At 70.8% G+C, this 55726-nt stretch carries 55 protein-coding genes (2 of these 55 running past the window's edge); 37 read left to right on the top strand and 18 right to left on the bottom strand.

Annotation, left to right across the window (positions count from 1 at the left end):
- From typA to ACQUQD_RS14695, 6 genes are all read left to right on the top strand, one after another.
- Positions 1–1777, top strand: partial view of a translational GTPase TypA gene (typA, locus tag ACQUQD_RS14720; protein ID WP_428952515.1) — the 3' portion only. Its footprint begins 131 nt before the window's first position; only the last 1777 of its 1908 coding nucleotides appear in the window; its start codon lies beyond the left edge, outside the window; its stop codon occupies positions 1775–1777.
- Between the two features lie 791 nt (positions 1778–2568).
- Positions 2569–3600 (top strand): ABC transporter permease, encoded by a 1032-nt coding sequence (locus tag ACQUQD_RS14715; RefSeq protein ID WP_428952514.1) that lies wholly within the window; start codon positions 2569–2571, stop codon positions 3598–3600.
- A gap of 107 nt (positions 3601–3707) precedes the next feature.
- Positions 3708–5504: an ABC transporter substrate-binding protein gene (locus tag ACQUQD_RS14710; protein WP_428952513.1), complete on the top strand. Its 1797-nt coding sequence runs from the start codon at positions 3708–3710 to the stop codon at positions 5502–5504.
- 111 nt (positions 5505–5615) lie between these two features.
- Positions 5616–6593: an ABC transporter permease gene (locus tag ACQUQD_RS14705; RefSeq protein ID WP_428952512.1), complete on the top strand. Its 978-nt coding sequence runs from the start codon at positions 5616–5618 to the stop codon at positions 6591–6593.
- A 10-nt stretch (positions 6594–6603) separates the two neighbouring features.
- Positions 6604–7665, top strand: a complete 1062-nt coding sequence (locus ACQUQD_RS14700; protein ID WP_428952511.1) for an ABC transporter ATP-binding protein — start codon at positions 6604–6606, stop codon at positions 7663–7665.
- A 27-nt stretch (positions 7666–7692) separates the two neighbouring features.
- Complete coding sequence (locus tag ACQUQD_RS14695) at positions 7693–8808, top strand: ABC transporter ATP-binding protein (RefSeq protein WP_428952510.1); 1116 nt, start codon at positions 7693–7695, stop codon at positions 8806–8808.
- Positions 8809–8944: 136 nt separating this feature from the next.
- Here ACQUQD_RS14695 and ACQUQD_RS14690 read toward each other — a convergent pair whose 3' ends face one another.
- A complete protein-coding gene (locus tag ACQUQD_RS14690) occupies positions 8945–9685 on the bottom strand; it encodes a class I SAM-dependent methyltransferase (RefSeq protein WP_428952509.1) in 741 nt (246 codons plus the stop codon).
- Between the two features lie 132 nt (positions 9686–9817).
- Between ACQUQD_RS14690 and ACQUQD_RS14685 the strand changes: the two genes are divergently transcribed.
- From ACQUQD_RS14685 to ACQUQD_RS14665, 5 genes are all read left to right on the top strand, one after another.
- The gene (locus tag ACQUQD_RS14685; protein WP_428952508.1) at positions 9818–11449 is read left to right on the top strand and encodes a peptide ABC transporter substrate-binding protein; all 1632 of its coding nucleotides are present in this window, start codon (positions 9818–9820) and stop codon (positions 11447–11449) included.
- An 85-nt stretch (positions 11450–11534) separates the two neighbouring features.
- A complete protein-coding gene (locus ACQUQD_RS14680; protein ID WP_428952507.1) occupies positions 11535–12458 on the top strand; it encodes an ABC transporter permease in 924 nt (307 codons plus the stop codon).
- The gene (locus ACQUQD_RS14675) at positions 12451–13467 is read left to right on the top strand and encodes an ABC transporter permease (RefSeq protein ID WP_428952506.1); all 1017 of its coding nucleotides are present in this window, start codon (positions 12451–12453) and stop codon (positions 13465–13467) included. Before ACQUQD_RS14680 ends, ACQUQD_RS14675 begins: the two co-directional genes overlap by 8 nt.
- Before the next feature lie 5 nt (positions 13468–13472).
- Complete coding sequence (locus ACQUQD_RS14670; protein WP_428952505.1) at positions 13473–14456, top strand: ABC transporter ATP-binding protein; 984 nt, start codon at positions 13473–13475, stop codon at positions 14454–14456.
- On the top strand, positions 14443–15588 hold the full coding sequence (locus tag ACQUQD_RS14665; protein WP_428952504.1) for an ABC transporter ATP-binding protein: 1146 nt from the start codon (positions 14443–14445) through the stop codon (positions 15586–15588). Before ACQUQD_RS14670 ends, ACQUQD_RS14665 begins: the two co-directional genes overlap by 14 nt.
- Before the next feature lie 145 nt (positions 15589–15733).
- Here ACQUQD_RS14665 and ACQUQD_RS14660 read toward each other — a convergent pair whose 3' ends face one another.
- On the bottom strand, positions 15734–17887 hold the full coding sequence (locus tag ACQUQD_RS14660) for a prolyl oligopeptidase family serine peptidase (RefSeq protein WP_428952503.1): 2154 nt from the start codon (positions 17885–17887) through the stop codon (positions 15734–15736).
- 163 nt (positions 17888–18050) lie between these two features.
- On the opposite strand from ACQUQD_RS14660, the gene ACQUQD_RS14655 reads away from it, so the two are divergent.
- From ACQUQD_RS14655 to ACQUQD_RS14620, 8 genes are all read left to right on the top strand, one after another.
- Positions 18051–18245: a hypothetical protein gene (locus ACQUQD_RS14655; RefSeq protein ID WP_428952502.1), complete on the top strand. Its 195-nt coding sequence runs from the start codon at positions 18051–18053 to the stop codon at positions 18243–18245.
- A 31-nt stretch (positions 18246–18276) separates the two neighbouring features.
- Positions 18277–19185 (top strand): N-acetyl-1-D-myo-inositol-2-amino-2-deoxy-alpha-D-glucopyranoside deacetylase, encoded by a 909-nt coding sequence (gene mshB, locus ACQUQD_RS14650; protein WP_428952501.1) that lies wholly within the window; start codon positions 18277–18279, stop codon positions 19183–19185.
- On the top strand, positions 19185–19634 hold the full coding sequence (locus tag ACQUQD_RS14645; protein WP_428952500.1) for a DUF6113 family protein: 450 nt from the start codon (positions 19185–19187) through the stop codon (positions 19632–19634). Before mshB ends, ACQUQD_RS14645 begins: the two co-directional genes overlap by 1 nt.
- Positions 19635–19777: 143 nt before the next feature.
- A complete protein-coding gene (locus ACQUQD_RS14640; protein WP_428952499.1) occupies positions 19778–21784 on the top strand; it encodes a hypothetical protein in 2007 nt (668 codons plus the stop codon).
- 97 nt (positions 21785–21881) lie between these two features.
- Complete coding sequence (locus ACQUQD_RS14635; protein ID WP_428952498.1) at positions 21882–22802, top strand: ABC transporter ATP-binding protein; 921 nt, start codon at positions 21882–21884, stop codon at positions 22800–22802.
- On the top strand, positions 22799–23539 hold the full coding sequence (locus ACQUQD_RS14630; protein WP_428952497.1) for an ABC transporter permease: 741 nt from the start codon (positions 22799–22801) through the stop codon (positions 23537–23539). Before ACQUQD_RS14635 ends, ACQUQD_RS14630 begins: the two co-directional genes overlap by 4 nt.
- Positions 23536–24705, top strand: coding sequence for a sensor histidine kinase (locus tag ACQUQD_RS14625; RefSeq protein WP_428952496.1), 1170 nt, complete (start codon positions 23536–23538; stop codon positions 24703–24705). Before ACQUQD_RS14630 ends, ACQUQD_RS14625 begins: the two co-directional genes overlap by 4 nt.
- Positions 24702–25334: a response regulator gene (locus tag ACQUQD_RS14620; RefSeq protein ID WP_428952495.1), complete on the top strand. Its 633-nt coding sequence runs from the start codon at positions 24702–24704 to the stop codon at positions 25332–25334. Before ACQUQD_RS14625 ends, ACQUQD_RS14620 begins: the two co-directional genes overlap by 4 nt.
- A 22-nt stretch (positions 25335–25356) precedes the next feature.
- On the opposite strand, the gene ACQUQD_RS14615 is transcribed toward ACQUQD_RS14620, so the two are convergent.
- Both ACQUQD_RS14615 and ACQUQD_RS14610 read right to left on the bottom strand, forming a co-directional pair.
- A complete protein-coding gene (locus tag ACQUQD_RS14615; protein WP_428952494.1) occupies positions 25357–26250 on the bottom strand; it encodes a transglutaminase-like domain-containing protein in 894 nt (297 codons plus the stop codon).
- 49 nt (positions 26251–26299) lie between these two features.
- Positions 26300–27358, bottom strand: a complete 1059-nt coding sequence (locus ACQUQD_RS14610; protein WP_428952493.1) for a GNAT family N-acetyltransferase — start codon at positions 27356–27358, stop codon at positions 26300–26302.
- A 140-nt stretch (positions 27359–27498) separates the two neighbouring features.
- Here ACQUQD_RS14610 and fdxA point away from each other — a divergent pair, with 140 nt between their 5' ends.
- Positions 27499–27819: a ferredoxin gene (fdxA, locus tag ACQUQD_RS14605; RefSeq protein ID WP_111666449.1), complete on the top strand. Its 321-nt coding sequence runs from the start codon at positions 27499–27501 to the stop codon at positions 27817–27819.
- Between the two features lie 119 nt (positions 27820–27938).
- Positions 27939–29042: a bifunctional succinyldiaminopimelate transaminase/glutamate-prephenate aminotransferase gene (locus ACQUQD_RS14600; protein ID WP_428952492.1), complete on the top strand. Its 1104-nt coding sequence runs from the start codon at positions 27939–27941 to the stop codon at positions 29040–29042.
- Positions 29043–29113: 71 nt separating this feature from the next.
- Here ACQUQD_RS14600 and ACQUQD_RS14595 read toward each other — a convergent pair whose 3' ends face one another.
- Together ACQUQD_RS14595 and ACQUQD_RS14590 are read right to left on the bottom strand one after the other, a co-directional pair.
- On the bottom strand, positions 29114–29557 hold the full coding sequence (locus ACQUQD_RS14595; protein WP_428952491.1) for an ATP-binding protein: 444 nt from the start codon (positions 29555–29557) through the stop codon (positions 29114–29116).
- A 298-nt stretch (positions 29558–29855) separates the two neighbouring features.
- Positions 29856–30803 (bottom strand): heavy metal transporter, encoded by a 948-nt coding sequence (locus ACQUQD_RS14590; protein WP_428952490.1) that lies wholly within the window; start codon positions 30801–30803, stop codon positions 29856–29858.
- Between the two features lie 115 nt (positions 30804–30918).
- Here ACQUQD_RS14590 and dapE point away from each other — a divergent pair, with 115 nt between their 5' ends.
- On the top strand, positions 30919–31998 hold the full coding sequence (dapE, locus tag ACQUQD_RS14585; RefSeq protein ID WP_428952489.1) for a succinyl-diaminopimelate desuccinylase: 1080 nt from the start codon (positions 30919–30921) through the stop codon (positions 31996–31998).
- Between the two features lie 87 nt (positions 31999–32085).
- Positions 32086–32835: a TIGR00730 family Rossman fold protein gene (locus ACQUQD_RS14580; RefSeq protein WP_428952488.1), complete on the top strand. Its 750-nt coding sequence runs from the start codon at positions 32086–32088 to the stop codon at positions 32833–32835.
- Between the two features lie 18 nt (positions 32836–32853).
- Here the strand turns inward: ACQUQD_RS14580 and folP are convergent, their stop codons facing one another.
- Positions 32854–33714, bottom strand: coding sequence for a dihydropteroate synthase (folP, locus tag ACQUQD_RS14575; RefSeq protein WP_428952487.1), 861 nt, complete (start codon positions 33712–33714; stop codon positions 32854–32856).
- 143 nt (positions 33715–33857) lie between these two features.
- Here folP and ACQUQD_RS14570 point away from each other — a divergent pair, with 143 nt between their 5' ends.
- Positions 33858–34250 carry a DivIVA domain-containing protein gene (locus tag ACQUQD_RS14570; RefSeq protein ID WP_428952486.1) on the top strand — a complete coding sequence of 131 codons (393 nt, stop codon included), beginning with the start codon at positions 33858–33860 and terminating at the stop codon, positions 34248–34250.
- A complete protein-coding gene (locus ACQUQD_RS14565; protein WP_428952485.1) occupies positions 34247–34840 on the top strand; it encodes a DNA-3-methyladenine glycosylase I in 594 nt (197 codons plus the stop codon). The genes ACQUQD_RS14570 and ACQUQD_RS14565 overlap by 4 nt, the downstream gene beginning before the upstream one ends.
- Positions 34841–34847: 7 nt before the next feature.
- On the opposite strand, the gene ACQUQD_RS14560 is transcribed toward ACQUQD_RS14565, so the two are convergent.
- Positions 34848–35651, bottom strand: a complete 804-nt coding sequence (locus ACQUQD_RS14560) for an enoyl-CoA hydratase/isomerase family protein (RefSeq protein ID WP_428952484.1) — start codon at positions 35649–35651, stop codon at positions 34848–34850.
- Positions 35652–35974: 323 nt separating this feature from the next.
- On the opposite strand from ACQUQD_RS14560, the gene ACQUQD_RS14555 reads away from it, so the two are divergent.
- Positions 35975–36142: a DUF3117 domain-containing protein gene (locus ACQUQD_RS14555; protein ID WP_003966491.1), complete on the top strand. Its 168-nt coding sequence runs from the start codon at positions 35975–35977 to the stop codon at positions 36140–36142.
- A 140-nt stretch (positions 36143–36282) separates the two neighbouring features.
- On the opposite strand, the gene ACQUQD_RS14550 is transcribed toward ACQUQD_RS14555, so the two are convergent.
- Positions 36283–36981 (bottom strand): O-methyltransferase, encoded by a 699-nt coding sequence (locus ACQUQD_RS14550; protein ID WP_428957560.1) that lies wholly within the window; start codon positions 36979–36981, stop codon positions 36283–36285.
- A gap of 145 nt (positions 36982–37126) precedes the next feature.
- Here ACQUQD_RS14550 and sigE point away from each other — a divergent pair, with 145 nt between their 5' ends.
- The 5 genes from sigE (at position 37127) to ACQUQD_RS14525 (ending at position 42687) form a co-directional block, all read left to right on the top strand.
- Complete coding sequence (sigE, locus tag ACQUQD_RS14545; protein WP_203643261.1) at positions 37127–37906, top strand: RNA polymerase sigma factor SigE; 780 nt, start codon at positions 37127–37129, stop codon at positions 37904–37906.
- Positions 37903–38898: an anti-sigma factor family protein gene (locus tag ACQUQD_RS14540; protein WP_428952483.1), complete on the top strand. Its 996-nt coding sequence runs from the start codon at positions 37903–37905 to the stop codon at positions 38896–38898. The genes sigE and ACQUQD_RS14540 overlap by 4 nt, the downstream gene beginning before the upstream one ends.
- Before the next feature lie 662 nt (positions 38899–39560).
- Positions 39561–41231 carry a trypsin-like peptidase domain-containing protein gene (locus ACQUQD_RS14535; protein WP_428957559.1) on the top strand — a complete coding sequence of 557 codons (1671 nt, stop codon included), beginning with the start codon at positions 39561–39563 and terminating at the stop codon, positions 41229–41231.
- 176 nt (positions 41232–41407) lie between these two features.
- Positions 41408–41887 carry a sec-independent translocase gene (locus ACQUQD_RS14530; protein WP_428952482.1) on the top strand — a complete coding sequence of 160 codons (480 nt, stop codon included), beginning with the start codon at positions 41408–41410 and terminating at the stop codon, positions 41885–41887.
- Positions 41888–42021: 134 nt separating this feature from the next.
- Positions 42022–42687: a hypothetical protein gene (locus tag ACQUQD_RS14525; RefSeq protein ID WP_428952481.1), complete on the top strand. Its 666-nt coding sequence runs from the start codon at positions 42022–42024 to the stop codon at positions 42685–42687.
- 72 nt (positions 42688–42759) lie between these two features.
- Here the strand turns inward: ACQUQD_RS14525 and ACQUQD_RS14520 are convergent, their stop codons facing one another.
- From ACQUQD_RS14520 to ACQUQD_RS14510, 3 genes are read right to left on the bottom strand one after another with little or no spacing between them, the layout of a single operon-like run.
- Positions 42760–43893, bottom strand: coding sequence for an Mrp/NBP35 family ATP-binding protein (locus tag ACQUQD_RS14520; RefSeq protein WP_428952480.1), 1134 nt, complete (start codon positions 43891–43893; stop codon positions 42760–42762).
- 44 nt (positions 43894–43937) lie between these two features.
- Positions 43938–44504, bottom strand: coding sequence for a DUF1003 domain-containing protein (locus ACQUQD_RS14515; protein ID WP_428952479.1), 567 nt, complete (start codon positions 44502–44504; stop codon positions 43938–43940).
- Positions 44494–45768 (bottom strand): magnesium transporter MgtE N-terminal domain-containing protein, encoded by a 1275-nt coding sequence (locus tag ACQUQD_RS14510; protein ID WP_428952478.1) that lies wholly within the window; start codon positions 45766–45768, stop codon positions 44494–44496. Before ACQUQD_RS14510 ends, ACQUQD_RS14515 begins: the two co-directional genes overlap by 11 nt.
- Before the next feature lie 190 nt (positions 45769–45958).
- On the opposite strand from ACQUQD_RS14510, the gene ACQUQD_RS14505 reads away from it, so the two are divergent.
- A complete protein-coding gene (locus ACQUQD_RS14505) occupies positions 45959–46708 on the top strand; it encodes a hypothetical protein (RefSeq protein ID WP_428952477.1) in 750 nt (249 codons plus the stop codon).
- 51 nt (positions 46709–46759) lie between these two features.
- Here ACQUQD_RS14505 and ACQUQD_RS14500 read toward each other — a convergent pair whose 3' ends face one another.
- Both ACQUQD_RS14500 and ACQUQD_RS14495 read right to left on the bottom strand, forming a co-directional pair.
- Entirely contained in the window at positions 46760–47272 is a 513-nt protein-coding gene (locus ACQUQD_RS14500) for a hypothetical protein (RefSeq protein WP_428952476.1), read from the bottom strand.
- A 13-nt stretch (positions 47273–47285) separates the two neighbouring features.
- Positions 47286–48416: a magnesium and cobalt transport protein CorA gene (locus ACQUQD_RS14495; protein ID WP_428952475.1), complete on the bottom strand. Its 1131-nt coding sequence runs from the start codon at positions 48414–48416 to the stop codon at positions 47286–47288.
- A 477-nt stretch (positions 48417–48893) separates the two neighbouring features.
- On the opposite strand from ACQUQD_RS14495, the gene ACQUQD_RS14490 reads away from it, so the two are divergent.
- On the top strand, positions 48894–49484 hold the full coding sequence (locus ACQUQD_RS14490; RefSeq protein ID WP_428952474.1) for a suppressor of fused domain protein: 591 nt from the start codon (positions 48894–48896) through the stop codon (positions 49482–49484).
- A gap of 3 nt (positions 49485–49487) precedes the next feature.
- On the opposite strand, the gene ACQUQD_RS14485 is transcribed toward ACQUQD_RS14490, so the two are convergent.
- Positions 49488–50744 (bottom strand): MFS transporter, encoded by a 1257-nt coding sequence (locus ACQUQD_RS14485; RefSeq protein WP_428952473.1) that lies wholly within the window; start codon positions 50742–50744, stop codon positions 49488–49490.
- A 168-nt stretch (positions 50745–50912) separates the two neighbouring features.
- On the opposite strand from ACQUQD_RS14485, the gene ACQUQD_RS14480 reads away from it, so the two are divergent.
- From ACQUQD_RS14480 to ACQUQD_RS14470, 3 genes are all read left to right on the top strand, one after another.
- On the top strand, positions 50913–51566 hold the full coding sequence (locus ACQUQD_RS14480) for a DUF6758 family protein (protein WP_428952472.1): 654 nt from the start codon (positions 50913–50915) through the stop codon (positions 51564–51566).
- Between the two features lie 129 nt (positions 51567–51695).
- The gene (locus tag ACQUQD_RS14475; protein ID WP_428952471.1) at positions 51696–52559 is read left to right on the top strand and encodes a PHP domain-containing protein; all 864 of its coding nucleotides are present in this window, start codon (positions 51696–51698) and stop codon (positions 52557–52559) included.
- Positions 52560–52610: 51 nt separating this feature from the next.
- A complete protein-coding gene (locus tag ACQUQD_RS14470) occupies positions 52611–53216 on the top strand; it encodes a MarC family protein (RefSeq protein ID WP_428952470.1) in 606 nt (201 codons plus the stop codon).
- An 81-nt stretch (positions 53217–53297) separates the two neighbouring features.
- Here ACQUQD_RS14470 and ACQUQD_RS14465 read toward each other — a convergent pair whose 3' ends face one another.
- Complete coding sequence (locus ACQUQD_RS14465) at positions 53298–53450, bottom strand: hypothetical protein (protein ID WP_306317966.1); 153 nt, start codon at positions 53448–53450, stop codon at positions 53298–53300.
- A 261-nt stretch (positions 53451–53711) separates the two neighbouring features.
- Between ACQUQD_RS14465 and ACQUQD_RS14460 the strand changes: the two genes are divergently transcribed.
- Positions 53712–54623 carry an NYN domain-containing protein gene (locus ACQUQD_RS14460; RefSeq protein ID WP_428952469.1) on the top strand — a complete coding sequence of 304 codons (912 nt, stop codon included), beginning with the start codon at positions 53712–53714 and terminating at the stop codon, positions 54621–54623.
- A 4-nt stretch (positions 54624–54627) separates the two neighbouring features.
- Here the strand turns inward: ACQUQD_RS14460 and ACQUQD_RS14455 are convergent, their stop codons facing one another.
- Both ACQUQD_RS14455 and ACQUQD_RS14450 read right to left on the bottom strand, forming a co-directional pair.
- The gene (locus tag ACQUQD_RS14455) at positions 54628–55488 is read right to left on the bottom strand and encodes an alpha/beta fold hydrolase (protein WP_428952468.1); all 861 of its coding nucleotides are present in this window, start codon (positions 55486–55488) and stop codon (positions 54628–54630) included.
- Between the two features lie 106 nt (positions 55489–55594).
- Positions 55595–55726, bottom strand: partial view of a DEAD/DEAH box helicase gene (locus ACQUQD_RS14450; protein ID WP_428952467.1) — the 3' portion only. It continues 2031 nt past the right edge of the window; only the last 132 of its 2163 coding nucleotides appear in the window; its start codon lies beyond the right edge, outside the window; its stop codon occupies positions 55595–55597.

Here is a 55726-nt window from a genome sequence, read left to right as displayed (position 1 = left end):
TCGCATGATGGACTCGAATGACCTGGAGCGTGAGAAGGGCATCACGATCCTGGCCAAGAACACGGCGGTGAAGTACCACCCGAAGGATGGCGGCGACGTCATCACGATCAACATCATCGACACCCCGGGCCACGCCGACTTCGGTGGCGAGGTCGAGCGCGGTCTGTCGATGGTCGACGCGGTGGTCCTGCTCGTGGACGCGTCCGAGGGCCCGCTCCCGCAGACCCGCTTCGTGCTGCGCAAGGCGCTCCAGCAGCGCCTCCCCGTCATCCTGTGCATCAACAAGACGGACCGCCCCGACTCGCGCATCGACGAGGTCGTCAACGAGACGTACGACCTCTTCCTCGACCTGGACGCCGACGAGGACCAGATCGAGTTCCCGATCGTCTACGCGTGCGGCCGTGACGGCATCGCGTCGCTGACCAAGCCGGACGACGGCACGGTCCCGGCGGACTCCACCAACCTGGAGCCGTTCTTCTCCACGATCCTGGAGCACGTCCCGGCCCCGACGTACGACGAGGAGGCCCCCCTCCAGGCGCACGTCACGAACCTGGACGCCGACAACTTCCTCGGCCGTATCGCGCTGCTGCGCGTCGAGCAGGGCGAGCTGCGCAAGGGCCAGACGGTCGCGTGGATCAAGCGTGACGGGACGATCTCGAACGTCCGCATCACCGAGCTGATGATGACCGAGGCCCTCACCCGCAAGCCCGCCGAGGTCGCCGGCCCCGGCGACATCTGCGCCGTCGCGGGTATCCCCGACATCATGATCGGCGAGACGCTGGCCGACCCGGAGAACCCGGTCGCCCTGCCGCTGATCACGGTCGACGAGCCGGCCATCTCCATGGTCATCGGCACGAACACCTCGCCGCTGGTCGGCCGCGGCGGCACCGGCAAGGGCGCCCAGGCCAAGTCGGCGGTCAAGGACCGCAAGGTCACCGCCCGCCAGGTCAAGGACCGCCTGGACCGCGAGCTGATCGGTAACGTCTCGCTGCGCGTCCTCGACACCGAGCGTCCCGACGCCTGGGAGGTCCAGGGCCGCGGTGAGCTCGCGCTCGCCATCCTGGTCGAGCAGATGCGCCGCGAGGGCTTCGAGCTGACCATCGGCAAGCCGCAGGTCGTCACCCGCGAGGTCGACGGCAAGACGCACGAGCCGGTCGAGCGCCTCACGGTCGACGTGCCCGAGGAGCACATGGGCGCCGTCACGCAGCTCATGGGCGTCCGCAAGGGCCGCATGGACAACATGTCGAACCACGGCTCCGGCTGGGTCCGCATGGAGTTCGTCGTCCCGTCCCGCGGCCTCATCGGCTTCCGCACGGAGTTCCTGACGAACACCCGCGGTACGGGCATCGCCCACTCCATCCACGAGGGCCACGAGCCCTGGTTCGGCACGCTGACGACCCGGAACAACGGCTCGCTGGTCGCCGACCGCGCCGGTGCCGTCACCGCCTTCGCGATGACGAACCTCCAGGAGCGCGGCGTGCTGTTCACCGACCCCGGCACCGAGGTGTACGAGGGCATGATCGTCGGCGAGAACTCGCGCGCCGACGACATGGACGTGAACATCACCAAGGAGAAGAAGCTCACGAACATGCGGTCCTCGTCGGCCGACTCGTTCGAGGCGATCGTCCCGCCGCGCAAGCTCTCCCTGGAGCAGTCCCTGGAGTTCTGCCGCGACGACGAGTGCGTCGAGGTGACCCCGGAGGCCGTCCGCATCCGCAAGGTCGTCCTGGACCAGAAGGAGCGCGGCCGCAGCGCCTCGCGCGCCAAGCACGGCTGACACGCCGCTGGTCGATGGTGCAGGGCCCGGTACCCCGAAGGGGGTGCCGGGCCCTCGGCGTTGGCGCTAACCTGCCCCTTGTCCGCGCGGGGTCTACGCGGGTTACAGAGTGACCGTCAGGTCTCGCCCAACAAAGGGTCAAATACCGCCCGCGCGCAAGTGATTAAGTCCACCCTTGTGTCCGGTATCCGGGCATGAATGGTCGATAGATATGTAACACGTCCGTTTCGTGTCCCTCTATCTCGGATCTGTTTGTCCGGATTTTGGGAGATGTACGCATCAGGTGTGATCGAACCGAGACCAAAAGAGTGTGGTCGACGAAGGCAGAGTGGCTAATAGTTGACGGCGTAGAGCTCGGGTCAATGGGTCACGCGCTGTGGGGAGCGTCGACTCGCGAGCACACTGAGGCACTCGAACCCTCGCCGTCAGGGGTGTCGGCCGGGTGACATGTGCCTCCACTTGTAGTGAACAAAGTGGACTCATGAGGAGGAACCCATGCGAGGTGCCACAAGCGCCATATGGGTCGCGTCGTCCCCGATGACAGGTGTAGGTCCCGCGGGCACGTTCAGTCCCGTCGCCGCGGGCGAGGTAACGATCCAGCGTCGCGAAGGCTCTTGACGACCCGGTCCGTCGACCGGCCCGAGGCCGGCCGCGGATCAGGGTTCCCCAGGGGTGGGTTCACCCCAGTCGTTGTTCCCGTCGCGCGCTTCGAATGACGTACGCCGTGCGAAGGTCGCCGAATCTCCGGATACCCGGCCGACGACCTCCAACACCTGTGAAATGGACGAATCATGACGAGTCCAATCGAGATTGAGGGCGCCGAGACCTCTTCCGCCTTGGACAAAGAGAGCGCGCCGCAGGGTGACGCCCAGGAGCCCAAGAAGCTGGAAGGGCGCAGCCCCGGCCAGTTGATGTGGCGCCGCTTCAAGCGGGACAAGACGGGCATCACGTCCGCCTGCATCGTCCTCTTCTTCTTCCTGATAGCCGCCCTGGCGCCGGTCATCACGAAGCTGTACGGCAAGGACCCGTACACCTTCTACGGCCAGGACGACCCCACGCTGCTCAACGAGTTCAACCTGCCGGCCGGGCCCAACGGCGGTATGTCGCCCGAGCACTGGTTCGGCATCGACCCGAACTACGGGCGCGACGTGTTCGCGTACCTGCTGTACGGCATCAGGACGTCGCTCTTCACCGCCCTGCTCGCGACCATCGGCATGGTGCTCATCGGCATCATCATCGGTCTGACCGCGGGCTACTTCGGCGGCAAGATCGACTACTGGCTCGGCCGGCTGATCGACTTCATGCTCGCGCTGCCCAACCAGCTGTTCATGGTCGCGGTCATGCCCGTCATCGTCACGGTCTTCGTGGCGCCCGACGAGGAGACGCCGACCTACGTCCGCTTCCTCGCCATCACCGGCGTGATGTGGCTGCTGACCTGGATGAGCCTGGCGCGTCTGATCCGCGCCGTCACCCTGTCCCTGCGCGAGCGCGAGTTCGTGGAGGCGGCGAAGGTCGCGGGCGCCTCTCCCTGGCGGATCATCCGCAAGGAGCTGCTGCCCAACCTGGTCACGCCGATCATCGTGCAGGGCACGTACATGCTCCCCAGCACCATCCTCTCGGTCGCCTTCCTCTCCTTCGTCGGTGTGGGCTATCAAGACCCCACTCCCGACTGGGGGTTGATGTTCGCCACGGCCGCGAACATCTACGAGCAGGACCCGACCTACATGTTCTTCCCGGGTGTCGCCATGGTCGTCTTCGTCGTGGCGTTCAACCTCCTGGGTGACTCGGTCCGGGACGCCTTCGATCCCAAGACCGGGCGCTGATCCAGCGTCACCCAGGGGGCCGCTGCCACCCGGGCGCCGGGACGACCATCCGGATGCGCCAGGCAGCACCAAAGGATCACTACTCACAGGCAGGTGGACTCGACTCCATGAGCATCCTTCGATCGCGCACGGCGCAGGCAACGGTCATCGCAGTGACCGCCGGGGCCCTCGCGCTCACCGGCTGCAGCAGCGGCAGCAAGAGCAGCAACAAGCCCGCGGGCAAGTCCCAGGAGGACGCCAAGGCCCAGGCCAAGCCCGTCGCCATGGGCACCGCCCAGGACTCGGTCGGCCCCGCCAAGCCGGTCGCCGGCGCCAAGAAGGGCGGGACCGTCCAGGTCTACCAGGAGGCGGACTTCTCGCACCTGGACCCGGGCCAGATCTACGTCTCCGACGCCGGCATGCTCTCCAAGCTCCTCTACCGTGGTCTGACCACGTACACCGAGGACGACAAGGGCAACCAGACCGTCGTCGGCGACCTCGCCACCGACCCGGGCAAGATGACGGACGGCGGCAAGACCTGGACCTTCACCCTGAAGGACGGGATCAAGGACCAGAACGGCCACGTCATCACGTCGGCCGACATCCGTCACTCCATCGAGCGGCTCTACGACCCGTTCCTGACGGACGGCCCGACCTACATCCAGCAGTGGCTGTCGGGCGCGGGCACCAAGTACCGCGAGGCCTACAAGGGCCCGTACAAGGGCAAGCACCTGCCCGACTCGGTCCTGTCCACGCCGGACGACAAGACCATCACGTTCCACTTCCTCGAGGCGCACACCGACGTGCCGCAGGCGCTCGCCATGGCCGCCTACTCCGTCGTGCCCGAGAAGACGGACACCAAGCAGAAGTACGACCAGGCCCCCGTCGCCACCGGTCCGTACAAGGTCGCCTCCTACAAGTCGGGCAAGTCGCTCTCCCTGGTCCGCAACGACAACTGGGACGAGAAGACGGACCCGCTGCGTCACGCCTACGTCGACGGCTGGAACATCGAGTTCAACCACGACAAGGCCGACCAGACGAAGACGATCCTGGCCGACCGCGGCGCCGCCAAGAACGCCATCATGTTCACCGGCCAGATCGACGCCACCCAGCTGCAGAAGATCACGTCCGACAAGGCCGTGATGAAGCGCACGATCCAGGGCTACGCCCCGTACGTGTGGCAGCTGAACTTCAACATGGACCGCATCAAGGACAAGCGGATCCGTGACGCCATCGCCCTCGCGATCCCGGCCACCTCGGCCGCCCGCGCCGACGGTGGTGCCTACGGCGGTGACGCGGCCACGTCGCTGATGTCGCCCACCACCCCGGGCTACGACAAGACGTACGACCCGTTCAACCGCACCAAGAAGCCCAACGGTGACATCGCCGCGGCGAAGAAGCTCATCAAGGAGGCGGGCGCCGAGGGCAAGAAGCTCGTCTACGCGTACGCCAACACGCCGGTCCGTACCACCCAGGCCAACCTGATCATCAACCAGCTGGACAAGATCGGGCTCGACATCCAGAAGAAGGAAGTCGACCAGGCCACCTGGTACGAGCAGATGGGCAAGGTCAAGAACGGCATGGACCTGTACATGACCGGTTGGGGTCAGGACTGGGCCGACGGCAACACCGTCTTCCCGCCCTCCTTCGACGGTGCGCAGATCCAGGACGGCGCGTCCAACTACTCGCACACGAACGACAAGCACGTGAACTCGGAGCTCGCCCGCATCCAGAAGATCGCGGACGCCGACGAGCGCGCCTCTGAGTACGCGAAGCTCTCGAAGTACATCTCCGAGAAGATCAACCCGGCTGCCCCGATCTACTACACCAAGGTGTTCCAGATCGCCGGCTCCAACGTGGGTGGCCTGCGCTACGGCCAGGTGGTCAGCTACACCGACCCGACCACGATCTACCTCAAGAAGTAAGCAGTACAAGGCAGTCACCGGGGGTGAGGGCGCGGCGGAGCCCTCACCCCCGGGCCGCCGGATCCCCCTCCTGGCCTCCCACCGCCGCCGTCCTGAGAGCAGCTTTTAGCGATGCTTCGATTTCTCATACGCCGGGCGTCTGGCGCAGCACTCATCCTTCTGCTGATCAGCGCCTTCACGTTCTTCATGTACTTCGCCATCCCACAGGACCCGGCGATGCTCGCGTGCGGCAAGAACTGCACCCCGGCCGCGCTCGACATCATCCACAAGAACCTCGGGCTCGACGACCCGGTGCCGGTGCAGTACTGGCACTACCTCTCCGGCATCTTCGTCGGACGTGACTTCGCGGTGGGACACTGCGACGCGCCGTGCTTCGGCGTCTCGTTCCGCAACAACCAGATGGTGTGGGACACCATCATGGACCGCCTCCCGCTGACCCTCTCGCTCACCTTCGGTGGCCTGATCGTCTTCCTGATCGTGGGTCTCGGCGCCGGCATGATGGCCGCCCGCTTCCGCGGCACCTGGCTGGACAAGACCTTCAGCGGCGGCTCGCTGGTGCTCAGCTCGTTCCAGATCTACTTCCTCGGCCCGATCGTGCTCGGCATCTTCGTCTACAGCACAGGCTGGCTGGACAAGCCCAAGTACGTCCCGATCACCGAGGATCCGGCCGGCTGGTTCATGGGCCTGCTGATCCCGTGGCTCGTCATGGCGACGATCTTCACGGCCAACTACACGCGTCTGTCCCGCTCCTCGATGATCGAGCAGCTGCAGGAAGAACACGTGAGAGCGGCCAAGGCCAAGGGCATGAGCAGCCGGTACGTCTTCTTCCGGTACGCCTGGCGCGGCTCGATCATCCCGATCGTCACCATCCTGGGCATGGACATCGGCGCCCTGCTCAGTGGCGGCATGGTCACCGAACTCACCTTCGGCCTGGCCGGGTTCGGCCGCCTCGCCCGTGACTCGGTCATCCTGAAGGACCTGCCGGTCCTCATGGGCGTCATGATCATCAGTGCCGCCTTCATCATCATCTGCAATGTCGTCGTGGACGCCATGTACGCCGTGATCGACCCGCGCGTGCGCCTGTCCTAGGAGAACCCCCGTGACCACACTCACCAAGACCGAGGACGCCCCGGCCCCGACCGGTTCCGAGGCGTTCCTCTCGGTACGCGACCTGCGGGTGCAGTTCTCCACCGAGGACGGCGCCGTCAAGGCGGTGGACGGCCTCTCCTTCGACCTCGAGCGCGGCAAGACGCTCGGTATCGTCGGCGAGTCGGGCTCCGGCAAGTCGGTCACCAACCTGACCGTGCTCGGCCTGCACAACCCCATGTCCACCACCATCGACGGCGAGATCATCCTCGACGGCCAGGAACTGCTCACCGCCTCCGAGCCCGAGCTGGAGAAGCTCCGCGGCAACAAGATGGCGATGATCTTCCAGGACTCGCTGACCGCGCTCTCGCCGTACTACACGGTCGGCCGGCAGATCGCCGAGCCGTACCGCAAGCACACCGGCGCCAGCAAGAAGGAGGCCCGGGACCGGGCCATCGAGATGCTGGGCAAGGTCGGTATCCCGCACCCCAAGCAGCGCGTCGACGACTACCCGCACCAGTTCTCCGGCGGTATGCGCCAGCGCGCCATGATCGCCATGTCGCTGGCCTGCAACCCGGAGCTGCTGATCGCGGACGAGCCGACCACGGCGCTCGACGTGACGGTGCAGGCGCAGATCCTCGACCTGCTCAAGGACCTGCAGCAGGAGTTCGGCTCCGCGATCATCATGATCACCCACGACCTGGGTGTCGTCGCGAACATGGCCGACGACATCCTCGTGATGTACGCGGGCCGGGCCGTGGAGCGCGGCACCACCCGCCAGGTGCTCAAGACGCCCGAACACCCTTACACCTGGGGCCTGCTGAGCTCGATGCCGCGCCTGTCGTCGGACGTCGACGAGCCGCTGCTGCCGATCCCCGGCTCGCCGCCCTCGCTGCTCAACCCGCCCACGGGCTGCCCGTTCCACCCGCGCTGCGCCTTCACCGACAAGGTGTCCGACGGCCGCTGCTCGGGCGAGCGTCCGCTGCTCCCGGTCGGGCGGGGCTCCGCCTGCCACCTGGCGGCGGAACAGAAGCAGCAGGTGTTCATCGAGACGATTCAGCCCCGGCTGGGCTGAGCTGAGACCGGCGACTGGGGCAGAACCATGAGCGAGAACAACACCACCACCACGGCGGTCGCCGACGCGATCCCCGAACAGCGGGACGGCGACGCCGCACCGCTGCTGAAGGTCGAGGGCCTGCAGAAGCACTTCCCGATCAAGGGCGGCTTCCCGATCCGGCGCACCGTCGGCGCGGTCAAGGCCGTCGACGGCGTCGACTTCGAGGTCTACCCGGGCGAGTCCCTCGGCCTGGTCGGCGAGTCCGGCTGCGGCAAGTCGACCACCGGCCGGCTGCTGACCCGTCTGTACGAGCCCACCGCGGGCACCGTCACGTACAACGGCCAGGACATCAGCCACGCCAGCCGCAAGCAGCTGGCGCCCATCAGGTCCGAGATCCAGATGATCTTCCAGGACCCGTACGCGTCGCTGAACCCGCGGCAGACGGTCGGCACGATCATCTCCGGCCCGATGGAGATCAACGGGATCAACCCGCCCGGCGGCCGTGAGAAGCGGGTCCGCGAGCTCCTGGAGATCGTCGGCCTCAACCCGGAGCACTACAACCGCTTCCCGCACGAGTTCTCCGGCGGCCAGCGCCAGCGCATCGGTGTCGCCCGCGCGGTGGCCCTGGAGCCGAAGCTGATCATCGCCGACGAGCCGGTCTCCGCGCTCGACGTGTCGATCCAGGCCCAGGTCGTCAACCTGCTGCAGAAGGTGCAGCGGGAGATGGGCATCGCGTTCGTCTTCATCGCCCACGACCTGGCGATCGTGCGGCACTTCTCGCAGCGCGTCGCGGTCATGTACCTCGGCAAGATCGTCGAGATCGCCGACCGTGACTCGCTCTACAACCGTCCCCGTCACCCGTACACGCACGCGCTGATGTCGGCCGTGCCGGACGCGGACATCGACGCGGAGAAGAAGGAGCGGATCCGGCTCGAGGGCGACGTGCCCTCGCCGATCGCGCCGCCGTCCGGCTGCCGGTTCCGTACCCGGTGCTGGAAGGCGCAGGAGAAGTGCGCGACGGAGGAGCCGCCGCTGGTGCAGATCTCGGGCAGCAAGCCCGGGCATCTGACCGCCTGCCACTTCCCGGAGGACCCGACCACCGAGGCCCGCGCCGAGGACATCGTGCTCGACCCGGCGCTCGTCGCCCTGGAAGAGGACTGACTCCGTCGGTTGTACGTGACGTGGCCCGGCCCGGTGGACTCCACCGGGCCGGGCCACCGTCGTTTCGGCTGCGGGGTCCGGTGGGGCTTCTCGCGCCGTTCCCCGCGCCCCTGAGATGCGCACTGCGTGCGGCATCTCATCGATGAGGCAGCCGCTCCGCAACCCGGCACACGGTGATGATCTCCGGGCTGGAAGCCGTCAGCGGGGAGCGGTCCCAGTCGCCGTACCGGACCTCCGTCACCAGCCCGGCCCCCTCCAGGAAGACATCCAGCTGACCCTCGGAGAGAAACCGCAGGGTGCTGCGACTGACCTCGGGCGCCCCCCACCCCGCCCCGCTGAACGTCGTGTCGAAGGTGACGGTGCGCCCGTCGAACCCGGCCACGACCTCGTGCGCGATCCGGACCCCGGCCACCTCCACGGCCCGCTCCGGCACCCATGACTCCCAGGCCCGCGCCGCCGGATGGCGCGTCTCGAACGCGAACCGTCCCCCGGGTGCGAGCAGCTCCCGCACCGCGTCCAGCGACGTACGGATCTCGGCGTCGTCCACCCAGACCTGGAACGCGTGGCCGTTCATCAGGGCGAGGTCGAACAGGCCGTCCGGGCGGGCCGAGGACAGGGTTCCGTCGATCCACTCCACATCCGCCCGCCGGCGCCGCGCGACGCTCAGCATGCCCGCCGCCGGGTCGAGCCCGCACAGCCGCCCCGGGTGCCCCTGCTCGCGCGCCCGGGCCAGCAGCGCACCCGTCCCGCAGCCCACGTCGAGCACGGATCCGGCCCCGCGCACCAGGTCCAGATAGAAGTCGTCGCAGGGGGCCCACGGGTTCAGGGAGTCGTAGAGACCGGCGAGGCGGGCGTCGGCGAAGGCGTGATCGACCATCGGGTGATCATCGCGCCTGGGGCGCGTGCTGCGCGACGCGATTCCCGGAAGGGCGACTCCGGAGTGCGATATGTCCGCCTTGGGTCGATATTAAGGCGTACGTGTCACGTGATCGGTTAGAGGAGGCACTCCATGCGTGGAGCCACGCACGCCAAGTGGGCCGCTGGTGCGGTGGCCGTAGCCCTGACGGCGACGGCCTGTGGTGGCGGCAGCGACAGCGGTGGCGGCGGTGACGGCTCCGGGATCGTCCGGTCCTCCTGGGGAGACCCGCAGAACCCGCTGGAGCCCGCGAACACCAACGAGGTGCAGGGCGGCAAGGTCCTGGACATGATCTTCCGCGGGCTGAAGCGGTACGACCCGAAGACGGGCGCCGCCAAGGACATGCTGGCGGAGAAGATCGAGACGTCCGACCAGACGAACTTCACGATCACGGTCAAGGACGGCTGGACGTTCTCCAACGGCGAGAAGGTCACCGCCAAGTCCTTCGTGGACGCCTGGAACTACGGCGCGAGCCTGAAGAACAACCAGAAGAACGCCTACTTCTTCGGTCAGATCGACGGCTACGACAAGGTGCACCCGGACTCCGGGAAGCAGAGCGCCGACACCCTGTCCGGGCTGAAGGTCACGGGCGACCGCACGTTCACGGTCAAGCTGAACCAGAAGTTCTCCACCTGGCCCGACACCCTCGGCTACGCCGCCTTCGCGCCGCTGCCCAAGGTGTTCTTCGACGACCACGACGCCTACGTGAGCAAGCCCGTCGGCAACGGCCCGTACACCGTGGACTCGTACCAAAAGGGCTCCCAGATGTCCCTGCGCAAGTGGGACGACTACCCGGGTGACGACAAGGCTCAGAACTCCGGCGTGGACCTCAAGGTCTACACCGACAACAACACGGCCTACACCGACCTGACGGCAGGCAACCTCGACCTCGTCGACGACGTGCCCGCCTCGCAGCTCAAGAACGCGAAGACCGACCTCGACGGCCGGTACATCAACACGCCCGCCGGCATCATCCAGACGCTCGCCTTCCCGTTCTACGACGCGGACTGGAACAAGGCGGACAGCGACAAGGTCCGCAAGGGCCTGTCGATGGCGATCAACCGCAAGCAGATCACCGAGACGATCTTCGAGAAGACCCGTACCCCGGCCACCGACTGGACCTCGCCGGTCCTCGGCAAGGACGGCGGGTACAAGGAGGGTCTGTGCGGTGAGTTCTGCGACTACAACCCGACCGAGGCCAAGAAGCTGGTCCAGGAGGGCGGCGGCATCCCCGGCGGCCAGGTGCAGATCGGCTACAACGCCGACACCGGCAGCCACAAGGAGTGGGTCGACGCCGTCTGCAACTCCATCAACAACGCCCTCGGCAACGACAAGGCGTGCGTCGGCAGCCCCACCGGCACCTTCGCCGACTTCCGCAACAAGATCACCGACAAGAAGATGACGGGCCCGTTCCGCGCCGGCTGGCAGATGGACTACCCGCTCATCCAGAACTTCCTGCAGCCGCTGTACTACACCAACGCCTCGTCCAACGACGGCCACTGGTCCAACAAGGAGTTCGACTCCCTCGTGGACAAGGCCAACGCCGAGTCCGACCAGGCCACCGCGGTGAAGACGTTCCAGCAGGCCCAGGAGGTCGTCCGGGACAACATGGCGGCCATCCCGCTCTGGTACCAGAACGGCAGCGCCGGCTACTCGGACAAGGTCTCGAACGTCGCGCTGAACCCGTTCAGCGTGCCGGTCTACAACGAGATCAAGGTCAACTGACGCCAGGGGAGCGGCAGTCCGCGCCGGTCACCGGCCGGCTGCCGCTCTCGCCGCCCGCGGAAACGGAACCGGAACCGGAGTCCTCATGGGACGTTATGTGATCCGGCGCCTGCTGCAGATGATCCCGGTCTTCATCGGCGCGACGCTGCTGATCTTCCTCATGGTCAACGTGATGGGCGACCCCATCGCCGGGCTGTGCGGCGACAAGGCCTGCGACCCTGCCACCAAGGCGCAGCTGTCGAAGGAGTTCGGCCTCGACAAGCCGGTGTGGCAGCAATACCTGACGTACATGGGGAACGTCTTCACCGGTGACTTCGGCACGGCGTTCAACGGTCAGAAGGTCACCGAGCTGATGTCGACCGCGTTCCCCGTCACCATCCGCCTGACGATCGTGGCGATCCTCTTCGAGATCGTCGTCGGCATCACGCTCGGCGTCATCACCGGCCTCAAGCGCGGCCGGCCCATCGACACCACCGTGCTGCTGCTGACCCTCGTCGTCATCTCCATCCCGACGTTCGTCACCGGTCTGCTGCTGCAACTGCTGCTCGGCGTGAAGTGGCACTGGATCGAACCGGCGGTGTCCACGGACGCGAACTTCGGCGAACTGATCGTGCCCGGCCTGGTCCTCGCCTCGGTGTCCCTCGCGTACGTGACCCGGCTGACCCGGACGTCCATCGCGGAGAACAAGCGCGCCGACTACGTGCGCACCGCCATCGCCAAGGGCCTGCCCCGGCGCCGCGTCATCACCCGGCACCTGCTGCGCAACTCGCTGATCCCCGTCGTCACCTTCATCGGCGCCGACGTCGGCGCCCTGATGGGCGGCGCCATCGTCACCGAGCGCATCTTCAACATCCACGGCGTCGGCTACCAGCTCTACCAGGGCATCCTGCGCCAGAACACCCAGACCGTGGTCGGCTTCGTGACGATCCTCGTGCTGGTCTTCCTCGCGGTGAACCTGATCGTCGACCTCCTGTACGCCGTACTCGACCCGAGGATCCGCTATGCCTGAACCGCAAGCGCCAGAGCCCTCTTCCCGGTCCGGTGGCGGGCGCGCGCCCGAGGACGGCGCCATCGCGGCGACCGGTATGGGCGGCGCGATGGACCTGGCCACCAGCGAGGGCGCGGCCCTGGAGAACCAGCCGGGCGGCCCCACCGGCGGCGGCCCCGCCGGCAAGCCGCGCAGCCTGTGGTCCGACGCCTGGCGCGACCTGCGCCGCAACCCGATCTTCATCATCTCGGGCCTGGTGATCCTGTTCCTGGTGATCATCTCGATCTGGCCGCAGCTGATCGCGTCCGGCAACCCGCTCTCCTGCGACCTGTCCAAGCGTCAGCAGGGATCCGAGCCGGGCCACCCCTTCGGCTTCGACGGCCAGGGCTGCGACGTCTACACGCGCACCGTGTACGGCGCCCGCAACTCCATCACCGTCGGTGTCTGCGCCACGATCGGCGTCGCGATCCTCGGCTCGGTCCTCGGCGGCCTCGCCGGGTTCTTCGGCGGGTTCTGGGACTCGCTCCTGTCCCGCATCACCGACATCTTCTTCGCGATCCCCGTCGTCCTCGGCGGTCTGGTCCTGCTGTCGGTGGTCACCAGCAACACCGTCTGGCCGGTGATCGGCTTCATGGTGCTGCTCGGCTGGCCGCAGATCTCCCGCATCGCGCGCGGCTCGGTCATCACGGCCAAGCAGAACGACTACGTGCAGGCGGCGCGGGCCCTCGGCGCCTCCAACTCCCGGATGCTGCTGCGGCACATCACGCCGAACGCGATCGCGCCGGTCATCGTCGTCGCGACCATCGCCCTCGGTACGTACATCGCGCTGGAGGCGACCCTCTCGTACCTCGGTGTCGGCCTGAAGCCGCCCGCGGTCAGCTGGGGCATCGACATCTCGGCGGCCTCCCAGGGCATCCGCAACGCCCCGCACATGCTGCTGTGGCCGGCCGGCGCCCTCGCCATCACGGTGCTCGCGTTCATCATGCTCGGCGACGCGGTGCGCGACGCCCTCGACCCGAAGCTGAGGTAGCGCCCATGCCGTTGCTCGAAGTACGCGATCTGCACGTCGAGTTCCGCACCCGGGACGGTGTCGCCAAGGCCGTCAACGGCGTCAACTACACCGTCGACGAGGGCGAGACGCTCGCCGTGCTCGGCGAGTCCGGCTCCGGCAAGTCGGTCACCGCGCAGGCGATCATGGGCATCCTCGACATCCCGCCCGGGCGGATCGCCGGCGGCGAGATCCTCTTCAAGGGCCGGGACCTGCTCAAGCTGAAGGAGGAGGAGCGCAGGAAGGTCCGCGGCGCCGAGATGGCGATGATCTTCCAGGACGCGCTCAGCTCCCTCAACCCCGTGCTCTCGGTGGGCGAGCAGATCGGCGAGCTGTTCACCGTCCACAAGGGCATGTCCCGCAAGGACGCCAAGGCCAAGGCCGTCGAGCTGATGGACCGGGTGCGCATCCCGGCGGCGAAGGAGCGGGTCGCCCAGTACCCGCACCAGTTCTCCGGCGGTATGCGCCAGCGCATCATGATCGCCATGGCGCTCGCCCTGGAGCCCGACCTGATCATCGCGGACGAGCCGACCACGGCCCTCGACGTGACCGTGCAGGCCCAGGTCATGGATCTGCTGGCCGAGCTGCAGCGCGAGCTCAACATGGGGCTCATCCTCATCACGCACGACCTGGGCGTCGTCGCCGACGTCGCCGACAAGATCGCCGTGATGTACGCGGGCCGCATCGTCGAGCAGGCCCCGGTCCACGAGATCTACAAGGCGCCCGCCCACCCGTACACCAAGGGGCTGCTGGAGTCGATCCCGCGCCTGGACCAGAAGGGGCAGGAGCTGTTCGCCATCAAGGGCCTGCCGCCGAACCTCATGAACATCCCGCCCGGCTGCGCCTTCAACCCGCGCTGCCCGATGGCCCAGGACGTCTGCCGTACGGACGTCCCGCCGCTCGCCGAGGTCACGCCCGAGCGCCGCAGCGCCTGCCACTTCTGGAAGGAGACGCTCGATGCCACACGGTGAGCACGTCAGCAAGGACGACCTCAGGCGCGAGGGCGAGATCGCCGAGCACCTCCTCCACAAGGCGCAGGCCGAGTCGTCGTACGCGAAGAACGGCTCGGAGTCCGGTCACGAACCCCTGCTGGAGGTCGAGGGGCTGGTCAAGCACTACCCCCTCACCCAGGGCATCCTCATCAAGAAGCAGGTCGGCGCGGTCAAGGCCGTCGACGGCGTCGACTTCACGCTGGGGCAGGGCGAGACGCTCGGCATCGTGGGGGAGTCCGGCTGCGGCAAGTCCACCGTCGCCAAGATGCTGGTGAACCTGGAGCGCCCGACGGCGGGCCGGATCAAGTACAAGGGCGAGGACATCACCAAGCTGTCCGGACGCGCGCTGAAGGCGGTGCGCCGCAACATCCAGATGGTGTTCCAGGACCCGTACACCTCGCTCAACCCCCGGATGACGGTGGGCGACATCATCGGGGAGCCGTACGAGATCCACCCCGAGGTCGCGCCGAAGGGCGACCGCCGCAAGAAGGTCCAGGACCTGCTCGACGTGGTCGGTCTCAACCCCGAGTACATCAACCGCTACCCGCACCAGTTCTCCGGCGGCCAGCGCCAGCGCATCGGCATCGCCCGCGGGCTGGCGCTGCGCCCCGAGATCATCGTCGCCGACGAGCCGGTCTCCGCGCTCGACGTGTCGGTGCAGGCACAGGTGATCAACCTGCTGGACAAGCTCCAGAACGAGTTCAGCCTGTCCTACGTCTTCATCGCCCACGACCTGTCGATCGTGCGGCACATCTCCGACCGGGTCGGCGTGATGTACCTGGGCCGCATCGTGGAGATCGGCTCGGACGCCGAGATCTACGACCACCCCACGCACCCCTACACGCAGGCGCTGCTGTCGGCCGTGCCCGTGCCCGACCCGCAGGCGCGCGAGCACCGCGAGCGGATCATCCTCTCCGGGGACGTGCCCTCGCCCGCCAACCCGCCCTCCGGCTGCCGCTTCCGCACCCGCTGCTGGAAGGCGCAGGAGCGCTGCGAGCAGGAGGTCCCGGTGCTGGCCGTCCCCGCGGTCTTCCGCATCGGCGACAGCCCGGCCGCGCACCCCTCGGCGTGCCACTTCGCCGAGGAGAAGCAGGTCGTACCGTCCGAGTAGGGCCGAGGGCGTCGTGGCGGCCTTTACAAGCAGGCAACTCGACCGACCCGGTACCGATATACGGACGCGCCAAGGTGAACACCGTACGGCCGTGCGGGTGCCGTGGACCGGGCCGGAGCGCGCCATGTCGCTCCGGCCCGGTCGTTCATCCGGCCAGGCCCAACGACCGCTTCAGGAAGTCCACCTGGAGCAGCAGCAGGTTCTCCGCGACCTGCTCCTGCGGCGTCATGTGGGTCACCCCGGACAGCGGCAGCACCTCGTGGGGCCGCCCGTCCGCCAGCAGGGCGGAGCTCAGCCGCAGCGCGTGCGCGACGACCACGTTGTCGTCGGCGAGGCCGTGCACGATGAGCAGCGGCCGGTGCCGGTCCGCGGCCTGCGAGAGCCCGTCGTCCGTCACCAGCGAACTCGCCGCGTACGTCTGCGGGGACGCGCCGGGGTCGCCCAGGTACCGCTCCGTGTAGTGCGTGTCGTACAGCCGCCAGTCCGTCACCGGCGCGCCCGCGATCCCCGCGTGGAAGACGTCGGGCCGGCGCAGCACGGCCAGCGCGGACAGGTAGCCGCCGTAGCTCCAGCCCCGCATCGCCACCTTGGACAGGTCGAGCGGGAACCGTCCGGCCAGCGCCTGTACCGCCGTGACCTGGTCGTCCAGGGTCACCGTGAAGTCGCCGCGGACCGACTTCTCACGGCCGGGCGAGATGCCCGGGGTGCCACGGCCGTCCGCGACGATCACCGCGAAGCCCTGGTCGGCGAACCACTGCGAGGTCAGATACGGGTTGTGGGCCGCCATCACCCGCTGCCCGTGCGGCCCGCCGTACGGGTCCATCAGGACCGGCAGCGGCCCGTCCCCGTCCGCGTACGACGAGGGGAGCAGGACGGCGCACGGAATGCCGTCCGCCTCGGTCAGCGTCACGCGCGGGGAGAGCAGCGGGCGCTCGGCGTGCGAGGCGACCTCGGCGACGTGCTTGCCGGCGCGCTCGACGCGCACCCGTGCGCCGGGCGAGTCGAGCGTGGCGGAGACGAGGACGGTGACGTCGCCGGAGCGCACCGCCGAGTGCACTCCGGGACCGGTCGAGACGCGCTGCACGCCGAGCTCGTTGACCCGGTAGACGTGCACCTCGCCGGTCTCCGGGGCCTCGGCGCCGGCCCCTGCCGAGGCGGAGATCAGCACATCGCTCGCGCCCACGTCGAGCACCGCCCGCACATGCAACTGCGGCCCCGTCAACGGCCGTTCGCCGACCGCGAGGACCCGCGCGCCGCCCTCGTCGGCGATCCGCACGAGCTGCCCGCTGGGCGACCAGCACGGCACCCCGGGGAACAGCTCCAGCCACTGGTCGTCCTCGTCGGCGTGCACCATCCGCGTCGAGCCGTCGTCGACGTTCACGGCCAGGTACAGCTCGCTGAGCTGGTCGCGCGCCTGCACGAGCAGCAGCGGGGCGCCGTCCGACGACCAGTGGACGCGGGCCAGGTAGGGGTAGGCCGTCCGGTTCCAGTTGATCTCCGTGCGGGTGCCGTCGAGGCCGTACGCGAACAGCCGCACCTCGGCGTTGGGCGTGCCGGCCGCCGGATAGGCGTTGCGCGCCGGCTCGCGGTCCGGGTGCGCCGGGTCGGCGATCCACCAGCGCCGTACGTCCGCGTCGTCGGCCCGGGCCACCAGGAGCCGGTCCGAGTCGGGCGACCACCAGTACCCGCGGTACCGGGACATCTCCTCGGCCGCGATGAACTCCGCGAGCCCGTACGTCACCGTCTCCGACTCCGGGGAGGCGAGCACCCGGTCGTCCTCGCCCTCCGCGCCGACCACCCGCAGGGCGCCCTGCGCGACGTACGCGATGTGCCGCCCGTCGGGGGCCGGGCGCGGGTCCAACACCGGTCCGGACACGGGGAGTTCCCGTGCGGTGCCGGCGCGCAGCTCCGCCGTGAAGAGCCGGCCCGACAGGGCGAACGCCGCCAACTCGGCCGCCGCGTCCGTCGCGTAGCCCACGATGCCGGCGCCGCCCTCGCGGCTGCGCTCGCGCCGGGCCCGCTCCTCGGCCGACAGCCGCTCCGAGGTGCCGCCGAGCAGCGTCACCGGGTCGGCGGCGAGCCGCTCCTGACCGCTCGTCACGTCCAGCACCCACAGCGCGTTCGCCCGGTCGGTGCCGGTGGCGGAGCGGAGGAAGACGACGCGTTCCCCGTCGGGCGCCACCGTGAAGGCGCGCGGCGCACCCGAGGTGAAGCGCTGCGTGCGCGCGTGCTGCCGGGGGAAGGAGTACGTCGCGGTCCCGGTGTCGGGTCCGGTGTCGGTTCCGTTCTCGGTGGTCATCCCCGAAGCCTAGGGCGGAAGTCGACCATGCGCCCCCACGCGCTCCCTGCCGCCCCCGGTGCCCCCTCGCGGTGACTCATGCACGACGACGGATAGTTATGATCAGTAGCGCTGTGTGGGTAGGAATCCGTCGGCGACCGGATCACTTTGGAGGAGGACCGCTGTGGCACTCTCGATCTCGGCCGTGGTGCTGTTCGCGATCATCGTCTTCATCCTGATCAAGAAGTCGGGACTGAAGGCCGGGCACGCGGTCGTCTGCGTGCTGCTCGGCTTCTATCTGGCGAGTTCGTCCGTGGCTCCCACGATCAAGGAGCTCACGACGAACGTGGCGGGCATGATCGGCGACATCAAGTTCTAGCCCGCGGGGCCAGGGGTTCTAGGCTGGGGGTATGACCGAACTGCCCGGCCGGCGCCTGCTCCTCGTGCACGCGCACCCCGACGACGAGTCGATCAACAACGGCGCCACGATGGCGAAGTACGCCGCCGACGGCGTGCACGTCACGCTCGTGACCTGCACGCTCGGCGAAGAGGGCGAGGTCATTCCGGACGAACTTGCCCATCTCGCCCCGGATCGCGAGGACCTGCTCGGCCCGCACCGCATCGGCGAGCTGACCGCCGCCATGAAGGAGCTGGGCGTCACCGACCACCGCTTCCTGGGCGGCCCCGGCCGGTACCGGGACTCCGGGATGATGGGCGCCGAGCAGAACGGGCGGCCCGGCGCCTTCTGGGCGGCCGACCCCGACGAGGCGGCGGCGCACCTGGTCGCCGTGATCCGCGAGATCCGGCCACAGGTCCTCGTCACGTACGACCCGGACGGCGGCTACGGCCACCCCGACCACATCCAGGCGCACCGCGTCGCCATGCGCGCCGCCGATCTCGCCGCCGAACCGGCCTTCCGGCGCGACCTCGGAGATCCGCACACGATCTCCAAGATCTATTGGAATCGTGTGCCTCGCACGATCGTCGAGGAACGGTTCCGCGGACTCGCGGACACGCTCGACCGCACGCCCTTCTCCGTCGCCGCGGTCGTGGCCGACGTGCCGGGCGTCGTCGACGACGACCGCGTCACCGCCGAGATCGGCGGACGCCCCTGGAGCGAGCGGAAGGCCGCCGCGATGGCCGCGCACGCCACCCAGGTCGACGTCGCCGACGGGCTCGACGACTCCCGGGTGTTCGCCCTGTCGAACGGGCTGGCGCAGCCCCTGTTCGACGTCGAGTACTACGAGTTGGTGCGGGGTGAGCCCGGATCGGCGTACGAGAAGGACCTGTTCGAGGGCATCGAGGGAGAACGCGCGTGATGAGCAGCGGCAAGAGCGCCGGCGGCGCCGGAACCGGCAGGTCCGCGGCGCACCAGCCCGACCTCCCCTTCAGCCTCGCGCTCACCCCGGCCAGGACCGCCGCGCTGCTCGCGCTGGCCGTGCTCGGCGCGCTCGTCGGCCTCGCCGGCGCACTGCTCCAAGGGGGCTGGTTCCCGGGCGGGTTGCTGCTCGCGCTGGCCGGCGCGGCCGGGCTGTTCCACGGCGGGGCGCGGCTGACCCGTGGTAGAGCCGGGGCCCTGGCGCCTGCGGCGGGCTGGCTCGTCGCGGTCATTCTGCTCACCGCGAGCCGTCCCGAGGGTGACTTTCTGTTCGGTGCGGGACTCGGCTCCTACCTCTTCCTCCTCGGAGGGATGGCCGTGGCTGTGATGTGCGCCACCCTTGGCCTTTCACAGCAACCACCCGCGTCCGCCGCCCGACTTGGGAAGTGACGTACCACTTCGAGCCATGGCCCGTTCGGGATTCACCATCCGTCACACCGTGACGTCCTGGCGCGGCCAGTATGGTGGTGCGCGCCGCCGAGCAGCCCGCGTGAGGTCGAGACGGGCGGCGGAGCCAACCGGGAGAACCTGCTTTGAGTCGTGAAACTGACAGTTCGTCCTCCGGGCCCCAGGGGCGCGGCGCTGCCGCCTACCCGTCGGGGACGCCTCCGTACGGAACGTCCGCGCAGGGCGCGGCCTCCGGCGACGCCGACCCGCTGGGCCAGGTGCCCTCGGGCGACCAGGGCACCCCGGACGCACCCAGGACCGAGACCACGCTGACGACGCGGATCCGGATCAACATCCCCGGCTCGCGTCCGATCCCGCCGGTCGTGATGCGGACGCCGATGAGCGACGTCGACGGTGCGCCCCAGGACGCGGCCGTCGGCGCCGACGCCCAGGACCGGGCCCCCGAGCCCGGCCCCGACACGCACCGCCCCTCCGCGCTCGCCGGGTACGCCGCCGCGAGCACGGACAGCGGCGCCGGTGCCGCGCCCGCCGCGGGCCCCGGCGACTCCGCCGAGGCCAAGGCGCCCCGCGAGGAGAAGACCAGCGACTGGTTCGCGCCGCGCAAGAGCTCCGCCGGCCGCGGCGCCGCGGCGAACGGGGCCGGCGCCGCGGCGTCCGGACCGGCCGCGGGCGGTCCCCCGAGCGCCCCCGGCGGCGGCACTCCGTCCGGCACGTCCGGCGGCTTCGACGCGACCGGCGCCCAGGGCGGCGGCGCCGCGCCGCGCCCCGGCACCGACCGCGGCGACCTGCCCTACTTCTCCGGCAACGCGGGCGCCCCGGACCCCGGTGCGCCCCGCCGCGGGCCCGCCGGCCCGACTTCGGGGCCCGCCACCGGCGACGGCCCGATGGTGACGCCGGCCGCGCCCGATCCGTCGGTCCGCCCCGCGCCGGGCGCGCAGAACCCGCCGCGGATGAGCGACGACACCGCGATCCTCACGCCGCAGAAGCCGGCGCCCGAGCCGCCGGCCGGCAATGTCTCCGGTGACACCCTCACCAGCGGCATCCCGGTCGTCCCGCAGCCGGGACAGGGCGGCCCCGGCTCCCCGTTCGCGCCCGGCGCCCAGGCGCCCGCGCCGACCCCGCACACCCCGCCGAAGCTGCCCGACCCGGTGCAGAGCGCGCCGGCCCCGGCCCCCGCGAAAAAGAAGAAGGGCCGCAACAAGCTGGTCCTGCTCGGCGCGGGCGTCGTCGGCGTGGCCGGAGTCGCGTACGGCGCGGGCCTGTTGATGAACCACTCGGACGTGCCGAAGGGCACCACCGTCCTCGGCGTCGACATCGGCGGCGGTACCCGCGACCAGGCGGCCGCCAAGCTGGACGACACCCTCGGCAAGCGCACCACCGAGCCGCTGAAGCTCGAGGTCGACGGCAAGACGGTCGAGCTGAAGCCGGACCAGGCCGGCCTGTCCCTGGACAGCGCGGCCACCGTGACCGCCGCCGCGGGCAGCGACTACAACCCGGTCTCCGTGATCGGCTCGCTGTTCGGCAATGGGCGCGTCGTCGACCCGGTCATGCCGGTCGACGAGGAGAAGCTGCACGCGGCGCTCGAACAGGCCGCGGGCGGCGCCACCACCTCCGGCGACGGCACGATCAAGTTCGTCCCGGGCAAGGCCGTCGCCGTCTACGGCAAGGCCGGCAAGGGCATCGACGTCGACCGGTCGACCGAGGCCGTCGAGAAGGCGTACCGGGCACAGGTCGAGACGGGCACGTCCGCACCGGTCCAGGTCGCGACGACGGAGCGGCAGCCGACGATCTCGGACGCCGAGGTCGACCGGAAGATGGAGCAGTTCGCGAAGCCCGCGATGTCCGCCAACGTCACGATCACGGCGGGCGGCAAGCAGATCGACTTCGGTCCTGCCATCTCGCTGCCGAAGGTGCTCGGCATGAAGGCGGTCGACGGCAAGCTCGTCGAGACGTACGACCGGGAGGCTCTCAAGGAGCTCTACGGCAACACGTTCGACGGCGTCCTGATCACCCGCGGCACCGGCAAGAAGACGCCGGTGCAGCCGACGGACGTCGCCTCGGCGATGAGCAAGGCCCTGCTGGGCAAGACCAAGGCCGAGCGCACCGTGGACATCCCCACGAACCCGAGCTGATCCGCGCGCGCCGCGAGTCCCGCATGACAACTGTCATGCGGGACTCGCGACGCCCGACACTGCCCCGCGCCGTCGCCGACCGGCGACGATGGGCCGCATGAACACAGACGCAGCGGTCACCTTCACCGGGGTGACGAAGTCCTACGGCGCCGTCAAGGCCGTCGACGGCCTCAGTCTCGCCCTGCACCCGGGGGAGACCGTCGCCCTGCTCGGCCCGAACGGGGCCGGCAAGTCCACCACCCTCGACCTGCTGCTCGGCCTGCGCCCCGCGGACACCGGCGACGTCCGGGTCTTCGGGCAGGCGCCGCGCGACGCGATCGTCCAGGGCCGCGTCGGCGCCATGCTGCAGAGCGGCGGGCTGATGGACGAGGTGACGGTGCGCGAGCTCGTCCAGCTCGCCGTGGCCCTGCACCCCAAGCCGTACCCGGTCGGCAACGTGCTCTCCCGCGCCGGCGTCACCCAGATCGCCGACCGCAAGGTCAACAAGCTCTCCGGCGGCCAGGAGCAGCGCGTCCGCTTCGCCCTCGCCACCGCGGGCGACAGCGACCTCATCGTCCTCGACGAGCCGACGACCGGCATGGACGTCTCGGCCCGCCAGGCGTTCTGGGCGACCATGCGCGAGCAGGCCGACCAGGGCCGCACCGTGCTGTTCGCCACGCACTACCTGGAGGAGGCGGACGCGATCGCCGACCGCGTCCTCGTCCTGCACCGCGGCCGGCTCCTGGCCGACGGCACCGCCGCCGAGATCAAGGCGAAGGCGGGCGCCCGCAAGGTCTCCTTCGACCTGGAGGGCGAGATCGACACCGCCGCCATCGAGGCGCTGCCGTTCCTCACGCGCGTGGACGTCTCCGGCCAGACCGTCCGCATGCAGTCCACCGACGCCGACGCGACCGTCCACGCGCTGTACGGGCTCGGCGTCTACCCCCGCAACCTCGAAGTCGCCGGACTCGGCCTGGAGCAGGCCTTCGTCGCCATCACGAACGCAGAAGAGGCCGCTCAGGAGGCGAAGGCGTCATGAACAGCCTGATCAAGCTGGAGATCACCCGCGCCCTGCGCAACAGGAAGTTCCTGTTCTTCTCCGTGGTCTACCCCTCGATCCTCTTCCTGCTGATCGCCGGCTCGGCCGACAGCACGGACATCGTCGACGGCACGGGCCTGGACCTGCCCTCGCTCATGATGGTCTCCATGGCCTCCTTCGGCGCCCTCACCGCCGTCCTCATGGGCAACAGCGAGCGCATCGCCAAGGAGCGGGAGAGCGGCTGGGTACGGCAGTTGCGGCTGACGACGCTGCCCGGCCGCGGCTACGTCCTCGCGAAGACCGCGAGCGCCGCCGTCGTCTCCCTGCCGTCCATCGTGGTCGTCTTCGTCGTGGCCGCCGTCTTCAAGGACGTACGGTTCGACGCCTGGCAGTGGCTCGCGCTCACCGGCGCGATCTGGGCGGGCAGCCTCTGCTTCGCCGCCCTCGGCGTCGCCCTCGGCTACCTCGCGTCCGGTGACGCCGTCCGCCCGATCACGATGATCGTCTACTTCGGCCTGTCCATCCTGGGCGGCCTGTGGATGCCGACCACCACGTTCCCGCAGTGGCTGCAGGACATCGCCACGTGGCTGCCCACGCACGCCTACGCCGCCCTCGGCCAGGCCATCGAGCTCGGCAACGCCCCGCACGCCAAGGACGTCACGCTGATCGTCGCGTACTTCCTGCTCTTCGCGGGCGGCGCGGCCTGGCTGTACCGGAAGGACACGTTGAAGGCGTGAGCACGCAGACGTCCGGGCCGGACCGGGGCCCGAAGGTCGGGCAGCCGCCGGAGAACCGGCGCGAGTTCTACGTGAAGCTGCTGTGGATCGCCATGTGGCTGGCCTTCCTCGGCAGCCCGGTGGCCGATCTCGTACAGGGCGGCCACAGCCCGCTCGGCACGGTGCTCGGCTGGCTGGGCCTGGCCGTGTTCGCGGGCTGCTACGTGGGCCTCGTCCTGCGGCAGACCGGCCGCCCGATGCGCCGGCGCGCGGCCCACGGCTGTCTGGCCGCGCTGCCGGTGTTCGCCGTCGTCCTGCCCCTCACCCTCGGGTCCGACTGGCTCGTCCTGTTCGTGTACGTCGCCGTGGCCTGCGGCGCCGTCCTGCCACTGCGGCGGGCCCGCCCGGCGATCCTCGCCACGACGGCCGCCCTGCTCGCCGTCGGGCTGCTCATCGGCACCAGCCCGGAGTACTGGCTGATCATCCCCACCCTGCTCGGCGGCTTCTCCATGATCGGCGTGCGCGAACTGGTGCGTACGACGAAGGAGTTGCGGGAGGCCAGGGCCCAGGTCGCCCAGCTCGCCGCGAACGAGGAACGGCTGCGGCTCGCCCGCGATCTGCACGACCTGCTCGGCCACTCCCTCTCGCTCATCACGCTCAAGAGCGAACTGGCGGGCCGGATGCTGCCGGACCACCCCGGCAAGGCGGCCGACCAGGTCGCCGACATCGAGAAGGTCAGCCGCCAGGCCCTGGTCGACGTGCGCGAGGCCGTCACCGGCTACCGCCGCCCCCGCCTGTCGGCCGAACTCGCCGGAGCACAAGCCGTGCTGACGGCGGCCGGCATCACGGCGGACGTGCCCGCCGACCTCCCGGACCTGCCCGGGACCCAGGAGGCGACGCTCGCCTGGACGCTGCGCGAGGCCGTCACCAACGTCGTACGGCACAGCGGGGCACGCCGCTGCACGGTCACCGTCGTCCGCCGCGAGACCCTGGACGGCCCGGTCGTCGAGCTGAGCGTCGAGGACGACGGCACGGGCCCGTCCGGGACGCCGCCCGGCAACGGCCTGGCCGGACTCGCCGAACGCCTCGCCGCGGTCGGCGGCACGCTGGAGTCGGGCGCGGCGCACGGGCGCGGCTTCCGCCTGGTGGCCCGGGTCCCCGCCGCCTCCGTAGGATCCGCCGCATGAGCACGGAGAACGACGAGGGCGCCGGGATCAGGGTCCTGCTCGCCGAGGACCAGTCGATGGTGCGCGAGGCCCTCGCCGCCCTGCTCGGCCTGGAGCCGGACATCGAGGTCGTCGCCCAGGTGGCGCGCGGCGACGAGGTGCTGGCGGCGGCCCGCGCGCACGCGGTGGACGTGGCGCTGCTCGACATCGAGATGCCGGGCTGTACGGGCATCGAAGCGGCGGCCCAACTGCACGCGGAGCTGCCGGAGTTGAAGGTGGTGGTGCTCACCACCTTCGGCCGCCCCGGCTATCTGCGCAGCGCCATGGAGGCGGGCGCCCACGCGTTCCTGGTGAAGGACGCCCCCGCCGCCCAGCTCGCCCGGGCCGTCCGCACGGTCCTCGCGGGCGAGCGCGTCATCGACCCCACGCTCGCCGCGGCGGCCCTGGCGGAGGGCGCCAACCCGCTCACGGACCGCGAGCGCGAGGTGCTCCGCGCGGCGGCGGACGGGCGCACCAACGCGGAACTGGCCGCCGCCCTCAACCTCTCCCACGGCACGGTCCGCAACTACCTCTCGCTGGCGATCCAGAAGCTGGCGGTACGCAACCGCGCGGAGGCGGTGCGGGCCGCCCGGGAGAAGGGCTGGCTGTGAGAGGGAGCCGCCCGGGGGTGGCTCAGTTCAGCATGGCCCGAGCCGCCCTGGCCTGGCTCAGCACCTCTTCCGCGGCGGCGGCGTCCACCGCCTCGACGACCTGCGCGTACGCCTCCAGCTCGGCGGCGCCGGTGAGGAAATCGGCCCGCTGCACCAACAGCTGGGCCCGTTCGTAGCGCAACCGCGCCGGATGCGACGGCAGCAGCAGCGACAGTTCGACGGCCCACAGCGACACGTCCGAGCGCTCGGGCCGCGTCGCCGCCCAGGCCCGGATGTTGTTGAGGATCCGCAGCACGATCTCCAGCGGACCGGCGGGCCGCAGCATCGACGGGTCCAGCGGCGCCCCCGTCGCCCCCGCGACCAGCAGCTCCGCGTCCGGGCCGGTCAGCACCCGCCCGGCACCGAACGGATCGGCCAGCACCTGCTCCTGGAAGGGATCGCCGTACGAAGCTCCTTCAGGGGCGGTGTCCGGGTGACCGGGAGGCGTGCCGAACCCGACCACGAAGTGCCCCGGCAGCGCCACCCCGTACACCGGGGCCCCGGCCCGCCGGGCCACCTCCATCCAGACCACCGACAGCAGGATCGGCAGCCCGCGCCGGCGCCGGACCACCTCGTGCAGCAGCGACGACTCCAGGCGCTGGTAGTCGGCCGACGACCCGTGGAACCCGCGCCGCGCGCCGAGCAGTTCGGCCAGCGCGGTGGCCCAGGACCGCGGCCCGCCCGGACGGAACGGCAACTGCCCGGCCAGCTCGTCCAGTTCGATCTGCACGGCGTCCATACCGGCCTCGTCCAGCGAGCCGTCGGCATGCGCGGCGAGCAGCAGGCACAGCCGCGCGAGGTCCGGCCGCTCGGACCGCGCCTCCTCGGCGAACCGGCGTCGCAGTTCCGTGGAACGGGGGGACAGGTGGGGGGACATACGAGCCTCGTGCCCTCTCAGACCGATCGATAGCGCGATCGACAGCGGGTCACCGGGTGCCCCGCTCCGGAGCACGGTAGTGGTGATACGCGTGATGTGTGGCGAAACCCATCCGGTCGTACAGCGCACGCGCCCCGTCGTTGTCGGCCTCGACCTGGAGCCAGGCCGCCGACGCGCCCTCGTCGAGCGCCTGTCGCGCGAGCGCCGTCATCACGACCGTGGCGAGCCCGCGCCGCCGGTACGCGGGATCGACCTCGACGGCGGCGAACCCGGCCCACCGTCCGTCGACCACGCACCGGCCGATCGCCGCGGGCGTGTCCCCCTCGCCGGGCACCGACGCGAACCACACCGAGGGCCCGGCGCACAGCACCTTCAGCGCGACCTCGCTCGCCCCCTTGCGCTGGTAGCGCGCGAGCCACGCCTCCCCCGGCTCACGGCCGAGCACCACCCGCGGGTCGTCCGGCGCGTCCCCGATGGGCGCGAGCGCCGCGATCCGCAGCTCGGCACTCACCTCCCGCACCCACCCGCGCGCCTCCAACTCGGCGCACAGCAGCTCCTGCGTGCCCTCGGCGCCGGTCGCGGTCTGCGCGTACGCGGGCAGCCCCCGGGCGTCGTACCAGTCCCGCACGCGCAGGAGCGCGTCGTCCAGCGGAACACCCGGGTCGCCCACGGGCAGCACCGAGTTGGCCCGCCGGGTGAAGCCCTCCCGTCGCCCGACCGCCGCCCCACCAGGACGCGCTGCGCGCGGCACCTGTTCGACGGCGGCCCGCAGCTCCCAGTCACCGAGCCGCTCGCTCTCCAGCGGCTGCCAGGCGCGGGACGAGATGTGGGCCAGCTCCGCGTACGTGGCGGAGGGGCCACGGCGGCGCGCCGGTTCGGCCGGCACGACCTTCCCCGCGACCAGCGTGGACTCGTCGACGGACACCTGCTCGCCGGTTCTTCGTGTGATGAGCAGCACACCGTTGTCCCACGATGTGAGAACCCCGACCGTGTCGGTGAACTTCCGACCCGCGGACCTCTCCTCACTCACCCGTCGCACTGACACGCGTTTTCCCACGTCAGCACGGGTAACGCGAAGCTCGAGCCGTCCGCCCGCAGTGAATTCCACAGCTCGGTCCACCCCTCCTGTTCGGATCATGCCCAGGAACGGAGATACTAGGGGCGGGCATCGACGACGCCGCGCTCCCGCGCGCCAGGCGGCGGAGCCTGCGGAGGCCCGCCAGCGCCCTATCGAGGAGGAACGACAGCGTGACCTACGTCATCGCGCAGCCTTGTGTCGACGTCAAGGACAAGGCGTGCATCGAGGAGTGCCCGGTCGACTGCATCTACGAGGGCTCCCGGTCCTTGTACATCCACCCGGACGAATGCGTCGACTGTGGTGCCTGTGAGCCGGTCTGCCCGGTCGAGGCGATCTTCTACGAGGACGACACTCCGGAGGAGTGGAAGGACTACTACAAGGCGAACGTCGAGTTCTTCGACGAGCTCGGTTCGCCCGGTGGTGCCTCGAAGATGGGTCTGATCGAGAAGGACCACCCGTTCATCGCCGCGCTGCCGCCGCAGAACCAGTAACTGCGCACAGCGGTACGCACAGGCGCTGCCCCGGTCCCGTACGGCTTCGACTGCCGTACGGGACCGAGGCGTTTGTCCACCCTCCCGAGGGCCCTACGCAAGAGAAGTGAGCTGACCCGGTGTCCGCAGTCCCCGCTCCTGTCGACCGCCTCCCCACCTTCCCCTGGGACAAGCTGGAGCCGTACAAGAAGACGGCCGCTGCGCATCCGGGCGGCATCGTCGACCTGTCCGTCGGCACGCCCGTCGACCCGGTGCCCGAGCTGATCCAGAAGGCGCTGATCGACGCCGCCGACTCGCCGGGCTACCCGACGGTGTGGGGCACCCCCGAACTGCGCGACGCGCTCGTCGGCTGGTGCGAACGCCGCCTCGGCGCCCGCGGCTTCGGCCACACGAACGTGCTGCCGGTGGTCGGCTCCAAGGAGCTCGTGGCCTGGCTCCCGACCCAGCTGGGCCTCGGCCCCGGCGACAAGGTGGCCTACCCGCGCCTCGCGTACCCGACGTACGAGGTGGGCGCCCGCCTGGCCCGCGCCGAGCACGTGGCGTACGACGACCCGACGGACCTGGACCCCGAGGGCGTCAAGCTCCTGTGGCTCAACTCCCCGTCGAACCCGACGGGCCGGGTGCTCTCCAAGGACGAGCTGACCCGGATCGTGGCCTGGGCCCGCGAGCACGGCATCCTGATCTTCTCGGACGAGTGCTACATCGAACTGGGCTGGGAGGCCGACCCCGTCTCGGTCCTGCACCCGGACGTGAACGGCGGCTCGTACGAGGGCCTGGTCACCGTCCACTCGCTGTCCAAGCGCTCGAACCTGGCGGGCTACCGGGCCGCGTTCCTCGCCGGTGACGCGAAGGTCCTCGGCGACCTGCTCCAGATCCGCAAGCACGGCGGCATGATGACCTCGGCCCCGACGCAGGCGGCCGTCGTCGCGGCGCTCGGCGACGAGCAGCACGTGCGCGACCAGCGCGCCCGCTACGCGGCCCGCCGCGAGCTGCTGCGCGAGGCGCTCCTGCAGCACGGCTTCCGCATCGAGCACAGCGAGGCGAGCCTGTACCTGTGGGCGACCCGCGGCGAGTCCTGCTGGGACACCGTCGCGCACCTCGCGGAGCTCGGCATCCTGGTCGCGCCGGGCGACTTCTACGGCGAGGCCGGGGCCTCGTTCGTCCGGGTCGCCCTGACGGCATCGGACGAGCGCGTCCGGGCGGCCGTCGACCGGCTGGCCTGACCGACACCGCGAAGGGGCGCCCCGGACGCCGTCACAGCGTCCGGGGCGCCCCTTCGTCAGGTGCGCGGGACTCAGCCGAGCGGCAGGCCCTTGACCGGGAGGGAGTCGGTCGGCAGGCCGCCCTGGGTCAGGGAGTCGGTGGGCAGACCGCCCTTGGTCGCCGTCCCGGCGGTGTCGCCGACCACGTCACCGGCGCTGCCGGCCAGGTCGCCCGCGGCCTTCTGTGCCGCCGGGGTGGCGGTCTTGGCGCCCTTGCCGACCGTCTTGCCCGCGGCCGGAACGGCCTTCTTCACGGCCTTGCTTCCGGTGTCCCCGGCGAGGCCGGTGGCGTTCTGGGTCGCTCCGTCGACGGTGTTGCCCAGGTTCGCGCCGTCCAGCGCGGTCACACCGCCGAGGTCGGGCGTGGCCGGGAGCTCGGCAGCGCTCGCGGAGCCGGCCGCACCGACCACGGGCGCCGCTCCCGCCGCAACGAGCAGCGCGACGCGGGCGATCCGGCGGGTCAGGGGGAGGGACATGATGCTCCTTAGACGGGAGAGAACGTTTGTCGTCCGGCTGCCGTTCGGCGATCGGACGCCGTGACAACAGCCCCAAGGCCCAGGAAGGTTGCGGGTCGGCAACGTAAAGGGTTGGTAATGCGTCGCATAATCACTTCCGGATAAAAACGGGCAAACGACATTGCCCCCGGAGAGCTGAAAAACCCTTACGCCCCTTTGCTGACAGGGGAATCGAGAGAGGCCCCGCACTCCGCCCGAAGAGCTCCGCCCGACGTCCGTCGCGCATGATCGGCGTGCCCCGATCGGGTGATCGGCCGCACTACTGCCCGGTGACGATTCGGACCTCATCGACGGAGGGGGACGTCGCCGCGGCGGCTCCCGCGCCTCCCTCGGCCGACGCCCTGCGCCACTCATTCCCCGCATCTCCCGCGGTCCACTCGCGGCCCGCGTAGGAGACCCGTTCGATGCGCAACACGGACGAGTTGGCCACGGCCCACTGCGCCAGCTCCCAGCCGCGCTGGCGCTCCCCGCCCTGCGCCGACTCGACGGTCGCGGGCACCGGCACCCGCACCGAGCGCCGGTCGCGGCCCGCCATGGGCGCCACGTCCGCCCCGAAGTCCCGGACGAGCGCGGCCTTCACGCGCGCCGGATCGCCGGCCCGCGCACCGTCGGCGCCCGTCGGCCGGCCCTCGCAGGTCAGCGACGCCGCGGCCCGGCCGGTCAGCGAGGCGGACAGCAGCGTGGCGTCCGGCTCGTGCTTCGCGTACGCCTGCGGATAGCCGCTGCGCTGCACCCGCTGCGCGGCCACGGTCAGCGGCAGCCGCGAGTAGCCGGGGATCTTGTCCAGGTGCGCGTAGAACCGGTCCGCCGCGTACACCGGGTCCATGATCTGCTTCGCGCTGCCCCAGCCCTCCGAGGGGCGCTGCTGGAACAGGCCGAGCGAATCCCGGTCGCCATGGCGGATGTTGCGCAGGCCCGACTCCTGCAGCGCGGTCGCCAGCGCGATGGTGACGGCCCGCTCGGGCATGCCGCGGGAGGTGCCGACGGCGGAGATCGTCGCCGCGTTCGCCGCCTGCTCGGCCGTGAACTCGTAACGCGCCCCGGCGCCCTGCTCGGAGGTCGCCGAGACGACCACGCATTTCGGGGTGCCCCGGCCCCCGGTGGCGTACTGCACGGCCACATAGGTGGCCACGGCGAGCAGCACGATGACCGCCGCGCCGATGCGCAGGAGTCGGCCGCGCCGAACGGAGGAGGGGGGCTCAGACACGCGTCCAAGGTACTGGAGGCCGCGACGAGGGGTGACAGGCCCGTCACCCACGGACGATCAAGCCCGTCATCCAGGGGCGACCGGCCCGCCGGCCACGGGGGATAGGGTCGACGGCATGGACCGCACCTCACTCGACCTGACCCAGGACGCCGCTCTCCTCACCGCTCAGCTGGTCGACTTCCCCTCGCCCAGCGGCAGCGAGAAAGAGCTCGCCGACGCCGTCGAGGCGGCCCTGCGCGCCCTGCCGCACCTCACGGTCGACCGCCACGGCAACAACGTGGTGGCGCGCACGAACCTGGGCCGCTCGGAGCGGATCATCCTCGCGGGCCACATCGACACGGTCCCCATCGCCGACAACGTGCCCTCGCGCCTCGACGCGGACGGCACCCTGTGGGGCTGCGGGACCAGCGACATGAAGTCGGGCGTCGCCGTCCAGCTCCGTATCGCGCAGGCGGTCACGGAGCCCAACCGCGACCTCACGTTCGTCTTCTACGACAACGAAGAGGTCGCCGCGCACCTCAACGGCCTCGGTCACGTGGCCGACGCCCACCCCGACTGGCTGGCGGGCGACTTCGCGATCCTCCTGGAAGGGACCGAGGGGCTCGTCGAGGGCGGCTGCCAGGGCACGCTGCGCGTCATCCTGAAGGTGAAGGGCGAGCGGGCCCATTCCGCGCGCGCGTGGATGGGGAAGAACGCCATTCATGCCGCGTCCCCCATTCTGGAGAAGCTGGCCGCCTACGAGCCGCGCAAGCCGGTCGTCGACGGCCTGGAGTTCCACGAGGGCCTCAACGCCGTACGTGTCGAGGGCTTCGTCGCCACGAACGTCATCCCCGACGCCTGTGCCGTCACGGTCAACTTCCGTTACGCGCCGGACCGGTCGATGGAGGAGGCCGAGCAGTTCGTCCGCGACTTCTTCGCCGACTGCCCGGTCGACGAGTTCGTCGTGGACGACCACACGGGCGGCGCCCGGCCCGGCCTCACGCACCCCGCCGCGGCCGCCTTCCTGGCCGCCGTGGGCGGCGAGCCGCGCCCCAAGTTCGGCTGGACGGACGTCTCCCGCTTCAGCGCGCTCGGCGTCCCCGCGGTGAACTACGGGCCCGGCAACCCGATCTTCGCCCACAAGATCGACGAGCGCGTCGACACGGCGCTGATCCTGGAGGCGGAGAAGCGCCTGGCGGCCTGGCTCACCAGCTGACACTCCGAGGTCCCTCGGATGTAACCCGCGTAGACCTACCCTTGCTCTACGTAAGCGCGCGATACCTGCGCATGGAGGGAGCGGACCATGAGCAACCCGGAGGGCAAGCGGCATCCCAAGGAGCAGCGGACGGGGCCGGTGATCCGCCGCCGCGACCAGGTGCAGCCCGGGACGAGCGACCAGCGTCTGCTCGACACAGAAGGACCCTCGGGGTGGGTGCACACCGACCCCTGGCGGGTCCTGCGCATCCAGTCCGAGTTCATCGAGGGCTTCGGCACCCTGGCCGAGCTGCCGCCCGCGATCAGCGTGTTCGGCTCGGCCCGCACCCCGGAGGACTCGCCCGAGTACGCGGCGGGCGTCGAGATCGGCAAGGCACTGGTGGAGGCCGGTTTCGCGGTCATCACCGGCGGCGGCCCGGGCGCCATGCAGGCCGCGAACCAGGGCGCCGTCGAGGCGAAGGGCATCTCGGTCGGTCTCGGCATCGAGCTGCCCTTCGAGCAGGGCCTCAACCAGTACGTCGACCTGGGTCTGAACTTCCGCTACTTCTTCGTGCGGAAGACGATGTTCGTGAAGTACGCGCAGGGCTTCGTCGTCCTGCCGGGCGGCCTCGGCACCCTGGACGAGCTCTTCGAAGCGCTCACCCTCGTGCAGACCACGAAGGTGACCCGCTTCCCGATCGTGCTCTTCGGTACGCAGTACTGGAGCGGCCTCGTCGACTGGCTCAAGAACACGGTCATCGCCCAGGGCAAGGCGAGCGAGGCCGACCTGCTGCTCTTCCACGTCACGGACGACGTGGAGGAGGCCATCACGCTGGTCACCAAGGAGACCGGCAAGTAGGACGGCTGCGGACAGGCCCTACGCCAGTCCCCGGCGGGCGACCGCCGGGGGCCGGTGGCCCGCGATCGACGCCACCATGTCCAGCACCTGCCGGGTCTCGGCGACCTCGTGCACCCGGTAGACCTGCGCGCCGAGCCACGCCGACACGGCCGTCGTCGCCAGCGTCCCGATCACCCGCTCCTTGACGGGCTTGTCGAGCGTCTCGCCCACGAAGTCCTTGTTGGACAGCGAGACGAGCACCGGCCAGCCGGTGTCCACCATCTCCGGCAGGCGCCGCGTCGCCTCCAGCGAGTGCCGCGTGTTCTTCCCGAAGTCGTGCCCCGGATCGATCAGCACGGACTCGCGCGGCACGCCGAGGGACACGGCCCGCTCCGCGTAGCCGACCGTCACGTCCAGGATGTCCGCCATCACGTCGTCGTACGTGACCCGATGCGGCCGCGTACGGGGCTCGGCGCCGCCCGCGTGCGTGCACACGATGCCCACCTTGTGGCGCGCCGCGACCTCGGCGAGCTTCGGGTCGACGCCGCCCCAGGCGTCGTTGAGCAGATCCGCGCCCGCCTCGCACACGGCCTCGCCGACCTCGTGCCGCCAGGTGTCCACGCTGATGATCACGTCCGGGAAGCGCCGTCGTACCTCGGCGACGAAGCCGACGGTCCGCCGCGCCTCCTCCGCGGCGTCGACCTCCTCGCCGGGGCCCGCCTTCACCCCGCCGATGTCGACGATCTCGGCGCCCTCGGCGATCGCCTGTTCCACACGCGCGAGCGCGGGCTCGTCCCGGAACGTGGCGCCCTGGTCGTAGAAGGAGTCCGGGGTCCGGTTCACGATCGCCATGATCACCGGCTCGTGCGCGTCGAACTCGCGCCGGCCCAGCCTGAGCATCCCTGTGACTCTCCTCTGGATCCCACTTCAACGGTCGCCTGCGACCTTAACTGTCGGTGCGGCATGGCACGATCGGAGCCCGACGGTTTCGGGATGCCCGTGTACGCAGGTACCGGCCCGGTCGAGTCCAGGAGACGGCAGCGATGGTCATGTTCTTGTTTCTGGTCGCCGCGCTCGTCGTGGTGGTCGCGGCGGTGACGCTCGCGGTCCTCGGCGGGGGCGACGGCGGCGCACTGCGCGACGAGCCGTCCCAGTTCTACGCGGATCCCCTGCCCCCGGACCGCCCGGTGGGCCGCGCCGACGTGGAGGAGCTGCGCCTGCCCACGGCGGTGCGCGGCTACCGCATGGCGGAGGTCGACGACGCGCTGAACCGGCTGGGCGCGGAGCTGGCCGAGCGCGACGCGCGCATCTCCGAGCTGGAGTCCGCGCTCGCCGTGGCCCACGCCCAGGCCCGGCAGCCGGTCGACCGGCGCCCCGACACGGGCTTCGCGCCGCCCGGCGGGTACCAGGGCGAGACGGGGGAGGGCCTCCAGTGAGCGAGCCGGCCGGCGACGCCGTCCCCGGGCCCGACGGCAGACTGCGCTGCCCCTGGGGCCTGTCGACCGAGGACTACGTCGCGTACCACGACGAGGAGTGGGGCCGCCCGGTCCACGGCGACGACGCGCTGTTCGAGCGCCTGTCCCTGGAGGCCTTCCAGTCGGGCCTGTCCTGGATCACGATCCTGCGCCGCCGTGAGACCTTCCGTGCCGCGTTCCGTGACTTCAAGATCGCGGACGTGGCGGCCTTCACCGACGCCGACCGCGAGCGCCTCCTCGCCGACCCCGGAATCATCCGCAACAGAGCCAAGGTCGACGCCACGCTCGCCAACGCGCGCGTGCTCGCGGACTGGTCGCCCGGCGAACTCGACGAGCTGATCTGGTCGTTCGCCCCCGACGCGGCCGGCCGGCCGGCCCCGAAGCTGCTGGCCGACGTACCGGCGATCACCGACGAGTCGACGGCCCTCTCCAAGGCCCTGAAGAAGCGCGGCCTGCGCTTCGTCGGCCCGACGACGGCGTACGCGCTGATGCAGGCGTGCGGGCTGGTCAACGACCACTTGGCCGACTGCACCGCCCGCACACCGGCGTGAGCGCTGCTCAGCGTCCCAGGTAGTTCGGCTTCTCCTTGGCGATGAAGGCCTGTACGGCGATGGCGTGGTCCTGGGAGGCGCCGGCCCGGGTCTGCAGCTCGTCCTCCTTGTCCAGGGCCTCGTCCAGGGAGTGGTCCGCGGCGAAGGCGACCGACTCCTTGAGCGCGGCGTAGGCGACGGTCGGCCCCGCGGCCAGCATCAGGGCCAACTTGCGTGCTGTGTCGGCGAGTTCGGCGGCGGGCACGATCCGGTTCACGGCCCCGATCTCGAACGCCTCCTGCGCCGAGATGGAGCGCGGGAACAGCAGCAGGTCGGTGGCCCGGCCCGGTCCGACGAGCCGCGGCAGCGTCCACGAGACACCGGAGTCCGCGGTGAGGGCGACACCGGCGAACGAGGTGTTGAACGTCGCCGTGTCCGCCACGATCCGGTAGTCCGCACAGAGCGCGAACCCGAAGCCCGCACCCGCCGCCACGCCGTTCACCGCGGCCACGACCGGCTTCGGCATCTGCGTCAGCGCCCGCACGATCGGGTTGTAGTGCTCCCGCACCGTGCTCATGGTCTGCCCCGAGCCGGCCTCCCGGTCCGCCACCAGGGACCCGACGTGCTCCTTGAGGTCCTGGCCGACGCAGAACGCGCGGTCCCCGGCCGCCGTCAGCAGTACGGCCCGCACCGCGTCGTCAGCGGCGGCCGCCTGCACCGCGTCGCGGAGGGCGACCTTGGCCTCGGTGTTCATCGCGTTCATCGCCTCGGGGCGGTTCAGCGTGATCGTCGCGAGCCCGTCGCTCACCTCGTAGAGCACCGTGTCGGCCATGACACTCCTCCTACTATGCGGTTGCTTAGTCGTCCGAGCTCAGCATGACGGAGATCACGGCTCTTGGAGCACCCCCGGTATGTGACCTGCGTCAAACAAATTCACGACGGGAGGGGTGCGCGAGTGGCGCAGTATCGCAGTCACATCGCCGAATTGGGTGGTTTTGCTCAAGCGCGTTGCGCAAGCGATGCCGACTGATGTTGGTCATCGGGTCCCGCGATGCGGGATAATGGCCTGGAAGCAATGTGTTCGATGCCGGTGACGTGTGCCCGTTCAGAGGGCCGTCGGCTGACGATGAGCTGGTTTCAGGAAGGGGAACGAGCATGGCGGCCATGAAGCCGCGAACGGGTGACGGCCCGCTCGAGGTGACCAAGGAGGGGCGGGGCATCGTCATGCGCGTTCCGCTCGAAGGCGGCGGTCGGCTCGTAGTAGAGCTGACGCCGGACGAGGCCGATGCCCTCGGCGACGCCCTGAAGAAGGTCGTCGGCTGACGCGGAAGCGACCATAACCTTTACGACTGCCCCGGCACACATTTGTGCCGGGGCAGTCGTACGTCTTAGGGTTCGGGCCCGCTCCGGCCGGCGGCTTCACCGTGTGCGTGCGGCCCGCGACGGGATCCGCCGGACAGGACCTAGCGCTTCACGGCGCAGAGCAGCCCGTCGCCGACCGGCAGCAGCGTCGGCAGCAGCTCGGGGGACTCCCGCACGGCCCGCAGCAGCTCCCTGAGCCGGACGACCTCCACCGGCTGCGGCCCCGAGTCCACGGTCCGCCCGTCGGCGAAGACGCCCTCGAAACACACCAGGCCGCCGGGCCGCAGCAGGCGCAACGATTCAGCGAGATAGTCGAGGCTCTCCATCCGGTCGCCGTCGCAGAAGACCAGGTCGTACCCGCTGTCGGCGAGCCGGGGGAGTACGTCGAGGGCGCGCCCGGGGATGAACCGGGCCCGATTGCTGGCGAAGCCCGCCGCCCGGAACGCCTGCCGCGCGAACTGCTGCTGCTCCGGCTCGGGATCGACCGTCGTCAGGACGCCGTCGGGCCGCATCCCGTGCAACAGATGGATTCCGGACACGCCGGTGCCCGTGCCGATCTCGGCGACGGCCTTCGCCCCCACCGTGGCAGCGAGCAGCCGCAGCGCGGCGCCCGCGCCGGGGGACACCGAGCGCAGCCCCGCCTCCCGGGCCCGGTCGCGGGCCCAGCGCACAGCGTCGTCCTCGGCGACAAAGGCGTCGGCGAACGCCCAGCTCGTCTGCCGGTTGCCGGTAATGGCCCTCTCCTGTCCCCGTGGTTGCCTGCGCGTGACTTTATCCGTTGGTGCCGGGAACTCGCAGATGGGACCGGGCGTTTGAAGAGGCAGGGGGAAAGAGCAGGCCGAAGCGGGGGACAGCGGGATGGCGACAGTGACAGAACGGGCGGTCGAGAGCCGACCGGCAAATCTGAGTAAAAACGCTTATCCGGAGCTAACGGGCGAGGTGGCTATGGTAGGGGCTCCACTGGACACCACCAGAGCCGACAGGGGAGGTGCGGCTGCGCCTGTGGATCGGGGAGGAGTGCTGCGGCGCTTTCTCAGGTCGGCGGGTGAGCCGAAATCTGTGACCAACACCGCTGACCGATTCCGCACCGTTGACTCCGCGCAGCAGACCGCGACCTTTGCCGCTGACGCGGAATCGCAGGCGTGGACTCCGCCCACCTGGGAGGAGATCGTCAGCACGCACAGCGGCCGGGTCTACCGGCTCGCCTACCGCCTGACCGGGAACCAGCACGACGCCGAGGACCTCACGCAGGAGGTCTTCGTCCGCGTCTTCCGCTCGCTGTCGACGTACACGCCGGGCACCTTCGAAGGCTGGCTGCACCGCATCACGACGAACCTGTTCCTGGACATGGTCCGCCGCAAGCAGCGCATCCGCTTCGACTCGCTCGGGGACGACGCCGCCGAGCGCCTGCCCAGCCGCGACCCGTCGCCGCAGCAGGTGTTCAACGACGCGCACTTCGACGCCGACGTCCAGCAGGCCCTGGACACCCTTGCGCCCGAGTTCCGTGCCGCCGTCGTGCTGTGCGACATCGAAGGTCTCTCGTACGAGGAGATCGCCGCGACCCTGGGCGTGAAGCTGGGCACGGTCCGCAGCCGGATCCACCGCGGCCGCTCGCAGCTGCGCAAGGCGCTGCAGCACCGCTCGCCCGAGGCCCGCGCCGAGCGCCGTACGCTCGCGACCACGGGGGGGATCCCCGTCCTTGGAGGAGGGGGCGCGACCGCGTGAGTGGATCACGTCTCAATCCTGCCGAGCGCCAACAGACCGCAGCTGACCAGCACCTGGGTGACCGACTGGCCGCCCTGGTCGACGGCGAGTTGGACCACGACGCCCGCGAGCGTGTTCTCGCGCACCTGGCGACCTGTGCCAAATGCAAGGCCGAGGCCGACGCGCAGCGCCGGCTCAAGAGCGTCTTCGCCGAGGTGGCCCCGCCGCCGCCGTCCGAGAGTTTCCTCGCCCGCCTCCAAGGGCTGCCCGCCGGAGGTGACAGCGACGGTGGCACCCCACCGTTCGGGGGAGGCGGCTTCGGTACGGGCCGCGCCTTCGGCAGTGGCCCGGGCTTCGCGGGCGGCGTCTTCGACGTAGCCCCCGAGCCGTTCGGCTACGCGCCGGCCGGCGCGCACGCCGCCGTGCTCCCCGGCGAGCAGCGCGGCTTCCGCATCCACGAAGTCGGCCGTCCCGACCGGCACGAGAGCGACCGGGCCTCGCGCGGGCGCCGCTTCGCGTTCGCCGCGGCCGGAGCGGTGTCGCTCGCCGCGATCGCCCTCGGCGGGGTCACCGCCGGCGTCCCGGCCGACACCTCCGACGCGCGCGGAGGCGGCTCGGGCAGCAATGCCACGCCCCTGCGCAGCCAGGCGGCCGGCGCCGCGACGGTGTCCGAGAACCAGCGACGCCGATCGCTCTCCCCGCTGCTCGGCCAGAGCGGCGGTGCCCTGGCGGTGCCGGTCTCGCCGACCCGGGCGAGCGCGCCGCTGCTGCCCGGCGGCGGCCATGGGGCGAGTGCGGAGTACCCGTTCTCGACGCCGCTGCTGTCCGGAGCGGCACGTATGTCGCCTCTCATACGTCCCGCCGCACCGGCGCCCACGGTCGAGGTGGCGCTGCAGCCGCACGCGACGACCGAGGTGACCGAGGTGACCGATTTCGAGGGGACACCGGCCGGGCTGGCCGCGGCGGCGGCACCCTCGCCGACCCTGTCCTCCCGGTCGTCCTCGGTCCGCTGACACCCCCTGCGCCTGCGCGGCCGAACCTGGTTGAATCCAGGTGAGGCCGCGCGTCGGGTGATGACCAGGACTGCGCGCAGAGGAGCCCGCGGTGTGGTGCCGTGGGCCAGGTGTGGGGAGAGCGGCGGGACATGGACGAGGGCAAGCCCACAAAGGCCAAGTGGTGGAGCCGCCCCCGACCGAACGCGGCGAGCGCCGCGGGCGACGACGGCGACTGGCACCTGCCCGCGCCTGCCTCCGGCGGTGGAGCGGCCGACGGCGACGAGCCGTTCCGGCCCGCGCCCGGCCCTACCGACGCGGCCGGGGCCCCGGCCCCGGTTCCGGCCTCGGTCGAGGAGACGGCCGGTGCCGGTGACGGGGCCGGTGCGGACGGGGAGAGTTCGGCTGTCCCCAGCGGCATCGTGGCCGGGGAATCGGTTGGCCCCGATCGTGCCGGGGAGCCGACGGCCGGTGTCGTAGCGCCGGATTCTGTCGGTCCGGCAGGGTCCGCGGCGCCCGAGGCTGATGCTGTGGCGCGGGAGTCTGTCGGCCGGGACCACCCTGCTGTGCCCGCGGTCGACGTCGCAGGGCCGGATTCTGTCGGTCGGGAGCGCCTCGCAGCGCCTGCGGTCGATGCCGTCGCGGGGGACTCGGGCGGTCCGGACCGTCCTGTGGCCGATGCCATGGTCCAGGAGCCTGCCGACCAGGACCACCCTGCCGTGCCCGGGGCCGATGCCGCAGCGCCCAGGCCTGTCGGCCGGAGCAGTTCCGCGGTGCCGGACGCTGTCGACCAGTACCCTCTCGCGGCGCCCGTGGCCGACGCGATCCCGGATGCGTACCGCCCGGCGGCGGTCGACGACGAGCCCCGGCCGTTGCACGACCCCGACCCGTACAGCACCCCGCCCTACGGCGAGCCGGGGCCGTGGGCGCCGGCGCCGCCCGTGCAGCGCCCGGGCACGCCGGCCCACGGCACAGTGACGCCGCCGGTCGGCCAGCAGCAGGAGGCCTACCCGGGCGGCCCGGGCCAGCCCCCGCAGAGCACCACGCCGGCGCCTGCTCCTGCCCCTGTTGCTCCAGCCCCACAGAGCGGCACACCTGCCCCGGCCCAGCCGTATCCGGCACCCGCGCCCGCGCCCACCGCCGTCCCGGTCCACGCCCAGCCCCCCAGCGGGCCCTGGCAGCAGTACGACCCGTGGGCCGGGCCCGTGTCGTTGTCGGGCGGCGGCGGGCCCGTCGGTGAGAGGCCGCGGCGCGGGCGGCGGGCGCTGGCGCTCGGGGCCGTGCTGATCGCCCTGGTCGCCGGCGTCGTCGGCGGCGCCATCGGCTCGTACCTCGAACGCAACGGCGGGGCGGACGTCGAACTCCCGCAGGCGGGCGCCGAGTCCGCGCACAGGGCCCCCGGCAGCGTCGCGGGCATCGCCGCCAGCGCGCTGCCCGGCGTCGTCACCATCCACACCAAGGGCTCGTCGGAGCAGGGCACGGGCACCGGTTTCGTCCTCGACAACCGCGGCCACATCCTCACCAACAACCATGTCGTCGAACCGGCGGGCTCCGACGGGCAGATATCGGTCACCTTCGCGGGCGGTGAGAGCGCGGACGCCGACGTCGTCGGGCACGACAGCGGCTACGACCTCGCCGTCATCAAGGTCTCCGGCGTCCGCGGCCTCAAGCCGCTGCCGCTCGGCAACTCGGAGAACGTCCAGGTCGGCGACCCCGTCCTGGCCATCGGTGCCCCCTTCGACCTGGCCAACACGGTCACCTCCGGCATCATCAGCGCCAAGGAGCGGCCCATCACCGCGGGCGGTGAGAAGGGCGACGGCACCGACGTCAGCTACGTGGACGCCCTGCAGACCGACGCACCCATCAACCCCGGCAACTCCGGCGGCCCGTTGGTCGACTCGCGCGCCCGCGTCATCGGCATCAACAGCGCCATCCGGTCCGCCGACAGCGGCTCGGAGCTCGACGGCGGCCAGTCGGGATCGATCGGCCTCGGCTTCGCGATCCCGATCAACCAGGCCAAACGCGTCGCCGAGGAGCTGATCAACACCGGCAAGGCCACCCACCCGGTGATCGGCGTCACACTCGACATGGACTACAGCGGCGACGGCGCCCGCGTCGGCACGAAGGGCAACGACGGCGGCTCGGCCGTCAGCCCCGGCGGCCCCGGCGACAAGGCGGGCATCGAGCCCGGTGACGTGATCACCGAGGTCGACGGCGTCCGCGTGCACTCCGGTGAGGAACTGATCGTCAAGATCCGCGCCCACCGCCCCGAGGACGAACTGGCCCTCACGGTCGAACGGGGCGGAAAGGAACGGAAGGTGACCCTGGTGCTGGGCTCCGCCGACGGAAACTGACGGAAACTGACGGAAACCAACGAGCTGAAGTCCGGCATCCGTGATCCTGGACGTAGCCCAGTGGCTACCGAACGGACAGGATCGCCGGGTACCGTGGACCCGGTCCGATGCCGGACCCTGCCGAAGACCTGCTACTGAAGACCGACCGCGGGCCGAGGACACGCTAGGAGAGCAAGGTGTTCAACGACATTGGCCCACTGGAGGTCGTGACGCTCGTCGTGCTGGCCGTGCTCGTCTTCGGCCCCGACAAGCTGCCGAAGCTCATCCAGGACGTCTCGCGCACCATACGCAAGATCCGCGAGTTCTCGGACAGCGCCAAGGAAGACATCCGCAGTGAACTGGGCCCCGAGTTCAAGGACTTCGAGTTCGAGGACCTGAACCCCAAGACGTTCATCCGCAAGCAGCTGGACAGCGACGAGCTGGGGCTCAAGGAGATCCGCAACGGGTTCGACCTCAAGAAGGAGATGGCCGAGGTCACCGAAGCGGTCCACACCGTCGGTGAGCTGGAGGAATCCGGTTCGGCCGGTGCCTCGGGCAGCTCGTCCGGCAGCGGCTCCGGCGGCCGGATCGACATGCAGAAGCGTCCCGACATGGAGAAGCGGCCCGAGAAGCCGGCCGCGGGCGATCCGCCGCCGTTCGACGCCGACGCGACCTGAACCACACCGCCTGAAACCGGGCCTCCTGGACCCGGTGTGGCATCCTGCCTTGTTGTTGCGCGGACCGGACGTGAGAACGCCCGAGGGGGGCGGGCCGCTCCGGTCCGTACGAGAGCGAGGAGGCGGCCGGGTACATGGAGACGACGAGTCGGGTGGGCGCGCAGGCGCCGGCCACCGAGGGGGCCGGTCAGGTTCCCACGGCCCGGCGCACGGTCGACGGCTACCTGCTGGCGCCCTTCCCGTGGTACGGCCTCGACGAGGCCTTCACGGGACCGCGTTGGCTGATGCAGGTCGGCACCACGGCGGACGGGTCCGTCGAGCACGGTTCGATCGGGCACGGTGACGAGCCCTCGGTGCGCAGCGAAGGGACCCTCCAGGGCGACGCCACCGAGCGGTTCGCGGTCGTGGTGACCGTCGCCGCGAATCCGGTACGGCGCAGCGCCGACGGCACCGGCCTCCTCGAGGCCACATCCGTCTCCTCGGCGGCCTGGCTCGCCGGGGTCGGGCTGCTCTCGTTCACCTGGCCCGGCCAGATGGACCACACGCTGCGCGACGACTGGCTGGACCAGCAGACCGAGACGGCCTGGGTGCTCGCCGACGACCTCGGCTCCGCGGACTGGGCGACGCTGTCGCTGCCCGTGGACGGGGTGCCGACGGAGTTTCACTACCGCGAGTCCGAGTTCGGCTGGGTGCTCGCCGGTTCCACGCAGGCCGGGGTGCACCTGGGCGCGTACGGCCGGGGCATGAGCGCGTACGGGCTCGGCTTCTCCGTGGTCAAGGACATCGCCGAGCTGGCCTAGCGCCCGGCGGACGAAAAGCGGGCCGCACCCGGAACGACTCCGGGAGCGGCCCGCTTTCGCGTGCTCAGCGGCTCAGAACTTGTTGCGCGGGGTGATCCCGAGCGACATGCCCGACAGGCCGCGCTGGCGCCCGCCCAGCTTGCCCGCGATGGCGCGCAGGGCCGAGCCGGCGGGGGAGTCGGGGTCGGTCAGGACGACCGGCTTGCCCTCGTCGCCGCCCTCGCGCAGACGCACGTCGATGGGGATGGAGCCGAGCACCGGCACGTGCGTGCCCGTCGTCTTCGTGAGACCGTCGGCGACCAGCTGGCCGCCGCCCGTGCCGAAGACGTCGACCATCTCGTCGCAGTGCGGGCAGGGCAGGCCCGACATGTTCTCGACGACACCGACGATCTTCTGGTGCGTCTGCACCGCGATGGAACCGGCGCGCTCGGCGACCTCGGCGGCGGCCTGCTGAGGCGTCGTCACGACGAGGATCTCCGCGTTCGGCACCAGCTGGGCCACGGAGATCGCGATGTCGCCGGTGCCCGGCGGCAGGTCGAGCAGCAGCACGTCCAGGTCGCCCCAGAACACGTCCGCGAGGAACTGCTGGAGCGCGCGGTGCAGCATCGGGCCGCGCCACACCACCGGCGCGTTGCCCGGCGTGAACATGCCGATGGAGATGACCTTCACGCCGTTCGCCGACGGCGGCATGATCATGTTCTCGACCTGGGTGGGCTTGCCGTCGGCGCCGAGCATGCGCGGGACGCTGTGCCCGTAGATGTCCGCGTCGACGACGCCGACCTTCAGACCGTCGGCGGCCAGCGCCGCCGCCAGGTTCACGGTCACGGAGGACTTGCCGACGCCGCCCTTGCCGGAGGCGACCGCGTACACGCGGGTCAGCGAGCCCGGCTTGGCGAAGGGGACCTCGCGCTCGGCGGTCCCGCCGCGCAGCGCCGCGGCCAGCTCCTTGCGCTGCTCGTCGCTCATCACGTCGAGCGTGACGTCGACACGGGTGACACCGTCGACGCGGCCGACGGCCTCCCGCACGTTGTTCTCGATCGTCGAGCGCATCGGGCAGCCAGAGACGGTCAGGTACACGGTGACCGCGACGGCTCCGTCCGCACCGATGTCCACCGATTTGACCATCCCCAGTTCGGTGATGGGTCGCTGGATCTCGGGGTCGTTCACTGTCGCGAGTGCCTCGCGCACCGCGTCTTCCGTAGCCATACGACCGATAGTACGGCGCGGTAACCGGGGCACGGAAAGCCCCGTCAGCGGTCGTCTACATCACGTCCGCGGTCGCTGTCCGCCGGGAATACCGCGGTCCGCTGCTGCTCCTCCAGCTCCTTGAGGAGGTCCTGCAGCTCGGAGCGGATCCAGTCGCGGGTCGCGACCTCGCCGAGACCGATCCGCAGGGCCGCCACCTCACGGCTCAGATACTCGGTGTCGGCGATCGACCGCTCGTTCTGCTTGCGGTCCTGTTCGAGGTTGACGCGGTCGCGGTCGTCCTGCCGGTTCTGCGCGAGCAGGATGAGGGGCGCGGCGTACGACGCCTGCAGCGACAGCATCAGGGTCAGGAAGATGAACGGGTAGTTGTCGAAGCGCAGATGATCGGGCGCCGCGATGTTCCAGGCGACCCACGCGATGATGATGACCGTCATCCAGACGATGAACCGGCCGGTCCCCAGGAAGCGCGCGATCCGCTCGGACAGCCGCCCGAACGCCTCCGGGTCGTAGTCCGGCAGGATCTTGCGGCGCGGCGGGCGCGGCTGGTCCAGCCGGATGCGCGGGCGGCGCGGGGCGTCGGCGGCCCGCGGGTCGCGTTCCTCAGTCGCCATGGTTCACGTCCCCCGCGAGGTGGAACTCCTGCTCGCGCCAGTCCTCGGGCAGCATGTGGTCCAGTACGTCGTCGACGGTCACGGCGCCGAGCAGCGAGCCGCTCTCGTCGACGACGGGCGCCGCCACCATGTCGTACGTCGCGAAGAACCCGGCGATCTCCGGGAGCGGCGCGCCCGGCGAGAGGGCCTGCAGATCCTCGTCGAGGATCGAGCTGACCATCGTGTACGGGGGGTCGCGCAGCAGCCGCTGGAAGTGGATGGTGCCCAGGTACTTGCCGGTCGGTGTCTCGTCGGGCGGCCGGCACACGTAGACCTGCGCGGCGAGCGCCGGCGACAGGTCGGGGTTGCGGACCCGGGCGAGCGCGTCGGCGACGGTCGAGTCCGGGCGCAGCACGATCGGCTCGGTCGTCATCAGACCGCCCGCGGTCTTCTCCTCGTACGCCATCAGGCGCCGCACGTCGGCCGCGTCGCTCGGCCGCATCAGGGCGAGCAGGCGCTCCTTGTCGGGCTCGGGGAGTTCACCGAGCAGGTCGGCCGCGTCGTCCGGGTCCATCTCCTCCAGGACGTCGGCGGCGCGCTCCTCCTGCAGTTTGCCGAGGATCTCGATCTGGTCGTCCTCGGGGAGTTCCTCGAGGACGTCGGCGAGGCGCTCGTTGGTGAGGGCGGCGGCGACCTCGGCGCGGCGCTTGGGAGAGAGGTGGTGCAGGACGTTGGCGAGGTCGGCCGGGCGCAGCTGCTCGAAGGTGGCCAGCAGGTTCTCGGCGCCCTGCCCGTGCTCCTCCAGCGAGAAGCCGTCGACGGCGGACCAGTCGACGGTCAGCGCCTCTCCCTTGCGCCGGAAGGTGCCGCCCTTGCCCTTGCGCACGAAGATCCGGTCGATCTCCCAGTCCCGGCGGGCGGGCAGCTGCTGGATCGAGACGTCCAGGACGGTGACCTCCTCGCCCGACTCCACGAGCCGGACGCGCCGGTCGAGCATCTCGCCGAGGACCAGGCGCTCGGTGGGGCGCTGCTCGAAACGCCGGACGTTGAGCACCCCCGTCGTGATCACTTGGCCCGACTCGATGCCGGTCACCCGGGTCATGGGCAGGAAGATGCGGCGGCGCGTGGACAGTTCGACGACGAGCCCCAGCAGCCGCGGCGGCCGCCGGTCCACGCGCAGCATGGCGACGAGGTCGCGCACGCGCCCGACCTGGTCCCCGTTCGGATCGAACACGGCGATCCCGGAGAGGTGGGAGACGAAGATCCGCGGAGCGACTGCTGCCATGCCTCCTAGCACCTCCCTCTCGAACGGATCCATCCTGCAGTGCGGGCAACCCGTGGATCAGGCTATCCGGTGCCCGTCGAACACGCCTTTGCGCTGCGTCCACCCGTACCCGCCCGAGGAACCGCAGATGGCACCGGTACGCTGCCGTACTGCCGCCGAGCCCGATGCCGTACGAGAGGTGGTCCCGCCCGTGACCGCACTTCCCCTGGACCGCCGCCGAACCCGCAGGACAATTCTTGCCGGGGTGCTGTGCACGGGGCTCGCGGCCGGGCTCGCGGGATGCGGCGGGGACGACCCGGACGCGGGCACCAACGGGGTCGGCAAGCTGGACCCCGCCAAGATCCAGAGCCGTACGGTCAAGGCGGCGCAGGGCGCGGACACCGTGCACGTCGCCGGGACGGTGGTCAGCGGCGGTCACACGTACCAGCTCGACATGCGGCTGAAGGGCGACGGCGGCACGGGGTCGGTGACCACGGGCGGCAGTACGTTCCGGCTGCTGCGGGTGGACGAGCACCTGTACCTCAAGGCGGACGCCGACTTCTGGACGCACTCGGACGAGGCCGGGGACGGGGACGGCGCGGCCGCGGAGAAGCTCGACGGCAAGTACGTGAAGGTGCCGACCGGCGACCCGGCGTACAAGCGGCTCAGCACGTTCACGGACAAGGACGTGCTGCTCGACGGACTGCTGACGCTGCACGGCACCCTGGACAAGGGCGAGCACGGCTCGTCCGGCGGCACCCGCACGATCCAGCTGACCGGCGACGAGGGCGCCGGCGGCACGCTCGACGTTTCCCTGGAGGGCACGGCGTACCCGATGCGCCTGGAGCGGGCCGGAGGCGCGGGGACGCTCCGGCTGACGGACTGGGGGCGGGACTTCACGCTCGAGGAGCCGGAGGCCGGGGACACCGTCGACTACGGGCAGGCACTGCCGTCCTCCTGAAGGCCAGGCGGCTTGGCCCCCGGACCCCCGGTCCTCGACCGCCTGCCGGGCTCACCTGCTCTTCCGCCGGGCCAGCAGGCGCGGCAGCCCCGCAGGCACCGCATTGCGCGTCGTCGCAGGGGACGGGAGCGGACGGGCCGCGAGGGACCCCTCCGAGGCCGGCACCGGATCCGCGCCCGCCACCGGCTCCAGCCGCAGCACCCGGCACTCACGCGCCCACCGCTCGGGCATCGTCTCCGCGTCGGGCGCGTTGAGCCGCTTCCCCTTCAGCTCGCCGACGGCCGCCTCCCAGGACTCCGTACCGGAGCCGAGCTCCACGACCTTCGCCCGCCAGCCGACGAGCCGCCCGCCCTTGTCCTTGCTGCGCACGGTGACCAGGGCCGCGCCGCCGTCGACGAGGTCCGGCAGCGGCTGCTCACCGGGCCCGTCGCCGACCACCAGCGCCGCGCCCTCGTGCCACACGTGCCACAGCGCCCGCTCGGCACCCGTGCCCCGTACCCAGATGAGCCCGGACTTCTTCGTGGCCTCCTCGACGAGGGCGGCATCGAGCAGTTCAGTCGTCATGCGGCAAGCGTAGCTACAGCCATCCGTTGCGCTTCAGGGTCCGGTGGATCGCGAAACAGGCCACGACGGTGATACCGAGGACGAACGGGTAGCCGAACCGCCAGTGCAGCTCCGGCATGTGGTCGAAGTTCATGCCGTACACACCGCACACCATCGTCGGTACGGCCACGATGGCCGCCCACGAGGTGATCTTGCGCATGTCCTCGTTCTGGGCGACGGAGGCCTGCGCGAGGTTGGCCTGGAGGATCGAGTTGAGCAGCTCGTCGAAGCCGATGACCTGCTCCTGTACGCGCTCCAGGTGGTCGGCGACGTCCCGGAAGTACTTCTGGATGTCCGGGTCGATCAGCCGCATCGGCCGCTCGCTCAGCAGCGCCAGCGGCCGGCGCAGCGGGGCGACGGCCCGCTTGAACTCCAGCACCTCGCGCTTGAGCTGGTAGATGCGGCCCGCGTCGGAACCGCGCGGGGAGCCCTTGCCGGTCTGCGAGAAGACATCGGTCTCGACCTCGTCGATGTCGTCCTGCATCGCGTCGGCGACCGCGAGATATCCGTCGACGACGTGGTCCGCGATCGCGTGCAGCACGGCGCTCGGCCCCTTGGCCAGCAGCTCGGGGTCGTCCTGGAGCCGGTGGCGCAGCGCCCGCAGCGAGCCCTGGCCGCCGTGCCGCACCGTGATGAAGAAGTCCCGCCCGGTGAAGCACATGACCTCGCCGGTCTCCACGACCTCGCTGGTGGCGGTGAGTTCGGCGTGCTCGACGTAGTGGATGGTCTTGAAGACCGTGAAGAGCGTGTCGTCGTACCGCTCCAGCTTGGGGCGCTGGTGCGCGTGCACGGCGTCCTCGACGGCGAGCGGGTGCAGCCCGAACTCGGCGGCGATACCGGCGAACTCGGCCTCGGTCGGCTCGTGCAGGCCGATCCAGGCGAACCCGCCCTCGCGGCGCACCTGGAGGCGGGCGCCGCGGGGCGTGAGGCAGTCGGGGGACTCGGCGCGGGCCCCGTCGCGGTAGACCGCGCAGTCGACGACCGCGGACACGGCCGACGGGTCACGGGTGGAGTCGTACGAGTTGCGCGCCTCGTTGCCGTACGGGGCCACGCTCTTGCGCAGCGAGGGACGGACGGCGGCTCGCAGGTCGCGAATCATCGACATGGGCAGGCTCCTTCGCGGGCGGGAGCCGCGCCGCGGCGGGTGGAACTACCCGGAATGAGGACGTCCTGGCCAACCGGACATGCTGCACGTCCACAAAGCGGGGAGCACCGCACCGACGCTGGGCGGCTTCGCTTACTGATTCGGATCAGGAAGATCAGAAAGATCAGGCGGAAACGAAGCGCTCTTCCGGCATACGCGGGCAGCCCGGGAAGCAGATCACTGCTGACTGCGGTGTGACGTGCGGGCCTAGCGGCCGGAAGAACGGGTGGTACTGCACGGTCGACTTCGATCCATGACAGCCCCACCTCCTCCGGCCGGTCCCCCGTGAGGGACGTGAGTGGGTCGGTTCTTCGAGGACTCCGAGAGTCCTCGGCGGGTACGCACTGCGCACCATCCCGACCAGCGGCCAAGACTATCAGCCGACTGAAGAAGCAAGCCCCGTCTTTACCCGTTGCATGCGAGTTCTATGCTCGCGGGATGGCAGAAGTTCTTGCGCTGGTGGAAGCCCGGCTGACCACGGCCCTGGGCGAGCCGGACGCGCGCGCGGCGGTCACGTTCCTCGGCACGGACCGGATCGAGGTGCTGCGCTTCACCGACGGCGACCAGGGAGTCGTCCGGTACGCGACCCTCGGCATGTCCGCGTCCCCGATGTCCGACCCGACCGCGGCGCTGGCCGACCCCGTGAAGGGGCCGCGCGCCGAGCTGGTCCTCACCGTCCGCGCCGGGCGTGCCGACACGGACAAGGCGCTGCGCCCGCTGGCCGTCCTGGCCGCCTCGCCGCAGGTCGAGGGTGTCGTCGTGGCGCCGGGTGCCTCGCTGGACGTGGGGGAGGCGCTGTGGCCCGGGGCCCCGTTCACCTCGGTGCTGGTGGCGGAGCCGGGCGGCCTGGTCGAGGACCTGGACCTGGACGAACCGCTGGACCCCGTACGGTTCCTCCCGCTGCTGCCCATGACGCAGAACGAGGCCGCGTGGAAGCGGGTGCACGGTGCGGCCGCGCTGCAGGAGAAGTGGCTGAACAGAGGCACGGACCTGCGCGATCCGCTGCGCAGGTCCGTGCCTCTCGACTGATCTCTAGTTGGCGAAGACGGTGACGCCGTCCTCGGTCGCGTGCTGCGGCTCCAGTTCCTCGGCGTCGTGGGTGAGCGAGCTCCTGCGCACCCACACGACGACCGCGCCGAGCACCGCCGTGACCGCGGCGACCACGAACGGGATGTGGATGTTGCTCCACTCCTCGATCTTCGGCGCGAAGAACGGGGCGGCCGCGGCGGCGAACCACCGCACGAAGTTGTATCCGGCGGAGGCGACGGGCCGCGGCGCGTCCGAGACGCCGAGCGCCAGCTCCGTGTAGACGGTGTTGTTCACGCCGATGAAGGCGCCGGACAGGATCGTGCAGACGATCGCCGCGGTGTGGTTGCCGTACCCGAGGACGAGCACGTCGACGGCGAGCAGGACCAGCGAGCCGCCGAGCACCTTCAGCGAGCCGAACCGGGCCTGCATGCGCGGCGCGACGATCACCGAGAACAGGGCGAGCAGCACGCCCCAGGCGAAGAAGACGGCGCCGGACTTGTACGGGGTCATGTTCAGCACGAACGGCGTGAAGGCCAGGACCGTGAAGAACGTGTAGTTGTAGAAGAAGGCCGAGACCGCCGCGGACGCGAGACCGCCGTGGCCGAGCGCCTTGATCGGGTCGAGGACCGACGTCTTCCTGGCGGGCTTGGGCTGTTCCTTCAGGAACGCGGTGACGCAGAGGAACCCGACGGCCATCAGGGCGGCGGTGCCGAAGAACGGGTAGCGCCAGCTCGCGTTGCCGAGCAGGGCGCCGACCAGCGGCCCGCACGCCATGCCGAGGCCCAGCGCGGACTCGTACAGCAGGATCGCGGCGGCCGAGCCGCCGGCCGCGGCGCCGACGATGACCGCGAGGGCGGTCGACACGAAGAGCGCGTTGCCGAGGCCCCAGCCGGCCCGGAACCCGACGAGTTCGCCGACGGAGCCGGAGGTGCCGGCGAGCGCGGCGAAGACGACGACGAGCGCCAGCCCGACGAGCAGGGTCTTCTTGCCGCCGATCCGGCTGGAGACGAACCCGGTCACCAGCATCGCGACGGCGGTGATGAGGAAGTAGGAGGTGAAGAGCAGGGAGACCTGACTCGGTGTCGCCTGAAGGCCCTTGGCGATCGACGGCAGGATCGGGTCGACGAGCCCGATGCCCATGAAGGCGACGACGGATGCCCCGGCGGTCGCCCAGACCGCCTTCGGTTGACGCAGGATGCTGCCCGCACCCGCGTCGAACGGGTCCCCTTCGACGGAACCCCCTGTACTGCTGTGGCTCATGCCCGCTCCTTGTCCGCATCGGATCGTTGGCTTATGCACATAATAAGTTAGCCGTGCTAATTAATGCAAGCTACATCTATTTCTCCAGGTCGGACCGGGCGGAGCCGGTGCACTCCGGACGGGTGATCGTCCTTGACGGGGCGCGGGACGGGGAGGACCGTGGGCCTTATGAGGGGCGAACCCAGTTGCCCGAAGTGTGGTGGCCGGGTCAGGGCTCCCGGACTCTTTGCCGACTCCTGGCAGTGCGACGTGCACGGAGCTGTGCACCCGCTGCAGCCCGTGATCCCGCCCAGTGTCGAGGCCCTCGGCGTCGTGGTGCGTCGTGCCCAGGTCCCCGTGTGGATGCCCTGGCCGCTGCCCGTCGGCTGGCTGTTCACCGGGGTCGCCAACGCGGGGGACGACCGCACCGGCGGCCGCGCGACCGCCGTCGCCTGCTCGGGCCCCGGTCCCCTCGGCGGCATCGGTGAGCTGGTGCTCGTCGCCGAGGAGCTGGGCGTCGGGCTCGGTGCGCGGTACGCGGGCATCGACGGCCCCGACCCGGGCCCGTACATGGATGTCACGGGACCGCCGCACGCCAAGGTCCTCGCGGCCGGCCGGCCCACCCCGCTGTGGCACGTCTCCGGAGCCCCGGCCGACCGGGCCGTCTTCGCGGGCGAGGCGCGCGGGCTGTGGCTGTGGGCCATCGTGTGGCCGGAGCAGTCCGGGATGCTGATGTACGACGAGCTCGTGCTCACGGACCTGCGGGACGCGGGCGCCGAGGTCGATCTGCTGCCGTGCGGGGCGATGTCCCCGCGGATCCTGCAGCAGGGCGACGAGCGGTAAGAGGCGGCGGTAAGGGGCCTGGCCCCGGTTCGGTGGTGACGGGGCTGTTCGAAATCCCCGTTATCCTTGAGCGTCCCCTTCTGTCACAGGTCGCCGAGTCCTGTCCGTCCGAGCCTGGAGTACGCAGCCGTGCGCATCGATCTGCACACCCACTCCACTGCTTCCGACGGCACGGACAGCCCGGCCGACCTGGTGCGGAACGCCGCCGCCGCAGGCCTGGACGTCGTGGCGCTCACCGACCACGACACCACGCGCGGCCACGCCCAGGCGCTCGCGGCCCTCCCCGAGGGGCTGACCCTCGTCACGGGCGCCGAGCTCTCCTGCCGCCTCGACGGCGTGAGCATGCACATGCTGGCGTACCTCTTCGATCCCGAGGAGCCCGATCTGCTCGCCGAGCGCGAGCTGGTCCGCGACGACCGGGTCCCGCGCGCCAAGGGCATGATCGCCAAGCTGAACGAGCTCGGGGTCCCGGTCACCTGGGACCAGGTCGCCCGGATCGCCGGGGACGGCTCGGTGGGCCGCCCGCACATCGCCTCCGCGCTCGTCGAGCTCGGCGTCGTGCCCACCGTCTCGGACGCCTTCACGCAGGACTGGCTGGCCGACGGCGCCCGCGCGTACGTGCCGAAGCACGAGACGGACCCCTTCGAGGCGATCCGCCTGGTCAAGGCCGCCGGCGGGGTCACCGTCTTCGCGCACCCGGCCGCCGTCAAGCGCGGCCGGACCGTCCCCGAGTCGGCGATCGCGGAGCTGTCCGCGGCCGGCCTCGACGGCATCGAGGTCGACCACATGGACCACGACCCGGCGACCCGGGACCGGCTGCGCGGCCTGGCCGCCGATGTCGGCCTGCTCACCACCGGTTCCTCGGACTACCACGGCAGCCGCAAGACCTGTGTGCTCGGCGAGTACACGACCGACCCCGAGGTCTACGGGGAGATCACGCGCCGTGCCACGGGGGCCTTCCCGGTGCCGGGTGCCGGCGGACGCCGCGCCTGATCACCCGCACGTCCCCTCTTCCGCTCCACTCCCGCAAGGCAAGCCCTCACTGTGTTCGACGTCGCCGTCTTCGGATCCCTTTTTCTCACGCTTTTTGTGATTATGGATCCCCCCGGAATCACCCCGATCTTCCTCGCCCTCACCGCGGGCCGCCCCGCCAAGGTGCAGAAGCGCATGGCCTTCCAGGCCGTCTGCGTCGCCTTCGGCGTCATCGCCGTCTTCGGCGTCCTCGGCCACCAGATCCTCGACTACCTGCACGTCTCGGTGCCGGCGCTGATGATCGCCGGCGGTCTGCTGCTCCTGCTGATCGCCCTCGACCTGCTCACCGGCAAGACCGACGAGCCCCAGCAGACGAAGGACGTGAACGTCGCCCTCGTCCCGCTCGGCATGCCGCTGCTCGCCGGGCCCGGCGCGATCGTCTCCGTGATCCTGGCCGTCCAGAAGGCCGACTCGGTCGCGACGCAGCTCTCCGTCTGGACGGCGATCATCGCGATCCACGTCGTCCTGTGGCTCGTGATGCGCTACTCGCTGGTGATCATCCGCATCATCAAGGACGGCGGCGTGGTCCTGGTGACCCGGCTCGCGGGCATGATGCTCTCGGCCATCGCCGTCCAGCAGATCATCAACGGCGTGACCCAGGTCATCCAGAGCTCCTGACGCGCCCGTATGCGCGCGCATACGCGAAGCCCCCGTACGCAGTGTGCGTACGGGGGCTTCGAAGTGTGTGAGTCGATGCCGCTACGAGGCGGACGACTCGGCCGGGCGGATGTAGAGGCGCTGCCCGATGGCGGCGGCCTGCTGAACGATCCGGTTGACGGAGGCGGCGTCCACGACGGTGGAGTCCACGGCGGTGCCGTCGACGTCGTCGAGTCGCATGATTTCGAAGCGCAAGGGCTTCTCCCTTCGTCTGGTCATCCTCCTGAAGGAGAACTGCTGGTGCAGGACAACAGTCTTGTCCTGCCGTACGGCCAGGCGGTTGCCTGCCCGTTAAGAGTGGATTGCGTGGCTAGGGTGCCCCGCGTTCTGTATGGGTACAACGAGTTGCCCCCAGCAAACATTCCCTACGCTAAAGAAATTTTTCGAGAACCTAATTACTTGCGAGTAACGCGGTCGGTTGTGCACGGGGCGTGACGGCCAGGACAATGAGCGGCAATGAACGCAACCAACGCGGACGACCCCCTCGCCGCCGTCGGGGTCCGCCTCGACATCACGAACGACCTGCTCAGACGGATGCTCGCCGAGGTCGCGAAGACGCCGTCGACGCACGCGATCTTCGTGGACGCCGGTTATCTGTACGCCGCGGCCGGCCGCCTCGTCGCGGGCACCGAGGACCGCCGCGCCTTCGACCTGGACGCCGAGGGCCTCATCGACGCACTCATCGACCGGGCCCGCACGATCTTCGCGGACAGCCGCCTGCTGCGCGTCTACTGGTACGACGGCGCCCGCCGCCGGATCCACACCACCGAGCAGCAGTCGATCGCCGAGCTGCCCGACGTCAAGGTCCGCCTGGGCAACCTCAACGCGAACAACCAGCAGAAGGGCGTCGACTCCCTCATCCGCAGCGACCTGGAGTCCCTCGCCCGGCACCGCGCCATCAGCGACGCGGCGCTGCTCGGCGGCGACGAGGACCTGGTCTCCGCCGTCGAGGCCGCACAGGGCTACGGCGCCCGCGTCCACCTCTGGGGCATCGAGGCGCCCGAGGGGCGCAACCAGGCCGAGCCGCTCCTGTGGGAGGTCGACAGCCAGCGCACGCTCGACCTCGACTTCTTCAAGCCGTACGTGTCCCGCCGCGCCGTCACGTCGTACGAGCACACGGACGCACCGCGCCCCGCCCGCGAGCAGGTCCGCTTCGTCGGGGCGCAGATCGCCGCGCAGTGGCTCGGGGAGCGCGGGCGCGAGGCGTTCGCCGAGGTGCTGCCCGGCCACCCCTATCTGCCGGGGCCGGTCGACCAGGACCTGCTGGTCGAGGCGGAGCGCCTGCTCCAGTACTCGCTGCGCGGCCAGTCGGATCTGCGGCGGGCGCTGCGCGACGGGTTCTGGGCGCATTTGCGCGCCCAGTTCTAGAGCCTCAGGCCGGATGCCGGTCCCAGAAGGCGGCGAGGGCCGCGGCCGTCTCGCCGGGGCGGTCGGTGTTGGGGGAGTGCTCCGCCCCGGCGATCACCGTCCGCTCGGCCTTGAGGCGGCCCGCCATCTCGTCGAGCAGCGGTACGGGCCAGGCGTCGTCCCGCTCCCCGGACAGTACGTGCACCGGCGGCGCGAGCCCGGCCAGCTCGTCGACCCGGTCGGGCTCGGTACACAACTGCCGTCCGGTGGCGACCAGTTGGGCGGGGCTGTTGCTCATCCAGCGGCGCCGCAGATCGTCCTCGTCGCCGCGCGCCTCGACGGGCCCCTCGGCCGCCTCCAGCGCCTGGATGGCCTCCCACACCTGCGCCATGTCGAGCGTCGCGAGCGCGCCCTGGAGCAGCTCGACGCGCTGCTGCTGGGACCGGGACACGGCGGCCGGGCCCGACGCCATCAGCGTCAGGGACGCGAAGGGCGCCGGGTCGGCGATGACCGCGGCGCGAGCGACGAGCCCGCCGAGCGAGTGCCCGAGCAGATGCACCCGCGCCGAGCCGAGCGCCGCGGCCTGGGCCAGCACATCCCGCGCCAACTCGTCCTGGGCGTAGGGGAGTTCGTCGTCCTTCGGGCCCGCGGACTCGTACTGGCCCCGCCCGTCGACGGCGACGCTGCGATACCCGGCCGCGCTCAGCGGTCCGTGCAGCGCGATGAAGTCCTCCTTGCTCCCGGTGAACCCCGGAAGCAGCAGCGCGGTGCCCCGCACGGGACCGGACTCCGGTTCACCGACGAGCGCGGCGAAGTCGCCTCTGGCGGTGCGCAGCACGTGGGCACGGGTGCCGGACGGCGGGACGAAGGTCGGGGGCCTGCTCATGCCGTGAGGTTACGTGGCGGGGCGGCCGGGCGCCCGAGGGGGCCACGACGAAGGCCCGGACCCCGCAGTGCGGGACCCGGGCCTCGTGGCGCGGTGCGGATCAGGCTCAGGCCTCGGGGGCCACGGCCTTCTTGCGCGTGCGCTTCGGCTTGGCCTCGGCGGCGGGCGCTTCCTCCGGAGCCGCGGCGACGGCCTTCTTACGAGTCCGCTTCGGCTTCGCCTCGGCGTCCACGGTCTC

Origin of the sequence: Streptomyces sp. cg35 (genome assembly GCF_050410835.1) — a bacterium.
Taxonomy (GTDB): Bacteria; Actinomycetota; Actinomycetes; order Streptomycetales; family Streptomycetaceae; genus Streptomyces.
Note: the sequence above shows the minus strand (reverse complement) of the source record. Positions and strands in the feature narration are given on the sequence as shown.

Coding starts and splice junctions, on each gene's coding strand:
- ACQUQD_RS14645 (WP_428952500.1), top strand. CDS start 19,185: ATGAGCAGCGGCAAGAGCGCCGGCGGCGCCGGAACCGGCAGGTCCGCG.
- ACQUQD_RS14515 (WP_428952479.1), bottom strand. CDS start 44,504: ATGGCGACTGAGGAACGCGACCCGCGGGCCGCCGACGCCCCGCGCCGC.
- folP (WP_428952487.1), bottom strand. CDS start 33,714: ATGCTCAGGCTGGGCCGGCGCGAGTTCGACGCGCACGAGCCGGTGATC.
- ACQUQD_RS14455 (WP_428952468.1), bottom strand. CDS start 55,488: ATGAGCAGGCCCCCGACCTTCGTCCCGCCGTCCGGCACCCGTGCCCAC.
- ACQUQD_RS14705 (WP_428952512.1), top strand. CDS start 5,616: ATGCTTCGATTTCTCATACGCCGGGCGTCTGGCGCAGCACTCATCCTT.
- ACQUQD_RS14460 (WP_428952469.1), top strand. CDS start 53,712: ATGAACGCAACCAACGCGGACGACCCCCTCGCCGCCGTCGGGGTCCGC.
- ACQUQD_RS14660 (WP_428952503.1), bottom strand. CDS start 17,887: ATGACCACCGAGAACGGAACCGACACCGGACCCGACACCGGGACCGCG.
- ACQUQD_RS14510 (WP_428952478.1), bottom strand. CDS start 45,768: ATGGCAGCAGTCGCTCCGCGGATCTTCGTCTCCCACCTCTCCGGGATC.
- ACQUQD_RS14525 (WP_428952481.1), top strand. CDS start 42,022: ATGGAGACGACGAGTCGGGTGGGCGCGCAGGCGCCGGCCACCGAGGGG.
- ACQUQD_RS14675 (WP_428952506.1), top strand. CDS start 12,451: ATGCCTGAACCGCAAGCGCCAGAGCCCTCTTCCCGGTCCGGTGGCGGG.
- ACQUQD_RS14615 (WP_428952494.1), bottom strand. CDS start 26,250: ATGTCCCCCCACCTGTCCCCCCGTTCCACGGAACTGCGACGCCGGTTC.
- ACQUQD_RS14480 (WP_428952472.1), top strand. CDS start 50,913: ATGAGGGGCGAACCCAGTTGCCCGAAGTGTGGTGGCCGGGTCAGGGCT.
- ACQUQD_RS14635 (WP_428952498.1), top strand. CDS start 21,882: ATGAACACAGACGCAGCGGTCACCTTCACCGGGGTGACGAAGTCCTAC.
- ACQUQD_RS14685 (WP_428952508.1), top strand. CDS start 9,818: ATGCGTGGAGCCACGCACGCCAAGTGGGCCGCTGGTGCGGTGGCCGTA.
- ACQUQD_RS14690 (WP_428952509.1), bottom strand. CDS start 9,685: ATGGTCGATCACGCCTTCGCCGACGCCCGCCTCGCCGGTCTCTACGAC.
- ACQUQD_RS14520 (WP_428952480.1), bottom strand. CDS start 43,893: ATGGCTACGGAAGACGCGGTGCGCGAGGCACTCGCGACAGTGAACGAC.
- dapE (WP_428952489.1), top strand. CDS start 30,919: ATGGACCGCACCTCACTCGACCTGACCCAGGACGCCGCTCTCCTCACC.
- ACQUQD_RS14680 (WP_428952507.1), top strand. CDS start 11,535: ATGGGACGTTATGTGATCCGGCGCCTGCTGCAGATGATCCCGGTCTTC.
- ACQUQD_RS14485 (WP_428952473.1), bottom strand. CDS start 50,744: ATGAGCCACAGCAGTACAGGGGGTTCCGTCGAAGGGGACCCGTTCGAC.
- ACQUQD_RS14560 (WP_428952484.1), bottom strand. CDS start 35,651: ATGGCCGACACGGTGCTCTACGAGGTGAGCGACGGGCTCGCGACGATC.
- ACQUQD_RS14630 (WP_428952497.1), top strand. CDS start 22,799: ATGAACAGCCTGATCAAGCTGGAGATCACCCGCGCCCTGCGCAACAGG.
- ACQUQD_RS14580 (WP_428952488.1), top strand. CDS start 32,086: ATGAGCAACCCGGAGGGCAAGCGGCATCCCAAGGAGCAGCGGACGGGG.
- mshB (WP_428952501.1), top strand. CDS start 18,277: ATGACCGAACTGCCCGGCCGGCGCCTGCTCCTCGTGCACGCGCACCCC.
- ACQUQD_RS14500 (WP_428952476.1), bottom strand. CDS start 47,272: ATGACGACTGAACTGCTCGATGCCGCCCTCGTCGAGGAGGCCACGAAG.
- ACQUQD_RS14670 (WP_428952505.1), top strand. CDS start 13,473: ATGCCGTTGCTCGAAGTACGCGATCTGCACGTCGAGTTCCGCACCCGG.
- ACQUQD_RS14620 (WP_428952495.1), top strand. CDS start 24,702: ATGAGCACGGAGAACGACGAGGGCGCCGGGATCAGGGTCCTGCTCGCC.
- ACQUQD_RS14570 (WP_428952486.1), top strand. CDS start 33,858: ATGGTCATGTTCTTGTTTCTGGTCGCCGCGCTCGTCGTGGTGGTCGCG.
- ACQUQD_RS14595 (WP_428952491.1), bottom strand. CDS start 29,557: ATGTCCCTCCCCCTGACCCGCCGGATCGCCCGCGTCGCGCTGCTCGTT.
- ACQUQD_RS14535 (WP_428957559.1), top strand. CDS start 39,561: ATGGTCCAGGAGCCTGCCGACCAGGACCACCCTGCCGTGCCCGGGGCC.
- ACQUQD_RS14665 (WP_428952504.1), top strand. CDS start 14,443: ATGCCACACGGTGAGCACGTCAGCAAGGACGACCTCAGGCGCGAGGGC.
- ACQUQD_RS14710 (WP_428952513.1), top strand. CDS start 3,708: ATGAGCATCCTTCGATCGCGCACGGCGCAGGCAACGGTCATCGCAGTG.
- ACQUQD_RS14490 (WP_428952474.1), top strand. CDS start 48,894: ATGGCAGAAGTTCTTGCGCTGGTGGAAGCCCGGCTGACCACGGCCCTG.
- ACQUQD_RS14695 (WP_428952510.1), top strand. CDS start 7,693: ATGAGCGAGAACAACACCACCACCACGGCGGTCGCCGACGCGATCCCC.
- sigE (WP_203643261.1), top strand. CDS start 37,127: ATGGTAGGGGCTCCACTGGACACCACCAGAGCCGACAGGGGAGGTGCG.
- ACQUQD_RS14495 (WP_428952475.1), bottom strand. CDS start 48,416: ATGTCGATGATTCGCGACCTGCGAGCCGCCGTCCGTCCCTCGCTGCGC.
- ACQUQD_RS14555 (WP_003966491.1), top strand. CDS start 35,975: ATGGCGGCCATGAAGCCGCGAACGGGTGACGGCCCGCTCGAGGTGACC.
- ACQUQD_RS14715 (WP_428952514.1), top strand. CDS start 2,569: ATGACGAGTCCAATCGAGATTGAGGGCGCCGAGACCTCTTCCGCCTTG.